This is a genomic window from Nostoc sp., from assembly GCF_036917575.1.
Taxonomy (GTDB): domain Bacteria; phylum Cyanobacteriota; class Cyanobacteriia; order Cyanobacteriales; family Nostocaceae; genus Nostoc.
On sequence record NZ_JBALDC010000072.1, the window covers coordinates 57,672 to 115,342 of the forward strand.

44 protein-coding genes and 3 pseudogenes (2 of these 47 cut by a window edge) are annotated in these 57,671 nt (G+C 41.4%); 19 read left to right on the top strand and 28 right to left on the bottom strand.

The annotated features are described in order from the left end of the window. Both ftsY and V7K79_RS21280 read left to right on the top strand, forming a co-directional pair. On the top strand, positions 1-374 hold the end of the coding sequence (gene ftsY, locus V7K79_RS21275) for a signal recognition particle-docking protein FtsY (RefSeq protein ID WP_335050131.1). Its footprint begins 1,291 nt before the window's first position; only the last 374 of its 1,665 coding nucleotides appear in the window; its start codon lies off the left edge, out of view; it ends in the stop codon at positions 372-374. Positions 375-1,142: 768 nt separating this feature from the next. Further along, the gene (locus tag V7K79_RS21280; protein ID WP_335050133.1) at positions 1,143-2,537 is read left to right on the top strand and encodes a PP2C family protein-serine/threonine phosphatase; all 1,395 of its coding nucleotides are present in this window, start codon (positions 1,143-1,145) and stop codon (positions 2,535-2,537) included. A 740-nt stretch (positions 2,538-3,277) separates the two neighbouring features. Here V7K79_RS21280 and V7K79_RS21285 read toward each other — a convergent pair. Next, a complete protein-coding gene (locus V7K79_RS21285; RefSeq protein WP_335050134.1) occupies positions 3,278-4,561 on the bottom strand; it encodes an ankyrin repeat domain-containing protein in 1,284 nt (427 codons plus the stop codon). A 195-nt stretch (positions 4,562-4,756) separates the two neighbouring features. On the opposite strand from V7K79_RS21285, the gene V7K79_RS21290 reads away from it, so the two are divergent. Beyond that, the gene (locus V7K79_RS21290) at positions 4,757-5,227 is read left to right on the top strand and encodes a DUF4079 domain-containing protein (protein WP_335050136.1); all 471 of its coding nucleotides are present in this window, start codon (positions 4,757-4,759) and stop codon (positions 5,225-5,227) included. A 105-nt stretch (positions 5,228-5,332) separates the two neighbouring features. Here the strand turns inward: V7K79_RS21290 and V7K79_RS21295 are convergent, their stop codons facing one another. Continuing rightward, positions 5,333-6,004, bottom strand: a complete 672-nt coding sequence (locus V7K79_RS21295) for a DUF1997 domain-containing protein (protein WP_335050138.1) — start codon at positions 6,002-6,004, stop codon at positions 5,333-5,335. Between the two features lie 178 nt (positions 6,005-6,182). On the opposite strand from V7K79_RS21295, the gene V7K79_RS21300 reads away from it, so the two are divergent. Beyond that, complete coding sequence (locus tag V7K79_RS21300; RefSeq protein WP_335050139.1) at positions 6,183-6,839, top strand: NAD(P)H-binding protein; 657 nt, start codon at positions 6,183-6,185, stop codon at positions 6,837-6,839. Positions 6,840-6,974: 135 nt separating this feature from the next. On the opposite strand, the gene V7K79_RS21305 is transcribed toward V7K79_RS21300, so the two are convergent. The 6 genes and pseudogenes from V7K79_RS21305 to V7K79_RS21330 form a co-directional block, all read right to left on the bottom strand. Further along, positions 6,975-7,628, bottom strand: coding sequence for a TIGR04282 family arsenosugar biosynthesis glycosyltransferase (locus tag V7K79_RS21305; RefSeq protein ID WP_335050141.1), 654 nt, complete (start codon positions 7,626-7,628; stop codon positions 6,975-6,977). Positions 7,629-7,712: 84 nt separating this feature from the next. Next, entirely contained in the window at positions 7,713-8,231 is a 519-nt protein-coding gene (locus V7K79_RS21310; protein ID WP_335050142.1) for a type II secretion system protein, read from the bottom strand. Between the two features lie 17 nt (positions 8,232-8,248). After that, on the bottom strand, positions 8,249-9,301 hold the full coding sequence (locus V7K79_RS21315) for a PulJ/GspJ family protein (protein ID WP_335050144.1): 1,053 nt from the start codon (positions 9,299-9,301) through the stop codon (positions 8,249-8,251). 355 nt (positions 9,302-9,656) lie between these two features. Next, positions 9,657-10,367: a prepilin-type N-terminal cleavage/methylation domain-containing protein gene (locus V7K79_RS21320; RefSeq protein WP_335050146.1), complete on the bottom strand. Its 711-nt coding sequence runs from the start codon at positions 10,365-10,367 to the stop codon at positions 9,657-9,659. A gap of 24 nt (positions 10,368-10,391) precedes the next feature. Then, positions 10,392-14,744 (bottom strand): hormogonium polysaccharide biosynthesis protein HpsA, encoded by a 4,353-nt coding sequence (gene hpsA / locus V7K79_RS21325; RefSeq protein WP_335050148.1) that lies wholly within the window; start codon positions 14,742-14,744, stop codon positions 10,392-10,394. A 328-nt stretch (positions 14,745-15,072) separates the two neighbouring features. Then, a pseudogene (locus V7K79_RS21330) lies at positions 15,073-15,313 on the bottom strand (L28 family ribosomal protein). A gap of 338 nt (positions 15,314-15,651) precedes the next feature. Between V7K79_RS21330 and hpsE (V7K79_RS21335) the strand changes: the two are divergent. Together hpsE (V7K79_RS21335) and hpsE (V7K79_RS21340) are read left to right on the top strand one after the other, a co-directional pair. Next, positions 15,652-16,614, top strand: a complete 963-nt coding sequence (gene hpsE / locus V7K79_RS21335) for a hormogonium polysaccharide biosynthesis glycosyltransferase HpsE (protein WP_335050150.1) — start codon at positions 15,652-15,654, stop codon at positions 16,612-16,614. Beyond that, the gene (hpsE, locus tag V7K79_RS21340) at positions 16,584-17,633 is read left to right on the top strand and encodes a hormogonium polysaccharide biosynthesis glycosyltransferase HpsE (protein WP_335050152.1); all 1,050 of its coding nucleotides are present in this window, start codon (positions 16,584-16,586) and stop codon (positions 17,631-17,633) included. The genes hpsE (V7K79_RS21335) and hpsE (V7K79_RS21340) overlap by 31 nt, the downstream gene beginning before the upstream one ends. A gap of 130 nt (positions 17,634-17,763) precedes the next feature. Here hpsE (V7K79_RS21340) and V7K79_RS21345 read toward each other — a convergent pair. After that, a pseudogene (locus tag V7K79_RS21345) lies at positions 17,764-18,000 on the bottom strand (IS5/IS1182 family transposase); the annotation flags it as partial. A gap of 81 nt (positions 18,001-18,081) precedes the next feature. Between V7K79_RS21345 and V7K79_RS21350 the strand changes: the two are divergent. Then, a complete protein-coding gene (locus V7K79_RS21350) occupies positions 18,082-19,212 on the top strand; it encodes a glycosyltransferase family 4 protein (protein WP_335050154.1) in 1,131 nt (376 codons plus the stop codon). 12 nt (positions 19,213-19,224) lie between these two features. Continuing rightward, positions 19,225-20,115, top strand: a complete 891-nt coding sequence (locus V7K79_RS21355) for a glycosyltransferase family 2 protein (RefSeq protein ID WP_335050156.1) — start codon at positions 19,225-19,227, stop codon at positions 20,113-20,115. A 288-nt stretch (positions 20,116-20,403) separates the two neighbouring features. On the opposite strand, the gene clpB is transcribed toward V7K79_RS21355, so the two are convergent. Both clpB and gloA read right to left on the bottom strand, forming a co-directional pair. Next, complete coding sequence (gene clpB, locus V7K79_RS21360) at positions 20,404-23,046, bottom strand: ATP-dependent chaperone ClpB (protein WP_335050157.1); 2,643 nt, start codon at positions 23,044-23,046, stop codon at positions 20,404-20,406. An 838-nt stretch (positions 23,047-23,884) separates the two neighbouring features. Beyond that, the gene (gloA, locus tag V7K79_RS21365) at positions 23,885-24,319 is read right to left on the bottom strand and encodes a lactoylglutathione lyase (RefSeq protein ID WP_335050159.1); all 435 of its coding nucleotides are present in this window, start codon (positions 24,317-24,319) and stop codon (positions 23,885-23,887) included. Between the two features lie 331 nt (positions 24,320-24,650). Here gloA and eno point away from each other — a divergent pair, with 331 nt between their 5' ends. Continuing rightward, on the top strand, positions 24,651-25,946 hold the full coding sequence (gene eno / locus V7K79_RS21370; protein WP_335050161.1) for a phosphopyruvate hydratase: 1,296 nt from the start codon (positions 24,651-24,653) through the stop codon (positions 25,944-25,946). Positions 25,947-26,014: 68 nt separating this feature from the next. On the opposite strand, the gene argC is transcribed toward eno, so the two are convergent. Then, on the bottom strand, positions 26,015-27,073 hold the full coding sequence (gene argC / locus V7K79_RS21375; RefSeq protein WP_335050163.1) for an N-acetyl-gamma-glutamyl-phosphate reductase: 1,059 nt from the start codon (positions 27,071-27,073) through the stop codon (positions 26,015-26,017). Between the two features lie 317 nt (positions 27,074-27,390). On the opposite strand from argC, the gene ribBA reads away from it, so the two are divergent. Together ribBA and V7K79_RS21385 are read left to right on the top strand one after the other, a co-directional pair. Beyond that, positions 27,391-29,064 carry a bifunctional 3,4-dihydroxy-2-butanone-4-phosphate synthase/GTP cyclohydrolase II gene (gene ribBA / locus V7K79_RS21380; RefSeq protein ID WP_335050165.1) on the top strand — a complete coding sequence of 558 codons (1,674 nt, stop codon included), beginning with the start codon at positions 27,391-27,393 and terminating at the stop codon, positions 29,062-29,064. A 92-nt stretch (positions 29,065-29,156) separates the two neighbouring features. Beyond that, entirely contained in the window at positions 29,157-29,387 is a 231-nt protein-coding gene (locus V7K79_RS21385; protein ID WP_335050167.1) for a type II toxin-antitoxin system HicB family antitoxin, read from the top strand. Positions 29,388-29,881: 494 nt separating this feature from the next. On the opposite strand, the gene V7K79_RS21390 is transcribed toward V7K79_RS21385, so the two are convergent. Next, positions 29,882-31,594 carry a diflavin flavoprotein gene (locus tag V7K79_RS21390; protein WP_335050169.1) on the bottom strand — a complete coding sequence of 571 codons (1,713 nt, stop codon included), beginning with the start codon at positions 31,592-31,594 and terminating at the stop codon, positions 29,882-29,884. Positions 31,595-31,860: 266 nt separating this feature from the next. Then, a complete protein-coding gene (locus V7K79_RS21395; RefSeq protein WP_335050171.1) occupies positions 31,861-33,585 on the bottom strand; it encodes a diflavin flavoprotein in 1,725 nt (574 codons plus the stop codon). A 109-nt stretch (positions 33,586-33,694) separates the two neighbouring features. On the opposite strand from V7K79_RS21395, the gene V7K79_RS21400 reads away from it, so the two are divergent. Together V7K79_RS21400 and V7K79_RS21405 are read left to right on the top strand one after the other, a co-directional pair. Continuing rightward, on the top strand, positions 33,695-34,540 hold the full coding sequence (locus tag V7K79_RS21400) for a pantothenate kinase (RefSeq protein ID WP_335050173.1): 846 nt from the start codon (positions 33,695-33,697) through the stop codon (positions 34,538-34,540). A gap of 280 nt (positions 34,541-34,820) precedes the next feature. Next, the gene (locus tag V7K79_RS21405) at positions 34,821-36,035 is read left to right on the top strand and encodes a Caspase domain-containing protein (protein WP_335050175.1); all 1,215 of its coding nucleotides are present in this window, start codon (positions 34,821-34,823) and stop codon (positions 36,033-36,035) included. 66 nt (positions 36,036-36,101) lie between these two features. Here the strand turns inward: V7K79_RS21405 and V7K79_RS30050 are convergent. The 3 genes and pseudogenes from V7K79_RS30050 to V7K79_RS21415 form a co-directional block, all read right to left on the bottom strand. Continuing rightward, positions 36,102-36,308, bottom strand: a pseudogene (locus V7K79_RS30050) (ISAzo13 family transposase); the annotation flags it as partial. 148 nt (positions 36,309-36,456) lie between these two features. After that, positions 36,457-37,281, bottom strand: a complete 825-nt coding sequence (locus V7K79_RS21410; RefSeq protein ID WP_335050177.1) for an alpha/beta fold hydrolase — start codon at positions 37,279-37,281, stop codon at positions 36,457-36,459. Positions 37,282-37,575: 294 nt separating this feature from the next. Continuing rightward, positions 37,576-38,070 (bottom strand): NUDIX hydrolase, encoded by a 495-nt coding sequence (locus tag V7K79_RS21415; RefSeq protein ID WP_335050179.1) that lies wholly within the window; start codon positions 38,068-38,070, stop codon positions 37,576-37,578. A 726-nt stretch (positions 38,071-38,796) separates the two neighbouring features. On the opposite strand from V7K79_RS21415, the gene V7K79_RS21420 reads away from it, so the two are divergent. Next, positions 38,797-38,961 carry a hypothetical protein gene (locus V7K79_RS21420; RefSeq protein ID WP_322697982.1) on the top strand — a complete coding sequence of 55 codons (165 nt, stop codon included), beginning with the start codon at positions 38,797-38,799 and terminating at the stop codon, positions 38,959-38,961. Between the two features lie 272 nt (positions 38,962-39,233). On the opposite strand, the gene argH is transcribed toward V7K79_RS21420, so the two are convergent. The 7 genes from argH to trmD form a co-directional block, all read right to left on the bottom strand. Next, positions 39,234-40,619 carry an argininosuccinate lyase gene (argH, locus tag V7K79_RS21425; RefSeq protein WP_335050181.1) on the bottom strand — a complete coding sequence of 462 codons (1,386 nt, stop codon included), beginning with the start codon at positions 40,617-40,619 and terminating at the stop codon, positions 39,234-39,236. Between the two features lie 104 nt (positions 40,620-40,723). After that, positions 40,724-40,930 carry a hypothetical protein gene (locus tag V7K79_RS21430; protein WP_335050183.1) on the bottom strand — a complete coding sequence of 69 codons (207 nt, stop codon included), beginning with the start codon at positions 40,928-40,930 and terminating at the stop codon, positions 40,724-40,726. A 107-nt stretch (positions 40,931-41,037) separates the two neighbouring features. Then, a complete protein-coding gene (gene larB, locus V7K79_RS21435; protein ID WP_335050185.1) occupies positions 41,038-41,826 on the bottom strand; it encodes a nickel pincer cofactor biosynthesis protein LarB in 789 nt (262 codons plus the stop codon). Positions 41,827-41,901: 75 nt separating this feature from the next. Then, entirely contained in the window at positions 41,902-43,695 is a 1,794-nt protein-coding gene (locus tag V7K79_RS21440) for an ABC transporter substrate-binding protein (protein ID WP_335050187.1), read from the bottom strand. Positions 43,696-43,796: 101 nt separating this feature from the next. After that, the gene (locus V7K79_RS21445; protein WP_335050189.1) at positions 43,797-45,596 is read right to left on the bottom strand and encodes an ABC transporter substrate-binding protein; all 1,800 of its coding nucleotides are present in this window, start codon (positions 45,594-45,596) and stop codon (positions 43,797-43,799) included. Between the two features lie 5 nt (positions 45,597-45,601). Beyond that, positions 45,602-46,084 carry a 2-C-methyl-D-erythritol 2,4-cyclodiphosphate synthase gene (gene ispF, locus V7K79_RS21450; RefSeq protein WP_335050191.1) on the bottom strand — a complete coding sequence of 161 codons (483 nt, stop codon included), beginning with the start codon at positions 46,082-46,084 and terminating at the stop codon, positions 45,602-45,604. A 17-nt stretch (positions 46,085-46,101) separates the two neighbouring features. Further along, the gene (gene trmD / locus V7K79_RS21455) at positions 46,102-46,845 is read right to left on the bottom strand and encodes a tRNA (guanosine(37)-N1)-methyltransferase TrmD (protein WP_335050193.1); all 744 of its coding nucleotides are present in this window, start codon (positions 46,843-46,845) and stop codon (positions 46,102-46,104) included. A 630-nt stretch (positions 46,846-47,475) separates the two neighbouring features. On the opposite strand from trmD, the gene V7K79_RS21460 reads away from it, so the two are divergent. After that, a complete protein-coding gene (locus V7K79_RS21460) occupies positions 47,476-48,339 on the top strand; it encodes a cyanophycinase (protein WP_335050430.1) in 864 nt (287 codons plus the stop codon). Positions 48,340-48,513: 174 nt separating this feature from the next. Beyond that, on the top strand, positions 48,514-51,219 hold the full coding sequence (cphA, locus tag V7K79_RS21465; RefSeq protein WP_335050195.1) for a cyanophycin synthetase: 2,706 nt from the start codon (positions 48,514-48,516) through the stop codon (positions 51,217-51,219). Between the two features lie 48 nt (positions 51,220-51,267). On the opposite strand, the gene tatA is transcribed toward cphA, so the two are convergent. From tatA to V7K79_RS21480, 3 genes are all read right to left on the bottom strand, one after another. Beyond that, positions 51,268-51,441 carry a twin-arginine translocase TatA/TatE family subunit gene (tatA, locus tag V7K79_RS21470; RefSeq protein ID WP_094348761.1) on the bottom strand — a complete coding sequence of 58 codons (174 nt, stop codon included), beginning with the start codon at positions 51,439-51,441 and terminating at the stop codon, positions 51,268-51,270. A gap of 188 nt (positions 51,442-51,629) precedes the next feature. After that, positions 51,630-52,715, bottom strand: a complete 1,086-nt coding sequence (locus tag V7K79_RS21475; protein WP_335050197.1) for a DNA-methyltransferase — start codon at positions 52,713-52,715, stop codon at positions 51,630-51,632. A gap of 209 nt (positions 52,716-52,924) precedes the next feature. Continuing rightward, entirely contained in the window at positions 52,925-54,328 is a 1,404-nt protein-coding gene (locus V7K79_RS21480) for a serine/threonine protein kinase (protein ID WP_335050199.1), read from the bottom strand. A 94-nt stretch (positions 54,329-54,422) separates the two neighbouring features. On the opposite strand from V7K79_RS21480, the gene cbiT reads away from it, so the two are divergent. Together cbiT and V7K79_RS21490 are read left to right on the top strand one after the other, a co-directional pair. Further along, entirely contained in the window at positions 54,423-55,025 is a 603-nt protein-coding gene (gene cbiT / locus V7K79_RS21485; RefSeq protein WP_335050201.1) for a precorrin-6Y C5,15-methyltransferase subunit CbiT, read from the top strand. Between the two features lie 107 nt (positions 55,026-55,132). Continuing rightward, entirely contained in the window at positions 55,133-56,020 is an 888-nt protein-coding gene (locus V7K79_RS21490; protein WP_335050203.1) for a phosphatidate cytidylyltransferase, read from the top strand. Positions 56,021-56,208: 188 nt separating this feature from the next. On the opposite strand, the gene V7K79_RS21495 is transcribed toward V7K79_RS21490, so the two are convergent. Beyond that, on the bottom strand, positions 56,209-56,922 hold the full coding sequence (locus V7K79_RS21495) for an LmeA family phospholipid-binding protein (protein ID WP_335050205.1): 714 nt from the start codon (positions 56,920-56,922) through the stop codon (positions 56,209-56,211). A gap of 135 nt (positions 56,923-57,057) precedes the next feature. Between V7K79_RS21495 and V7K79_RS21500 the strand changes: the two genes are divergently transcribed. Then, positions 57,058-57,671, top strand: the 5' portion of a protein-coding gene (locus V7K79_RS21500) for a pseudouridine synthase (protein ID WP_335050207.1). Its footprint extends 199 nt past the window's final position; only the first 614 of its 813 coding nucleotides appear in the window; it begins with the start codon at positions 57,058-57,060; its stop codon lies beyond the right edge, outside the window.

Genomic DNA, 57,671 nt, shown 5'->3' on the forward strand with positions numbered 1-57,671 from the left:
AAGCACGTCAAACCGAATTACTTCTGGTAGATACAGCTGGGCGATTGCAAAACAAGAAAAATTTAATGGACGAACTCGGTAAAATCCGGCGAATTATCGATAAAAAAGCCCCAAATGCCAAGGTAGAATCACTATTGGTTCTAGATGCCACTTTAGGTCAAAATGGACTGCGGCAGGCCGAAGTTTTTTCCCAAGCTGCCCAACTCAGTGGTGTTGTCTTAACCAAGCTAGATGGCACTGCCAAAGGCGGCGTTGCCCTTGCCGTTGTGCAGCAGCTAGGTTTACCGATTCGCTTTATTGGTGCTGGCGAAGGAATTGAAGACCTACGCCCCTTTTCGAGCTATGAGTTTGTCGAAGCTCTCTTAAGTGGTTAGTTGAAGAATTTCGAGTTAAAAATTTTTCTTAACAAACTCAGGACTTACGCAATACTGTATGATTCTTCTCTGGGAGACACTGCGCGTTGGCGTAAACCTCTAACAGAGAAGGAGATTCAATAAATTAAGTTACACACTAATGGTTTAACTTTGTTACATCAGACCAAAAAGATAGAGTTGCTTCACTTTTATGCCATTTTGATGGGTTGAAATTTTGCGTATTCAGCAACCCAAAATTCATAAAATGAGAAATAAAAAATGAAAAAGCTCAATCTTGGCGATTATCCCAGCAATTATGGTATATAAATTCAGTATTTGAAAACTTATTGACATATTCTCAAGTTTGGGAATGAGTGAAAGTCTGTTTTTTCACAAATTAAGCTCAATTTGAGTGCTTATGGAGGTTTTCACTCAAAAGACTTCAAACAGCCCCCTGAAAGCGTTCTTAATTCTTCTTTGAATAAAGTATTTTTATGACTTTAGAGATATGCTTTGGTAATTAAGTTATGAAAAAATGAAAAGCTTTATGATAGAACAGCAAAACTAGTAATTTTTACGGCTAGAATTTGGACTAAAAATACATGATTTGAAATTACTAATATTCCATTAAAAATACAATGAGCAGATAAAATACTTATAAAATTTGCCTGTTACGTCTTTATACTCTTGCTAAAATGGCAAGTCTTGTCTAAATATGGTTTAGCAATGCCAAAGCCAAAAGATTTATAAGTAATCTAAAATCTGCCAATATAAAGTGCAATAATACCTGTGCCTGTGTCTCAACTGCCCTCTCAACCCACTGATAATAATAGTAGTACCACCACAGATGTCACACCAGTCGTGGCACTCAAAGAACTTGTCGCAAGGTTGCACCGGGAACAGAACAAAATTCAAGATTTGCTAAGTTCTTTAGGATTTGCCCTGAGAAGTTTCAATAATTTGAATCAGTTTTTGGAACTGATTCCGCTGATGGCAACAAGAGTGACAGATGCAGACGGCAGCGCCCTGTTTCTCTACAAACCTAATGGTCAAGTCAGGTTAGAACAGTTACATTGGCAAGATAGTGGTCAGCGCAAAAATATCCGCAAAGCGCTAGAAATAGCCAGTAGTCAAATCACGCTTTTGCCAAATACTGCCCCTCTAGCTAATAATGCCACGGGAATTTTAGATGACCAGATGCATCGCTATTTGGGGCCAGAGGTGCAAATCTTTGGTACAGCAATTCTAGTAAAACATACAGAACGGGGGTGGCTCTATGTCTTGAGCCGCGATCCAGAATATAGTTGGACAGAAACCAGGCAAAAGTTAGTTAGGTTAGTGGCAGACCAAACAGCAGTAGCAATCGAAAACGATGAACTAGCTGTAGAACTAAGAAAAAAAGAACGTTTAGACCAAGAACTAGAAATTGGCGCGGAAATTCAACGGCGACTTCTACCACGTCAATGCCCTACAATTCCTGGTGCAGTCCTAGCGGCACGCTGTAAACCTGCCAATCGTGTTGGCGGAGACTACTACGACTTTATTGCTACCAATCACAAGAAGATTCAGCCCAAAATTAAAGGTGGCACCGAAACTAGTCGCTGGGGTTTGGTTATTGGAGATGTCATGGGCAAAGGTGTCCCCGCTGGGCTGATTATGACGATGATGCGGGGAATGCTACGGGGAGAAGTACTACATGGTAATTCCCCAGCCAGAATTCTACAGAACTTAAATAGAGTTATGTATGCGGACTTAGAAAATTCCCACCGCTTTATAACGCTATTTTACTCAGAATACAACCCCGACAGCCGAATTCTGTCTTATAGCAATGCGGCACACAATCCTCCCTTGTGGTGGCACGCAGCGACAAAAACTGTCACCCGTTTAGATACTTTAGGAATGCTAATCGGCTTGGATGCTAACAGCCAATATGAAGATGCCCAGGTACAGTTAGAGCCTGGGGATACAATTATTTACTATACAGATGGTTTGACCGATGCCGCTGCTGCTGGTGGCGATCGCTTCGATGAAGACAATTTTGTTGCTGGCTTCAATACTGCTTGTAAATACTGCAATGGGCCAGAGGAGATTGTGGATTATTTATTTGACCAAGTTCAGCAATTCATCGGTGCTGATAAACAAAACACTGATGATATGACACTAGTTGTTCTGCAAATTTTCTAATCATTGGGCATATATGCTTGGTCAAGTCATGAGTCAATGCTTGGGGTTATGGTGACAGAGAATTCACCACAGTGATTCTACTAAATTTAATTTTTATTTATTTTTATTTAAATTTCCCTAGCGAGCGCCCAAATAGTTGTAAATTAGCCTTTTTTGGTGATTTGCTCGTATTTACCCTTTCAGATAATACATAAAAAATGATCGTTAGAATACTTTTCTGTTCAATTAAAAACTATATATTTTGCACATCTAGCACAGTAGGAAACGCTAAGGGGGAGAGCAGGTAAAAGGTAAAAGTACAAGGTAAAAAGTAAAAGGTAAATTTCCTTCTTCAATTTTGCTTTATTTCTATCTTGTGACGCAAGCATTTGGTCTGCTCACTTTTGGCGTTTTAATTTTTCTTTCTCCGCCGTAGCAAGTTCACAACAGCTACGACGGAGTTTTGCTTTATTTATTTCTTAGGTCTAGACTTAGTTATTTTAAAATAATTCGTAATTGATAATGACACTCTCTACGCGCAGCATCTCATAGAGAGTGTCATGACAATTAGTAATTAGTTAAACTTCTTTAGTATTTAAGTTAATAACTCTCATTTAATAATTTGTCAAGATATACAGCAGAATTCAGGAGTAAAACACCCTTTATATCTGGGTAACAAACGAATCGTTGTGTACCTGGCTTTCCTTAAAATCCGCTGTATCTCAAAACATTTTAGATGAAGAAAAATTTAGATAGCTATTCTATTCTTGCGCCCCAGCTTGTTGCAAACTCCGCACCACATTTTTATAACCATTAAATTCTGCAATCATCAAAGCAGTATAACCACCCCGGTTTTTCAAATTCACATCTGCCCCAACTTGGAGTAATAACTGCACAATTTCGCCATAACCTGCTGAAGCAGCCCACATCAATGATGTAGCCCTCGTTGAATCTTGAAAGTTTACATCTGCCCCGTTTGTTAGCAACAAATGTACGATCTCTTTGTGTTTGCGTTCGGTTGCCTTGATCAAAGCAGTTTTGCCATCATCCCCTGGAATGTTGACATCAGCACCATACTTTAACAACACTTGCACTGTTTGCGTGTGTCCTTGTGATGCAGCCAACGTTAAAGGTACTTCACCAAGATTTTTCCCATTTATATCTACGCCAGAACGTAGCAGTACCTCGACAATTTGGCTATGTCCCTGCAATGCTGCTACAAGCAGTGGTGTATCGCCCAGGTGGTTGCTAATTTTGACATCTGCACCCCTGTTAAGTAACATTTGCATTACATCAATGTAGCCTTCCACAACGGCAAGGTGTAAGGCAGTTTCACCATCTTTATCTTGGAGATTAATCTCACCACCTCCATCTAGTAAAGCTGCTGCGATCGCACTGTGTCCAGCCGCTGCTGCTGCCGATAGGGCAGTTCCACCATCAGCGTTTTTCACATTCACATCAGCCCCTGCTGCTAGTAGTGCTTTTACAATCTCCAGATTTCCCACGTCTGCCGCTAGCATTAAGAGTGTCTCACCCTCTTCATCGTGGATATTGACATCGACACCAATTTGGAGAATTGCTTCTATAATTTCTATTTTTCCCTGCCTAACGGCAAGTTTCAAAGCCGTATCATCATCTTTATCAGCGACATCAACTTGGGCACCAGCAGCCAATAAAACTCGCACTACATCAATATGACCTTTGAGTACTGCTGCCATTAAAGCTGTACTGCCATCTTCATTAGTGGCATTAACATCTGCACCTCTAGATAGTAAAAGTTGCACAATGTCAAGCTGTTTGGCACTAGCCGCCAACATCAGAGCCGTCAAACCATAGAGTTTTCTGGGAAAGTTGATATTTGCCCCAGCATCCAAAAGCGATCGCACAATTTCGGTATAGCCTAAATTAGCAGCAAACATTAACGCCGTAGTGCCTTGGCGATCGCACGCGTCCACCCTCGTCCCAGCAGCTAGTAGCGCACACAGCTTTTTAATATCACCACTTTTAGCAGCTTTAAGCAGCAAAGTATCTTTGTTTTCAGTCATGGATCAGATCCCACACAGGGGATTTTGTTCATCTACCCTCAAAATTTAGTCTGAGATTGTTTATCCACTTTGGCAAGAGGCCGAAGGAAAATAGTCGGTGAGGATGGTAAGTCTCTTTTAATTTGTGCCAATTTAAGCACAGAAAATAGAGTTATGCTAATTTTTATGAAGATTTAATGATTAGGCGAGAACACGATGAGTCTGGAACTTTCTACGTCGGTAAAATATTGGCTGAACTTCATTCATCCGGTGCTCATGTGGGCGCTATTAGCACTCTCAATTTATGCTGCCTATTTGGGGCTGCAAGTACAGCGTACCAGAAATGCTCAGGGCGAAGAAAAGAAACAACTGATTAAAGGTAGATATAACGTCAAACACTACCAAATGGGGTCTATACTCCTAGCTTTGATGGTAGCAGGTGCGATCGCTGCTATGGCTGTCACTTACATTAATAACCAAAAGTTATTTTTCGGATCTCACCTACTAGCGGGACTGGGTATGACAAGTTTGATTGCATTTTCTGCGGCTTTGTCTCCTTATATGCAGAAAGGGGCAAATTGGGCACGTGCAACTCACATTTTGTTGAATTTTATCCTTTTGGGACTTTTTGCTTGGCAGGCTGTTACTGGGGTGCAAATTGTCCAAAGAATTCTTACTCAAGCATAGTTAAGTATTCAGGAATTTAGAGTTTTTTTGACTCTTGATTGAAGGCGGAGCGTCTTTGGCTCCGCTTTTGACTGGAGGCTAAGTATCTTTGGCTGTATTCTTAAATTACCGCTTTTGTTTAAAATTAGCAGGAAAAGGTATTTCCAAAGATTTATGAAAATCTTCCTGAACTTTGCGAGTTAAGCGGCGGGAAACTTGGCGGACAATTTGGTTAAGTAAGCGATCGCCTGTAGATTGAATTATAGACTGGGGTAATCGCTGAATAAACCGGGGAAAATGAAGATAAACTATCAAATCCAATTCCCATTCAACTCTTGTTACCTTGCTAATACTAGTGGAAACATCGGTTTCTATTAACTGTAGAGATGCACGATAGTCTACGTCATAACCAGGCGGTTGGTAGTCAGGAATAGGGATTGTACGGATGCGGTAAATACCTTCCTCAGGGGGCAACAATTCCAAACCAATTTTTGGTTCTACTTCATAACCAAAAGAACCAAAACGACCAATTACTAAAGTATAAGCATTTTCCCCAAGCGATTGTACCTTCATGGGTTCAGCGCAGCGCGCAAACCATGAAGCGTGAGCATTTAGATACTCAGCAACCTTCTCTACTGGGGCAGCCATTTCCATAAAATCTTGATAACGACCGGAAAATTTTGTGAGCGTCGCTACATTTGTTTCTGTTAACCTGTCCTCGGTTTCTTGGCTGGACGCTACAGGTAAAACTGCTTCTGTTATTTCCCAGGATTTATATTCGCCTTTTCTTGAAAGCATAAATGCATTACTGTATATTTTGGCGTTAGTCTATATTAATGATTCCCCACACACCTGGGTCATTTCGCATTCAGATCCCATTTTGACCGAAACCTCATTAATCTGCGATCTACTCCATAGAATTACTAAAATAAAGAACAGAACAAGCACACAATAGTTTCCCAGGATAGCATTTATCATGAAAGCATTTGTAGCAGGGGCAACAGGTGAAACAGGTCGCCGGATTGTGCAAGAATTGCTCGCACGGAATATTCCCGTTCGAGCCTTGGTGCGGGATATAGAGAAAGCTAGAGGTATTCTGTCTCCTGAAGCCGAATTAGTGGTAGGCGACGTGTTACAACCAGAAAGTTTAACTGCTGCGTTGGCAGATAGCACAGTTGTATTGGTTGCGACTGGGGCAAAACCTAGCTTTGACCCCACTGGCCCCTATAAAGTGGATTTTGAAGGGACTAAAAATTTAGTAGATGCTGCTAAGGTAAAGGGAATTGAGCATTTTACCTTAGTTTCTTCTTTGTGTACTTCCCGGCTTTTCCATCCTCTGAACTTGTTTTGGCTAATTTTGTTGTGGAAAAAACAAGCTGAAGAGTATATTCAAAAAAGTGGTCTTACTTATACGATTGTCCGACCTGGGGGGTTGAAGAATGAAGATAACTCCGACCACGTCGTGATGCAGAGTGCAGATACGCTGTTTGATGGTAGCATCCCCAGGCAGAAAGTTGCCCAAGTTGCTGTTGAGGCGCTGTTTGAAGCAGATGCACGCAATAAAATTGTCGAAATTATTGCTAAACCTGAAGCAGTCTCAAAAAGCTTTAAGGAGTTATTTCAGCAGTGCTGATATTCCACGGAATTTTATTGCTTCTGTCTGTTATTTTCATCCCCAAGATCATCGGTTCACATCTTTAAAGTAATGCCTACGCACTTTTTCAATTAGCTTGCATTATCTAAATTGACCTCCCTTTAATTTTACTATTTAAAGCGATCGCTCCATCTTTCCTGCAAGGGCTTGTTCCCAAATTGCTAAATCCTCCGGTCGGTCAACATCAGCTAAGGGCAACAAGTCCACGTATGATAAATTAAGTTTCTGGGCAATATCCACGGTTTTTTGGAATACTTGAGCAGTTCCCCACTCGATGTTAACGAATAGCTCCGGGATGGGTTGGCGCAAACCAATTAAGTAATATCCACCATCAATGGCAGGCCCAAGTACGAGTTCAAAGGCGTGTAACTTCTTAAAGGCTGTTGCTAAAATCTGGGCATTCACTCCAGGACAATCTGTACCAATGATAATTACTTTTTCTGCACCAGCTTGAAAAGCATCAAAAAGCGATCGCGCCATCCGCAAACCTAAATCCCCTTCACCTTGAGACTGGTAAACCAAATCCAACCCCAACCAGTCTTGCATAAGTTGCGAATCGCCACCTGCAAATCGCACTTCCACAGATAGGGGACTGGCTTTTTGCAATTCTTGAACTTGAAATATTGTATGCTCAGTCATTTCACGTTGAAGATTGGCAGCACCAACATTTCCCAAAACAGGTATCAATCGAGTTTTTGTCTTACCTGGTTCTGGATAACGGGTGAAAATAATTAGATGATGTTTTGGGTTTGCTGGTAAATTAAGCACACAATACCTTGTTTAAATCAACTAAAAATATATTAATTTAAATAGATTTTTTCAATAGCATAAATGTGTTTCATCTGAGATTGATTAGTTACATCCACTATCCTTATCAGTCCGCATTGCGCCTAGTAAGGTTGAAACGAAGACGCACCCTCTAGTAGCACTGCTATTTCGAGGCATGAATGTAATTTTACCCAATGGCCCATTTACAGAACCATCATACTTGAACTGTACCCGATAGTAGCTAGTACTAGGAATTTGATAAAAAGTGGAAGTAAATGTAATTGCTTTAGAGTTATCTGTAATCAAGGATTTCGCATTAGTGGTTTGACAAGAAGTTCCAGGTTGTATAGAAGATAAAACTTGATTGCCATCATCCCAAAAACAAGCTTGCCAAATAACTCTTTCGCGTTTGGCATTAACTTGGGCATCACGCAATAGTGTCAGTGCTGTATTTTTTGCAGTATTTACCCTTTGACGATTCAGAAATCCCAGCCAGCCAGGAATTGCGATTGCAGATAGCACACCGATCATGAGAATAACTACAAGTAGTTCAATTAAAGTGAAACCACCCTCTGGTTGCTTTGATATAAATTGTTTTTTCATCTTTGTTTATAATTCAGCTATGATTCGGGAATTTTATTAATAACGCCACGTATAAGTACTTGAGTTTGTAGAACAGGAGTATAACTATTAGTTGTTACTCCTGTTTTGCCATTAGCATTACCCCTCAGATAGATCACTACATCTTGATTGACTCCACTGGCAACTGCTGTTGATGTTGAAGCTGGCACAGCAGTTCTAACACAGGCAAAAAAACTATTACTTGTAGTGCTGCTTGAAGGAGTACGAATATAGTTAGTGTCACATGTGGGTAAAGTACCAGTATTTGTTGCATCAGGAGCATCAACAAAATCTACTAAAGCGTTAACACCACTTGCTAATGGTAGAGATGCTTGCAAATTAGTACCATCACTAGATTTTCTTGGCCATATTTGAAATGAAGTATTATCTGTTTGGGATGGGTCTACATATCCTGTGGATTGGGTCAAGTCAGTAGCGGAAATAGCACTATATTTACTCAGAGCATATCTTATAATCCTAGATTTTCCCCGCCAAGTGTTATCAGAAGTAGTTGATTGTAAATAAACAACCAATGTATAAGTCCGACGCTTAACTAAAAGGTCTAAACAATCTTGTTTTTTAGTAGCGTCAGTTATACCACTGCAAGTACCCAAGGTAGTCAAGGTAGCATCATCAATTACTTCCGGTTTCCAAAAAGCCAGAACAGGTTTTTGAGTAGCAGTAATTAATGATGTTGGTAAGTAGTTTTGCAACCCTGGGCAATAATCACTACTAGCTGTAGCACTAGTAGTTGGGGCAGTACCTTGGACTGTAGTTGACATACAATTGTTGTCGTAAACATACACTGCCTCACGTAATTCTGCTGCCATATAGTTTAATGCCGTTTTCATTTCCTGTTGGGTTTCGTTGCGGGCATTTTCCCGACTGTCAACTTGCAGGATATCTACAACCAGTGACAACAAAGCCGAAATAATCAAAGAAGCGATTAAGAGCGCTACCAAAAGCTCTATAAGGGTAAAGCCTGCTGTTTGGCTTTTTTTAGAAGAAATCCACAACCAATTCACTAGCAATTTCAGATGTCTTTTTATCATATATTTTCAGCTTTATAAAAATAACAAATATTACATTAAATACGGTCAAGCTTAAAAAATATAAAAGAGATTTTAATCTAACTCTATAAAAAACTTTGAGAGGAAGTGAGGGTAAAACGTATTTGTTTATAAGAGAGGTAATACATTTTATTTGCTTAACTCAGTTAGGCAATTTTTAAGCTCGACTTATCCATTCTTTTACAACACTATAATCTAGTGAATTCGTTGCACGAACGTCTTAGCTTAAACCTTTCTGGTACAGTCTTTTGACTTTTTAGCTTATCAATAATCTGTGATATTAAAGCTTTTTGCCCAGTCAATAAAAGTATTTATTTTGGATAAAGTCGAGCTAAGGTTATTGCAAGAATTCCTTATATCTAGTTAGAGAATCTTTGAGATCGCTGCGAACCACAGAAGTGTACATCACAGCCAAAGGATACTTTCGCTGTTGTCCCTGTTCTGTAGTGAACTTAAGAGATGCTGGGGTAGTTTGCAGTCCTGACTGTCCATTAGCTATAGCTGCATACACTCTTACCCCCATTTGAAATGCAACTACTTGAGAGGGGGTTCCATAACTCTTTTCCTTAGTACGGAATCTTTGTATATAAAAACTGGGTGTAGTACTGTTATTAATATAGACAGGGCAAGCCTGAGATGAAGTAGGACTACTAGTAGTAAAACTAGTGCAGGGATAAGTAGAAGAAAGAAAAGTTGTAGGCGCTCCCACTGCTTCTGCATCACCTGTTGCTTCTGATGAAGTAGAGGGTAGAGAAGGTAACACACTATTGGCGTAACCTCCCTTTTCGGCCAATATACGTATTTTATCAACTTCGCGTTGAGCCAATTGCATTGCTTGTTCAGCTTTTTGATTTTGAACGCGAGTAGCTACTGCTAAAAAAATCGGAGGAGTAATTGCTACAACAACGATGGTAATTACAATCATCGCTATCAAGGATTCTATGATGGTAAATCCTTCTTCTGGGTGTCGTTTGACAACTGGCTTTTGTAACTCAAGATAAGTTTTGAGTCCTTCTGACAGATGCAAGCAGATATTAATTCGTAGCATATTATCCTCCTTCAACTGAAAGTATTAAGAACAAGAGGCAGTAGGATCAATGTAGGGTCCGCTTGCACTCGTCTTTGCACAGCGCAATTTCTTAATATATGGGTCGTCTACAGCTAGCTCTCGGTAAACTTCACTACGGTTAGTACTAGGAACAGCAAAGCGTCGAGACACTGGGCCTCCTGTTTGAAATTGCAAGGCGACATCATAACCCCAGCGACGGTTAGGCGGAAGGAAGTACCAGGTGTATTCAGTACTCGAACTAGGTGAATTACCTGGTTCCCAAGCTTCTTGGTCAAAGTTACCTGTAGCTTGATTACTGAATCTTAATTGTATAAAAGCTCCTGACATGAAAAAATCTTGAGAGTTCCAATTTTCAATCATTCGCGGGAACATATGGAAGCCTCCATAAGACTGCCCACCTCGAGATGGGATGATACCTTGAACGATAATTGTATTGACTCTAGTGGTATTAGCAACACCAAGGCATTTTCTAGTAGAACCCGTATCGCAACCCAGGTCTTCATCTGCAAATTTTAGGTAGGTTTGTGAAGGGCTGCCAGACATATTCAAGAGATCGTATTCTCTAGTAGTGCCAGATGTATCTTTATAAAAAGGTTTGCCATTTACAGAAACTTTAATTGGCGATAGATTATCAAAAAGATTTTCCCGAACCCAATCATTATTTGTTGATGCAGGGTTCGTTGATAGTGATTTAATTGCTGCTACAGGACGGTTTTGGTTGAGGTAGGAAGTGTATTTAGCAGCTGAAGTACAACCGTACTGATTGCTTAAATTTAAAACGGATGATAAGGAAAGGATATTGGTCGTATCTGTCGGATTTACTTTAGGAGTCTTAGAATTCCAATTAGGATAAGTAGGATAGATAATCCCATCTTCTATGCTGCCATCACAGAATTGATTGGACAAAATATTAACCTCATCGCCCAGAACTTCTGTCGGTCGCCAAGTATCTGATGCTGGTTTGGCAAACCTATCATCTTTCCTAGTTCTTTTATAAAAATTAGACCAGTCGTCTGCCTTAAGCTTGCCCAGCTGGTCGTAAGCTGTGCTTTCGGGAGGGTCGTTTTTGAACTCTTCTAATAATTTGCTGTCAGTATTAGTACCATCGGTACTGTGGAGGTTGAAATCTCCTTGAATATAAACAGAGTTGTTGGAAACAAAGGACATACCAGCAGTGTTTGTCCCCCTATCTAACCTAGAACCATTTTTCAGGCGGAACCCATAAGGACGACGATCTGGATCTGCATAGTAGTCTACAGATTTGGTAGAAATGCCATTTATATTGTCGATGAGCGGGTCTTTAAGATTACCAGGTTGAGCATTCATATTGGTAGTATTGCTTGCTCCTGCGGGTCTAGCAATACCATCTTCCCTGACTGCATCTTCTCGAAAGGCATAAAATATACCATTGGGAGGCGGAGCGTTAGGATCGCTGGCAGTGTTATCGTTAATTGGTAGCCATTTATCAGTACTTGGAGCAGTTGTAGTTCGCAATAAGTTGAGGTCAATATCTAATGCCCGCACGCTCATCATTTCCCGCCCGTTAAACAACGCAGCATCTTTAAAGGCGATTTGGTGGTATGTCGTAGTAGTCCCGTCAGTGTATTTAACTAGGTTGTTGAGGTTTGTTGTGTTGTTATTAGGTAAACTACTGTTGCTGACACTGCTGGTAACGTCTGTTCTAGGAGTAGTCCAATTTGCTGGTATTTTTGGGCTAACCTGGATAGTTGATAGGTCAATGACTTTGTAGCGATTAGTTACAGAAGTTGGGTTGACTGTTGCACCAATTATATATAAGTCAATCCGGTCTTCAGCGTGTTCACTCGTCGGGAAAATGTAAAACAGGGCTTTATATATAGGCGTAGTAGCACAGAGTTTATTAAGAGGAGTTCTATCAGTAGTGTCAGTACTACTAACATAAGTGTCCTTGGTATTATCAGTAGTGTTAAAGTCGCAAGTATAATTTGTATTATTACTACGATCCAATCTAACTTGCTCCTTGGTGGCAATTAAGCGTGCTAGAGGCTGCTGATTAGTGGGCAAAGCACTGATCGCTTGTTCTGGCGTACTTGCAGTGATACCATTTAATGCTGTATTTAATTCATCCAAAAGTTTTGCAGTTCCTGTTCCCCAGTTGTTCGTGTAAACATATTCATTGAGATAGCTGATGTTGTAAGCTAGCATCCCCAACATACAATTCGCTGTATCTCGGTATGATCGATCTGCAATACTTGTACCGGATAGCGATCGCCGCAAATTAGAAAAATTCCCATATTTGGTCAGTTCAGGATAGGGGTGCATCATCGTTGATGTAGATGCTTCTTGTTTAGGTGGAAAAGCACCATCTGGATCTCCTGCAAAATATGCCAGGTTCGCCCGCGCATTGCTTAAAGCCGTTAAAGCAGCACTGCTAGTAGGAGGACTACTAAACTCCCAACCATTAGTGCCTCTGCCTGTGAAAAAGTCGGTAATAAGTCTATTAGATGCATCTTGATGTGTTATGGTGTCAAACGTAGCGCTTCGCTTAAGGGTTTCTGCTGTTCCTGGATGAACCGTAGTTGCCATACAAGCCACAGGAGTTAGTCCACTTCCACTTTGATAGTGATATACAGAAGTAGCTTGCACCGCTGCTAAATTATCTCTTTGAGTGCGGCGCTGGAGAAACTCATGTTGCCTACCAGAAGGGAGACTGGATGCAGTTCCAAGCGGATCACCTAATTCCAATCTTTGCCCTACAATCACTCGCAAACCACCTGTGACTGCTCGTCGCTCCCAATAGCCATCCAAACCCAAAGCGTCTGGATTTTTCGGGTCTGGGGGAGTATTTCTGGTGAGAGAATCGTAATTTGTACCAGCGTTACTAGAAGTAATCAGATCACCGACTTTATTGGTTGATGGTATTTTTACTAGACTAGTACTAATGGGTTTACCATCATAAGTAGGGTTTGGTCCATAACGGTCATCAGCCCGATAAGTATCATCTAGATAAGGCGGATTTGTTTCTTCATTAAAAACTCTTTTACTTGTAAAGAAATTCCTTGTTGTCCATGCGGTATCTCTATATGTTGTATTTGTTGTATCAGAACCTCTAGCTTTAAATACATCCTGTGTCAATAAAGCTACTGGATCAAGGGCTATATCAGCAGGTGTTTTGTCGCTTGGAGGAGTGACTGAATCTGTAGTTTCCCCAAATCCTTGATTTTGGGTTGGAGGATTTCCATTACCGTTAAATAAGTCAAATGTTGATGAACCCCCGAATTGTTGGCTGTTGTTACCTTCAGCTTTGCCTAATCTACCTGCAACTATTTGACCTTGAAAGGTAGTAGCACCTGACGTATCAGTATAACTACTGACTGTGACTTTAGAATCACTAGCTGAAGTATTGACACAAGAAGAGGGAGAACTAATTAAGTAAGATTTAAAAGGATTGCTATATGATCCAAAGAACATATTTCCATCACTATGTATAGCTCCGTTCCAACGGAAATTAGGATCTTGAGCTACTTCAAAGTCATAGCGGAAATAAGCTCCCCATTTATTACCTTTATCTACTTGTCTATCTTGTTGCAACTCTAGTGTAGTTACAGTTCTATTTGGTTTGTCAGCATTTGCTACAACAAAAGCGTTAACTTGAAAAGTCTTAGCTAAAGTTGCAGCGTTAATAGGCAGCCAATCTCTTTCATTGGCTGCCAATTGAACTGTACCACCACATTTGTCTGCTGTAGATTTATTAGTATTGACCGGGCCGTTGCGAACAACAAAGTAAGGTGCTTTTGCAGTATCAGCATTTGTTACTTCAGCATAAGTAGTAGTAGCATCTGCACTTGTTGCTTGCTTTTTAAAAATAATTGAATAGGCAATAGTTTGATTGTTTTGTGTAAAATACCAGCCAATACCAGGGTTGCTGTTAGAGTCCTGAAAATTGGCGAGGCGTGTTTCACCTGGGAGTGTATAAATGTCAGTCCCACTGGCGGGTGCTTGAAGAATACTTTGTATAGTGCTATCTGATGTTACCCCAGCAGGTAAACGAGTATCTTGTCTAAAAAGATATTCTAGCTTTGCCTTAGCTCGGTCTACTGCTGGTGTGGCTGCATTGTAAATAACCTGTTGTTGGCGTTCGCTAATAACCTGACTGCTACGACTCAAAGTCCGAAAGATTATAGCTGAGACTACCAAAGTTACGATCAACAACAGCATAACGGTTGTTGGCAGTACAAACCCACCTTGGTGTCGCTGAAAATTCACACGTAAAACACGCGCTAACCAGCGAGTAGCTGATGTTCTTAAAGTTTTTTGTAATTTAATAACTTGCCGCAGAAAGCGGGTAAATGCTCTAATGTATTTGCGCTTAGTCATAGGTGTATTATTAAAACCAAAGAGTTTAGCTCCCCCTTCCCTTGTACAGAAGGGGGATAACGTTTTTGATTACTGAATCGATGCTCTAGCTTTAACAGGAAAGTATTGGACAAAGACCTGTGCTTTTAGGATGAAATTTTATTTCAGTAATGGTATTGGACTTTACCCAATCTATACTGATGATCTGAGATTACCCACTTACTTGGCAAAAACTATCACCGTCAATTACAAAAACTAGATGAAATTTTTACAGATTTTCAGGGTGTATTATAAATGCACCCTAAATTTTTCATAAAAAATATTTACACGAGTGCAAAAAACTCAGGCTTTAATAATGATTAAGGCTAATTGCTACTTGTTTTGCCATTGCTTCCAAGCGTTTAATTTCTAGGGTCTTGATTGCTTTAGTAGACAGGTTGAGTTTTCCCTAGCGATTACTTAGAGGCTACCAAAGGCTTTTACTTGACAGGTTGGCTTACTGAAGGTGCTTGGTATGGTGCTGGGAGTGGAAAACAAACGGCAAAGGAATTATTTACCTTTCTGTCAGTTAGTTCACATTTAAAATATATAGAACTCCTATTTGATTGCGTGAAAAACTCCGTACAAGTCGAAAAGGCTCATTCTTTACTCCCTACTCCCTGCCTATCGCGCTTGCGCTGCACAAGCGCACCACGCAAATAAGTTCTGTGGCATAAGATAAGGCAAAGCGTTAGTTTGTCAATTATATGGGTAATATAAATTTGAGGATCAATGCTTGATCTTTACTTGTTCCTCATGCAGCCTGCTTTCAAAAGGATTTCACTATCCAAAGCAGAAACTCACAAATAGGAAAAAATTCAGCTAACACCGACACCTTGTGGATAAAATGCTATTGCTGTTAACCCACATTTGCACGAGATTGCTGAATATGACCACATCCACTAACTTTACTGTAGCCATTTGCACCTACAATGGTGAAAAGCGTTTGCCTGAAGTTTTGGAACTGTTGCGAACCCAAGTAAACATCCAATCTCTTCGCTGGGAAGTTATTGTCATCGATAACAACAGCAAAGACAACACCGCCAAGATTGTCCAAGAATATCAAGAAAATTGGTCAGTTGCTAATCCGCTCATTTATTGTTTTGAACCACAACAAGGTGCAGCCTTCGCCAGAAAACGGGCTATTCATGAAAGTCATGCTGAACTCATTGGCTTTCTTGATGACGACAACTTACCAGCATTAGATTGGGTTGCAGCAGCTTATGCTTTTGCACAAGAGTACCCGAAAGCTGGTGCCTATGGTAGTCAAATTCACCCGAATTTTGAGGTAAAACCACCAGAAAATTTTCATCGAATAGCTCCATTTTTGGCAATTACAGAGCGTGGCTCACAACCTCTTTTGTATGAACCTCGCAAAAAATTACTACCTCCCTCGGCTGGAGTCGTTGTACGTAAGCAAGCTTGGTTGGAAAGCGTTCCTGTAGCTTGTGTTTTAACAGGTAGAGTAATAGGGAATATGTTAACCAGTGAAGATTTGGAAGTATTGTCATATATCCAAAAAGCAGGCTGGGAAATCTGGTATACCCCTACGATGCAAGTGCATCACAAGATACCTAGTTGGCGCTTACAAAGAGACTACTTAATTCCATTTTTTCGGGGAATTGGACTCAGCCGCCATGTCACCCGTATGATCAGTATTAAACCTTGGCTCATACCGTTGGCAATAATTGCTTATATGACCAACGACATACGTAAAATTCTCTTTCACTTGCTGAAATATCGCACACAAGTTAAAACCGACTTAGTAGCGGCTTGCGAAATGGAACTGATATTAAGTAGTTTGATCAGTCCTATTTACTTATGGAAAACCCGGTATTTAAACCAGAGTTAAAAATGGCTTTAATCGATTTTACAGCAGTAATTCCAACTTACAATGGTGAGCTTCGTTTACCTGTAGTTATAGATCAACTACTTCATCAAACAGGAGTAGAAAACCTCAATTGGGAAATTATTGTTGTTGATAATAATAGTACAGATGCTACAGCAACGTTAATACATAAATACCAACAAAATTGGTATCACCCGTTTCAATTGAAATATATTTTTGAAGCAGAACAAGGGGCAGCATTTGCAAGATCAAAAGGTGTTTTAGAGGCAAAAGGTGAAATTGTCGGTTTTTTAGATGATGATAATTTGCCTGCACATAACTGGATTATAGAAGCATATAAATTTGCACAAGAACACCCTCGAGCAGGAGCTTGGGCTAGCCAAATTCACGGTAATTTTGAAGTAGAACCGCCAGAATCTTTCAAACCAATTTTATTTTATCTTGCGATTACAGAAAGAGGTGATAAGCCTCATATATACGAAGCTTGCAGGAAAGGCTTTCCTCCTTCGGCTGGCTTGGTTGTACGCAGAAATGTATGGAGAGATAATGTTCCTATTCGCCTTTTTTTAATAGGTAGAGTTGGTTCATCTATGTTAGGGAGTGAAGATGCTGAATCTTTACTATATATTCATAAGGCTGGGTGGGAAATTTGGTACAACCCAGCAATGGTAGTAAACCACATCATTCCATCTTGGAGATTAGAAAGAAATTACTTAATTTCTCTAATGTATGGGGTTGGTTTAGCTCGCTATTACTTGCGTATGCAACTTCTTAAAAGTTGGCAAAGACCTTTATTATTTTTGATATATTTTATCAATGATATACGCAAAGCCGTATTGCATTTTCTTTTATATCGAAGAGTTTTGAAAAGCGATATTGTTGCCGCCTGTAAAATGGAACGACTAATTGCTACTGTTATTAGTCCTTTCTATTTGTGTAAAATGGCTTTTAAAAAATGGCTCTTCAGTATTACCTATGATGCTGAACTAAAATCAGAACTTGACTTTAAAATCTTAGGTTAGAAGCATAAATCTGGCACATAAGCATAAAAATTTTACTCATAATAACGACTGCTATTATTGCCTAGCAATGGGTCCAATCTTTTTAATAGACCGATTTAGAATACTACAGTAAACCTCTTGCAAAAGTCTCTCAGGCAAATTCGGTTTGGGAGAGATGAAGCTCGTAATTGTAGAGAGCAGCAATAAGATTAAACCTCAAACTAAATCTTTTTCGACGATTACTATAAGTCAGGGATAAAATTTTAAATACCTTCAGCTTCCGATGTACATGCTCACCTAAAACTATAATTTTAGCTAATTCTTGATTACTCTTTTTATCTTCAGAAGTTAACTTACCTCCTCTGGACTTTTTCTTAGGAATGTGACTATTAATTATATTTAAAAAATTATCAAATTAATATAAATAATTTTCCTTTGATTAGTATTTTTGTGGTTTTTACAATTTTTTATGCATATTATTGTTTTAGAAAATGAAGTATCCTCTCTACGTGGTGGACAAGAGTTAAGCCTATTTGATGTTTGTTTTGGTCTATATCAACGTGGACACACTATCACTTTACTTTACACAAAAGAAGGCGATTTACTTCAGCAGTATCGTGTTTTTTGCACTGAAATAGTAAAAGTTGATGGTTTCAGAATTGAACGAAAAAAAATAATTGATTCACTGCAAAACTTTTTTATAGATACGAGAAAAATAAAAACTACTAAAGATAGCATAGTGTATAGCAACCAATATCATAATAGTTTTTTTGCTTATACATTAGCAACATCCAAGAATATACCCTTTGTTTGTCATCTTCGCCTACCGCCACTACAAATCAAAAAGTTTGGTTTCCAGTGGAGTATTGGCATGTCCGGTGCAAAACATTTAATTGCGGTTTCTAGTCAGACCAAAATAGATTGGATAAAGCAAGGTTTCAAAGAAGATAAAATTGAGGTTGTACACAATGGAATTAACACTGATAAATTTCAACCATCAGCCTATGTATCAATCCTTAAAAAGGAATGGGGTATTTCTGATGATGTAAAAATTATCTCATACATTGGAAGATTGGATAAGGAGAAGGGACTCGAAACACTGATTAGAGGTTTTTCTTTATTTCTTAAAACTCACAAGAGTGGCAAGTTATTGATTGCTGGCAAACCATTATGTTATACAGAAGAATATAAACAGTCTTTGGAACATTTGACATCTGAACTGGGGATAGCAGACTCTGTTAAATTTCTTAGTCATCTAACTAATCCTATTCCTCTCTATCAAATAAGTGATGTGACAGTTTTAACTAGTTTACATTCTGAACCATTTGGTAGAGCAATTATTGAATCAATGGCTTGTGGAACTCCTGTGGTCGCTAGTCGTATTGGCGGAATACCTGAAATATTGACAGGAGAGTTTCAAAAAATGCTCTGTGAACCGGGAAATGCACAGGATTTGGCAGATACTTTGAATTTTGTATTGAAATGGAAAAATTTAGATCCTCAGTTAAGTGTGAAATGTCGGGAACATATATTACGTAGTTTTAATGTAGACAAAATGGTTGATGGCATTGAAACAATTATCTTAAAATCTCAAAATTAAAGGTTAATTAATATGCAAACGAATGAACCAAAAGTTTCAGTAATTATCCCTACTTATAATCGTAAACACTATTTAGAAAGAGCTATTAATAGTGTTTTGAATCAAACATATACTGATTACGAGTTGATTGTAGTTGATGATGCCTCAAGCGATGGAACTACAAGTTTTATTGTAGAAAAATATCCTAGTATTTGCTGCGTTAGTTTACCAAAAAATTCTGGTGCTGGTGGAGCAAGAAATGAGGGAATTCGGATTGCAAGAGGCAGTTTTATAGCTTTCTTGGATTCTGATGACGAATGGTTGCCTAAGTATTTAGAAACCCAAATTCAATATATTGAGAGTAGTCCTGATAATGTAATAGTTTTCTGTGGGTGTATCCACCAGATGCAAGATGGAAAAATTGAAAAGTTCAGCTGTCAGCCTTGGCTAGCATATCCCGATCTAACTTATCATCTATTGTCGGAAAATTTTATACTTACAGCCTCAATTGTAGTAGTAAGTAAAAAAACTTTAAAGAAAGCAGGTTATTTTAATGAAAGCCTCAAAATTTGCCAAGATAAAGAGCTATTTTTACGATTATTTTGCTTAGGAAAAGCCGTTCACGTTCCTTATTATTTGGTAACTAAATATTCTCATTCGAGTAATCTTACAGGAGATTATAAACTCTGGGTGAAAGAGACATTTGATTTATTGGACATATTTTTTACACATGAGTTGAGTCTGCCTTATAAGAATTTTGAAATTGAGACTAGAAGTCACAATGCTATGAGATTAGCAAGAATATTATGGGGTGAAAAAAAGAGATTTTTATTTGCAATACAAATGTTAGTGAAGGCTTTTATTATTTCTCCAACCTATATAAGCCAACACTTGTGGAAAAAATTGGTTAAGGCTAGTACATAACGCCGTATGCAACTTTTTTTCAAACCTAATCCTCACCCCTTCCCTATTAGCGTTGGGCAGGGTGGTTTCAGACGAAAAAAGAAAAATACATAAGTCTTGATTTCTCGTTTTGTGGCATAGCTTTTTACCCCTCTCCAAACCTCTCCCCCAGAAGGAGAGAGGCTTTGAAACCTTTTCTCTGTTTGTATAAAACCATCCTACCTACCCGTAAACGCGGAGGAGATTAAGGGTAGCACTCGGCGTGTGATGGTGTTAGTGACTTTTGCAAGATATTCTATTCGCCAGATGCTATGTAGCAATCTGTGGTACTGACACCTTCGCGAGCATTTTTTTACTAAAAGACAGACCGTTCTCATTTTTGTCGATGATAATCGTGTCTCCAGAGATAAAAGTATTCTCCAATAACTTGGTGGCGAGGGGGTTTTCTACTTCTCGCTGAATTGCCCGTTTGAGTGGACGAGCGCCGTAAACTGGGTCATAGCCTGATTCGACAAGGTGATCGCAGGCTGATTGGGATATCTCAAAGAAGATTTTTTGCTCGCGGAGGAGATTTTCTACCCGTTTGAGTTGAATGCGGATAATATGCCGCATTTCCGTGCGACTGAGGGCATGGAAGAGAATAATATCATCAAGGCGGTTGATAAATTCCGGGCGGAAATGCGATCGCAAAGCATCCATTACCCGCTTTTGCATCTTTTCATACTTAGAGTCATCACCAGATATATCTAAGATATGTTCGCTGCCAATATTACTAGTCATCACAATGACGGTATTACGAAAATCTGCTGTACGTCCTAGTCCATCAGTAATGCGACCATCATCTAACATTTGCAGAAATATGTTAAATACATCTGGGTGAGCTTTTTCAACCTCATCTAACAAAATTACTGAGTAAGGCTTGCGGCGAACAGCCTCAGTGAGTTGCCCCCCTCTTTCCGAGTCTACATAGCCTGGAGGAGAACCAACTATTCGCATGACAGAATTTTTTTCCATATATTCCGACATGTCAAGCCGGATAATGGCATCATCAGAATCAAAGAGAAACTGAGCTAAAGCACGGGCAAGTTCGGTTTTACCCACACCTGTAGGGCCCATGAACAAAAATGAACCAATAGGACGAGAGGGGTCTTTCATCCCCGCACGGGCGCGGCGAATTGCGGCTGCTACTGCTTCTACAGCCTCTTCTTGCCCAATAACTCGTTGATGTAAATGACTTTCTAATTGCAGCAATTTTTGCCGTTCCGATTCCAACAAGCGATTGACGGGGATTCCTGTCCATTTGGCGACGATTTCGGCAATATCAGCTTCGGTAACTTGTTCTCGCAGCAACGTGGAACCTTGGTTTTGAATTTCTAAAAGGTTCGCTTCTTTGGCTTCGCGATCGCGTTGTACTCCTTCTAATTTGCCATACTTCAGTTGAGCAGCCTTGTTTAGGTCATAAGCACGTTCCGCCTGTTCAATTTGCACTCGCAGCGCATCTTCTTCTTTTTTTAAGGCGCTTATTGCCTCCAATATCTGCTTTTCACCTTGCCATTGCTCATTAAATATTTGCTGTTTTTCCGTTAAATTGACGATTTCTTGTTCAATGCGCTGCAAACGTTCTTTCGTTTGGAGAGTACCCTTTTCTTCGCCGGCTAATGACAGTTTTTCCATTTCTAACTGCATGAGGCGGCGCTCAATAGTTTCCAATTCGGCTGGTTTGGAGGTAATCTCCATTTTCAACTGTGCTGCTGCTTCATCTACTAAGTCAATGGCTTTATCTGGTAAGAAGCGATCGCTAATATAACGCGCTGACAAAGTTGCTGCTGCTACCAAAGCTGAATCAGAAATTTTGACGTTGTGATGCACTTCATAGCGTTCTTTCAACCCCCGCAGAATCGAAATAGTATTTTCCACACTTGGCTGATCGACAAATACTTGCTGAAAGCGGCGTTCTAAGGCAGCGTCTTTCTCAATGTGTTTACGGAATTCGTCGAGGGTAGTAGCACCAATACAACGCAGTTCTCCCCGCGCCAGCATTGGTTTGAGCAAATTTCCCGCATCCATTGCCCCTTGTTGGCTGGAACCTGCGCCGACTACGGTATGTAGTTCGTCAATAAACAGTACGATGTCACCGTTAGATTCTGTAACTTCCTTGAGGACTGCTTTTAAGCGTTCTTCAAATTCTCCTCGCAATTTTGCCCCAGCAATCAAACTACCAATATCTAAAGAGATGAGTTTGCGGTTTTTCAGAGATTCGGGAACGTCACCGTTTACCATCCGTTGTGCTAAAGCTTCTGCGATCGCAGTTTTACCTACCCCAGGTTCACCAATCAATACCGGGTTATTTTTGCTCCGACGAGACAATACTTGAATCACCCGCCGAATTTCGTCATCCCGCCCAATTACCGGGTCGAGTTTTCCCGCTTTTGCCTGTTCTGTCAAATCTCTACCAAATTTTTGTAAGGCTTCATAGCGGGATTCTGGGGTTTGATCAGTCACTTTTTGGCTACCGCGAACGGCTTTGATAGTAGCTTCAAGTTTCGCTGCATCCGCATTAAAGCCTTTGAGTATCTTTCGCCCAATGCGATCGTCCTCAGCAAAGGCCAAAAGTATGTGTTCCACGGAAATGTAGGAGTCTTTCATCCTAGATCTAGCTTCCTCGGCTTGGTCTAGTAAAACATCTAAACTGCGGCTAAGGTAAAGCTGATCGCTTTTACCAACTTTCGGCTGGCGTTGGGTAAAGGCTTCTAACTGCTCCTGCAAGCGAATTGGATCGACCTCAGATCGAGCTAGGATACGTATTGCTAGACTAGTGGGTTCTTCTAATAGGGCAATAATTAAATGTTCAACATCTAGTTGCTGTTGTTGATAAGCACGAACTATATCCTGAGATTTAACAATTGCTTCCCAGGCTTTATCAGTAAATTTATTGGGATCTGTAGGTTGCATCTTTAAAATTTTGGAATTTGGATTTTTAGTTTAGGGATTGGGAGTTGGGATTGGGCATTGGGGAAGGTGGGGCCCCCTCTGGGGATAAGGGGTAATGGGCATTGGAAAAACTTTTCCCTAGTCACTAATTCCTAGTTCCTAGTCCCCAGTCCCTAATTATCCAAACATTCTTAGCGTGTATCCGCGTGTATCTCCGGTGGCAATTTAGGATTGGCAATTGATGATAGTTTAATCTATTACCTATTTTCTAATTTAAAACGAAAACACTGTTATGAGCAGACTTTCTCCAATGGTATTGTTGCGAGCGTTATTAGTGGCGATCGTTAACGACAGTCTGGGGGTAATATGAATAGGATTTACCCAGAGAAGATCCCCTAACCTGCCTAAAAAGGGAAAAGTCTCGCGTATCTGGGTTGATTGGCACGATATACGAGTATGCCAGAAGAATCAATTTCTCTCTAGCTCAACTTTTCAAGACATCAGTGTAGATTTTCCTATTGCTCTGAAACAAAATAGGACTTACGCACAAGTTACGGAATAACGAACCGCCGAGGCACAGAGAAGCCAGTGCGCCCTTGCGGGTTCCCCGACTTGTACCCTTTCTTTTTCGGAGACGCTAGCGCGAACGGGGAAGCAAGCTAGCAAGAGCGTCTTTGAAGGAGAAGCAACTGGCGCGGCACGGGAAAATCAGAGTTTGAGAGATATTTTGCGTAAGTCCTAACAAAAGTTGCTGCCCAGATTCCAGACTTTTTGAAGAAATCGGGGATCTGAATCCAGCTTAAACCAGTGACATTCCACCCTACTGAATAATTTATTTTTTGGAAATTTCTGATATAAATTACTGACTCACAAGTTGCTCTTGTGATTCTTGTTTGACTGGCGACCCTTGAGTTCCCAGTTGAATCAGTTCAATTTTATACCCATCTGGATCTTCCACAAAAGCAATTACCGTCGAACCATGTTTCATCGCCCCTGGTTCACGCACGACTTTACCGCCCTGATTGCGAATTTCTTCACACGTAGCGTAAATATCATCAACGCCAAGGGCAATGTGACCGTAAGCATTACCTAATTCGTATTTTTCCACGCCCCAGTTGTAGGTTAGTTCAATCGCCGAGTTGTCGCTTTCATCGCCATAGCCAACAAAAGCCAGGGTAAATTCTCCCCCCGGATAATCTTTTCGGCGTAGTAATTTCATTCCTAGAATTTCACAGTAGAACTTCAAGGATTCTTCAAGGTTGCCCACCCGCAGCATTGTGTGTAGTAATCGCATATTGACTTGTTCTCTGTAATTGATTTAGTGTTACTCTCTGCCAACAACATTTTAAAGGAGTTCAGGGATTCAAAAATTCAATAACTCAGATGTTGCATCTATCAACAGATAAACCAGAAATAAATCTATTTAATTCGCTGCTACATAAGCAAATTGCGTGTAGGCAGGTTTCAGAATTTGATCAACTCTCCTGTTATTTGACTCCAACTCTGGAAATCTTCTTTAATCTCAGCCTACAAAGTCACTTAAACGCCTATGCTAGCGATTGGGTAAGCTACTGGATTGTGTGCGGTAAAGGCTAAGAACGCACTTGAATAAAGGACAAAAACAGATGACTAACATTTTAGATTTAGATACTGCCATTGAGGCGATCGCAGCCCGTGAAATTCTTGATTCACGCGGTAGACCGACAATTGAAGCCGAAGTACATTTAGCCAACGGTGTTGTAGGATTGGCGCAAGTTCCCAGTGGTGCTTCTACTGGCACTTTTGAGGCTCACGAACTGCGTGATGGCGATAAAAGCCGTTATGGAGGCAAAGGCGTACTCAAGGCAGTAAAAAACGTCAAAGAAGCACTTGCACCAAAATTGTTAGGCTTGGATGCCCTCAACCAAGAACTGCTAGACCGCACAATGATCGCTATAGATGGTTCTGCTAACAAAGAAAATTTGGGAGCTAATGCGATTTTAGCAGTTTCCCTGGCAGCAGCTAAAGCTGGTGCTGAGTCTCTAGAAATTCCTCTGTATCGCTATTTGGGTGGCCCTTTAGCGAATTTGCTCCCAGTGCCGTTGATGAACGTGATTAACGGTGGCGCACACGCCTCAAATAACGTGGATTTTCAAGAGTTTATGATTGTCCCAATTGGCGCAACTTCCTTTAGAGAAGCGTTGCGTTGGGGTGCAGAGGTGTTTGCTACCCTCAGTCAAGTATTAGATGAAAAGGGTTTACTTACTGGTGTGGGTGATGAAGGCGGCTTTGCCCCTAACCTAGAATCTAATCAGGTGGCTTTGGAATTGTTAGTTGCTGCGATTCAGAAAGCTGGTTATAAACCAGGGGAACAAGTAGCTTTAGCGTTAGATGTGGCGGCTAGCGAATTTTACAAGAATGGTCAGTATGTTTACGATGGTAAACCTCACGCTGCGGCTGAATTTATTGATTATTTAGGACAACTAGTTGACCAATATCCGATTGTGTCAATTGAGGATGGTTTGCACGAAGAAGATTGGCAAAGTTGGCAATTACTGACCCAGAAGTTAGGTTCGCGGGTGCAATTGGTAGGGGATGACTTATTTGTGACTAACGCCACTCGCTTGCAAAGAGGCATCCAGGAAAAAGCCGCCAATGCCATTTTGATTAAACTAAATCAAATTGGTTCACTCACCGAAACCTTGGAAACGATTGATTTGGCAACTCGCAATAGTATTCGTTCAGTAATTAGCCATCGTTCTGGTGAAACTGAAGATACAACGATCGCTGATTTAGCTGTAGCAACCCGTGCCGGTCAAATCAAAACAGGTTCTCTATGTCGCAGCGAACGAGTGGCAAAATATAATCGCTTGCTGCGAATTGAAGATGAACTAGGCGATCGCGCCGTTTATGCTGGTGCTGTGGGGTTAGGGCCGAAGTAGGGACTGGGGACTGGGGATTGGGGATTGATCAATAATCAATAGTTTTTCTTCCCCTGCCCCATGCCCAATCAAGGATAAAACCCCAATTTGGGCAACCCCAAGGTTTCATCCCAGCCCATCATCAGGTTCAGACACTGAATCGCTTGGCCCGCTTGTCCTTTAATTAGATTGTCAATTGCTGACATGACAATTACGCGACCTGTACGTGGGTCAACTTCTACACCGATGTAACAAAGATTGCTGCCATTAGCCCACTTAGTTTGCGGGTAAACGCCGCTACCGCAGACTCTTACCCAAGGAGAATTGCGGTAGAAGGCTGAGAAAATTGTGATTAAGTCATCTCGCACTAAACCGGGGTCGCTCATTGTGGCATATACCGTTGCCAAAATACCGCGTACCATTGGGATAAGGTGCGGTGTAAATTGGATCATGAGTTCGTGACCGGCTAAATCACTGCAAATTTGCTCAATTTCTGGAGTATGACGGTGACAACCAACATTGAAAGCTGTTATGGAATTATCTGCTTCAGCTAGTAACAAGTTGGTTTTCATCTGCCGTCCACTGCTAGATGTGCCAGACTTAGCATCGATAATAGCTGTTTCTGGTCTGATTAAGCCTTGCTTTAAAAGTGGCGAAAGCGCAAGGAGACTAGCAGTCGCATAAGAACCAGGACAACCAATGAGTTGAGCTTCAGCAATGCGATCGCGGTAAAGTTCAGGTAATCCATAAACTGCTGTGGCTGCAATTGTGCGATCGCTTCTCTCTGTACCATACCAATTTGTATAAGTTGTCAAATTACTAAACCGATAGTCCGCACTCAAATCTAGTACTTTACATCCTTTTTCCAGCAGTTTGGGTGCGAATTGGCAAGCCAGACCATTTGATAAAGACAGGAAAACTACTTCACAGCGATGAGCAATTATTTCTGGTTCTATTGCCTCTATTAGCAAGTTAGTTGCATGAGCCAGATGCGGGTAGAGATCCCCAAAAGATTTCCCGATACTACTCTCACCTCCTAAATAAACCATTTCGACTTCTGGGTGATCCATAAGTAGTCGTACTAACTGCACTCCACCGTAGCCCGACGCGCCAACAATCCCAACGGGTACGCGTCTAAATTTGCCCATGATCCCAAATCCTTATCCCATGAATGGTTAATTCGTTCTCAGCTATCAACAATATCAGCGACTAGACGCGGAGCGCACAAAACGTCTCAAACCCCTTTACTTTGTTCTGAGAAGATGGGGGAGCAAACAAACAATTATTATTCTTCCTCATTTTCTTCATCCTTTACTGTCGCTGCACTCGATCGCCACTTTTAATGGCAAAAATTTTTGTCTTTTAATCAAATCATTGCTAGTCTACTTCTCTGCCTTATAAAGGAGCTACAATCTAAAAGAAGAAATTGTAAAAAAAATTTACGTTTATAGCTGGAAATCTTTCTGTGTCACAGCCTAATCCTACCCAAGCTTTTAAATTTGATTCGATTGATGCCGCTTTAGCAGACCTAAAAGCTGGTCGCGTCATTGTAGTGGTAGATGATGAAAATAGAGAAAATGAAGGCGACTTAATTTGTGCTGCCCAATTTGCCACACCGGACATGATTAATTTCATGGCGGTGGAAGCAAGAGGACTAATTTGTTTAGCAATGACGGGCGATCGCTTAGACGAGCTAGATTTACCCTTAATGGTAAGCAACATTACAGATACTAACCAAACTGCCTTCACTGTTAGTATTGATGCCGGGCCAGAATTAGGTGTTACCACAGGCATTTCAGCAGAAGACCGCGCCCGAACTATCCAGGTTACTCTCAATCCAGCTACAAAACCTACCGATTTACGTCGTCCTGGTCATATTTTTCCGATTCGGGCTAAAGTTGGAGGCGTACTCAAACGCGCAGGACATACGGAAGCTGCTGTGGACTTAGCTAGACTAGCAGGGCTATACCCAGCGGGGGTAATTTGTGAAATTCAAAACTCCGATGGTTCAATGGCGCGGTTGCAGCAGTTATTTGAATATGCTAAACGTCACAATTTAAAAATTATTAATATTGCGGATTTAATCAGCTATCGCCTACAGCACGATCGCTTAGTATATCGTGAGGTAATTACCAAGCTGCCTAGTCAATTCGGTCAGTTTGAAATTTACGCTTATCGCCACACTCTAGATAATACAGAACACGTGGCAATTGTCAAGGGCGATCCAGCTAATTTCAAAGATGAGCCAGTGATGGTGCGGATGCACTCAGAATGCTTAACTGGTGATGCCTTGGGTTCTTTACGCTGCGACTGTCGGATGCAGCTTGTAGCTGCACTCAAAATGATTGAGTCTGCTGGTCAAGGTGTAGTTGTATACTTGCGTCAAGAAGGACGGGGAATCGGCTTGATTAACAAGCTGAAAGCCTACTCGTTGCAGGATATGGGACTGGATACAGTTGAAGCAAATGAGCGTTTGGGATTTCCTGCTGACTTGCGAGACTACGGTATGGGGGCACAAATGCTCATGGACTTGGGCATCAAAAAAATTCGTTTGATTACCAATAATCCCCGCAAAATTGCTGGTGTCAAGGGTTATGGGTTGGAGGTAGTTGATCGCGTGCCATTGTTGATTGAAGCAAACGATTACAATTCCTATTATTTGGCGACAAAAGCGAAAAAGCTGGGTCACATGCTGTTACAGACTTATCTAGTAACAGTAGCAATCCACTGGCAAGATGACCCGGAAGCTGTGACAGAACGTTATGAACGCTTAGAAAAACTGCGACATTTAGCGAAAAGCAACGATTTATTGTTACAAGAAGAAGCGCGTCCCTTAGCGCTGGCTCTATTTGACGAGCCATCTTTAACAATACACTTGGGTTTCGATCAGCCAAAAGTTGCTAGCAGTGATTGGTATGAACAAAGTGGTCATCCTTATATACACGCAATCTTCCAAATTCTGGATAACCTAGCAACTGTGCCTTACATCCAGAAACTAGAATTTCTGATTTCTTCTGGTTGCGATCCTTTGAGTAATTTACAAGTCCAACTAGATCGGCAGACATTCGCCGATGGTACACTGCCTTCATCAATTAGCGATCGCTTGGAGACGCAACAAATTTATAGCTTTAGCAAATAGCTACAACCCTAAAAGCCAACTTTTTAATGGGTTGGAGAATTTATTGTGTGTAAGTCTTACATTCCTCCCGAACTTTTCAGCCATTCTTTTATATGACAATGAGAGCAATCAAAATTATTGTTGAAAAACATGATGACGGTTACGTAGCATATCCCTTGGGTATCAAGGGGGTTGTAGTTGGTGAAGGTGACAGCTATGAAGAAGCACTAGCTGATGTTAAATCTGCTATCCACTGCCATATAGATATTTTTGGTCAAGAGGTTTTAGAAGAGGAATCACCAGTCCTAGAAGCTTTTGTGGCGGAAGCTGAGGTTCCTATTTAATGGTTAAATTCCCAGTAGACGTACCTAAAGCTAAAGTAATTAAGACATTGGAATTTCTGGGATTCACTGTTATTAGAGAGCGGGAACATATTGTTATGGAGCGATAAAACGAAGATGGAACAAAAACTCCACTGACTATGCCTAACGCTTCTCAAATCAAAGGTTCGACGTTGAGATCCATCTGTACTCAAGCGGGTATCTCAAGAGAGGATTTTTTATCTGCTTATGAGCAAATCTGAAAGTCTGTATTCCGTTTTCACTCAAAACACTCTAAAAAATACAGTCACAAATAAATTCTTTTACTAAGCGATCGCATCTCTCCAGACAAGCTTACCAATAGGCGATTCGTGAAAACAAGATAATGGGCGAGCGCTCTCCAAACTGCTACTTTTTAGCTGAAACAAAAAGAAGCCTCTCACTCACACGAAGGGGAATCATAAGATTAACTTTTGGGCGATGAGGAGTTGACTCCATACCCCATTCCCCATACCCAATTAATAATGAGTTGCCGACTTGCGATGATGCACGGCTGTAACGCCATCTGTATCTAGCAATTTGCCACTCTCAACAGTCGCATAAACTAGCCAGTGATCGCCAGATTCCATCCGGTTTTGTACGGAACATTCGAGATATGCTAAGGCATCCGTGAGTATGGGAGAACCGCTTTCAGTTTCTTGGGCGGCGACATCAGCAAATCGGTCTTGTCCTGGGCCAAAAGGTTTGAGGAAGTGCTTCATCAATCCCAGGTGATTCCCCTCTTTGAGGATATTGAGGACAAATTTGTTTCCTGTATGCGTCAGTGTTTCTACTGCGCGGTCTTTAGCAACGGCGATGGTTAAACCAGGTGGACTAAAGCTGGCTTGAGATACCCATGAAGCTAACATGGCACTGGAGCGATCGCCTTCTTTGGCTGTGAGAACGCAAAGAGAACCGACAATCCGACCAACTGCTTGTTCTACATTTGTTGCAGGTTGACGTGGCGAGCGCACTTTTCTTGCTTTCTTCAATGCTTGGGCAAAGTCGGTTCCAGCTTCTTCACATAATTGTAAGGTGGCATCGTCGGGTTTGAATTTTACGCGGATGGTATCAAAACCAAACCGATAGCCAGCATCTTTTAATTTACCCTCGATTAAATCAACCGCTTCCCCACTCCAGCCAAAGGAACCAAAAGCACCAGCGAGTTTATTGTTAGTAGCGGTGGATAGGACAATTCCTAGTGCTGTTTGTACTGGTGTGGGTGCATGACCGCCGAGAGTAGGAGAACCGATGATGAAACCACCCGCTTTTTCCACAGCCGCCCGGATTTCTTCTGGTTCCGTAAATTCGCAGTTAATCGATTCTACGGCAACGCCAGCTTTTGTGATCCCACGAGCGATCGCTTGGGCTAATGTGGCTGTATTCCCATAAGCTGATGCATAAATTAACGCTACTGTCAACTCAGCAGATGCTTGCTGCTGAATCCATTCCCGATAAGCTTTGGTTAGCTCGATTAAGCCATAACGCACCAAAGGCCCGTGTCCAGTACCATACATTCTCGCAGGAAAATCAGCAAGTTTATCTAAGGCTGTTTCAACTTGACGAGCGTGGGGAGCCATGAGGCAATCAAAATAATAGCGCCGATCTTCGTTATATACTTCCCAGCCTTCATCAAATACCTGATCTCCACAAACGTGCGCCCCAAATAACTTATCTGTATATAGAATTTCTGTTTGGGGATCGTAGGTACAGAGTTGATCGGCATAGCGGGGATTGGGAGTGGGAATAAATTGTAAATTATGCCCATTACCCAAATCTAGAGTTTCTTCGCCCCGCATCACAAGAATTTGCAAATCTGGATTTTCCAGCGCCGCACGTAAATTTATCGCCCCTGGATTAGAACACACAAAGGTGATTTGTGGGGCAATTTCTAACAAAGCTTTTAAAGTTGCAGCACGGTTAGGATTTACGTGTCCCAAAATTACATAATCTAAATCTTCAAGATGGAAACGTTGTTGCAAAGCTTCTAAATAAATTTGCGTAAACGTTTCCCCTGGAGGATCGATAATGACGCTTTTATCGCTTTCGATTAAATAAGAATTAGCAGTTGTACCTTTAGCAAGAGCATATTCAATTTCAAATCTAAGCCTTGACTGACTGCGCGATCGCAGTATTCTCGTATCTGTAGCAACGGGGAAAACTTGAACGTCACGGGGTTTATTTTTTAACATAGCTTTATTGGGAATTGAGTACTGGTGATTGGGGATTGGGTACTGGATATTGGGTATTTGGAAAACTTTCTCCTAGTTCCCAGTCCCCAGTCCCTAGTAGTTCGCCAAGTGAACTTGGCGGGGTAAAGGGTAAGGGGGAAGGTGGGGCCCCCTCTGGGGATAAGGGGCAGGGGGAAAGGTTTTAAATCCCTTACCCTTTTCCCTTTCCCCTTTCCCCAGCCCGAAAAAGCGCATCTTTGGGTTGGCAGACTACTAGTCCCCAGTCCCTAATAGTGATTACCAACTTTACGGTGATGCACAGCAGTTAAACTTTCTGGCTTAGAAACCCCTCCGGCGTAGACTGTGCTATATACTCCCCAATGGTCGCCGCAATCCATTCTACTGATGACTTCGCACTCCATGTAGGCGAGGGCGTCGTTCAAGATAGGCGCACCATTTTCGGCTGGCTGAGTTCTCACACCTTGAAAACGATCTGCACCAGGGGCGAACCGTTTTAAAAAGTGTTTCATTAATGGTTGGAAATTGCCTTCTTCTAAGACATTGAGAACAAAGCGATCGCCTACTTGCATGAGTGATTCAATTGCCCGATCTTTGGCGACTGCAATGGAGAATCCCAATGGTTTAAAGCTAGCTTGAGCAACCCAGGATGCTAGCATAGCACTGGAAACATTGCCTTTTTTTGCAGTAATAATATATAACCCACCACTAATTCTACCTAATGCTTTATCTAAGTCAGCACCAAGGGATTTCATCGCTTTGATGCTGCGATCGCGTGTTACCCATTGAGCTAAGTCTGTACCCGCTTCTTCACACAACTTGTAGGTATTTTCTGTAGGCGTTTGTTTAATCCGAATCGCTGGGAAAACTGTTATCAAACCCAAATTACGGAATTTACTCACCAAAGGATCTATTGGCTCATCATCGCCACCACCAGTTTCAAATACGCCGATAGCTTGCTTTTCTTTAGCCGATCCTAAAACTGTGCTGAGTGCAGCTTGGATATTCGCAGCGCCCGAAGCCGGAGGTAATCCAACGATTAGTCCAGCACAACGGCTAACTAGTTCTCGCAGTTCTTGTAAATCGACTTCAGATCCCAAATCGACAATTTCCACGGCGACACCAGTTTTACTGATACCGTTAGCAATTGCTTGCGCGAGGCGATCGCTATATCCGTATTCGGAAACGTAAAATATTCCAATTGTTGTTTCTGCCTTGGTTTGGCTTTGGCTCCAAGTGCGATAACGTCCTACTAGTTCTTCAACATTGTGAGATAATAATGGCCCGTGTCCTGTGGCAATCATGTCGATGGTTTTCAGTTCTGCCATCCGCTTCAAGGCAGATATAACTGAGCGGGCATTCGGCCCCATCAAGCAATCGTAGTAGTAATGAAAATCTTCTTCGATGGCTGCCAAATTTTCATCAAAAGTGCTATCTGAGCAATAGTGCAACCCAAAAGCGTCGCAGGTATAGAGAGTTTTGGTTTTGTGGTCGAAGCTGAAAATGGTATCGGGCCAATGTAAATTTGGGGCAATCACGAATTCAAATTCATGCCCATTGCCCAAATCTAAGCGATCGCCATTTTTCACAATCCGCCGTTTAAATGGCTGATGTACCAAATTCTCCAGAAATTGAATCGCCACTTTGGAACCGACAACGGTTATTTCTGGAGCCATAAACAGCAAATCTTTAACTAAACCACTGTGGTCTGGCTCGGTGTGGCTGATAATTAAATAATCAATCTCTGTTGGGTTGATTAATCCAGTGAGTGTATCGAAGTATAGTTGACGAAACTTTTCATGGGAGGTATCAACTAAGGCAGTCTGCTCCCCACGGATGAGAAACGAGTTATAAGTAGTACCGTTTTGCAGACCAAACTCAATATCGAAGCGATCGCGATCCCAATCCAAAGAGCGAATAGCTGTCGTCTCTTGAGCAATCTCTACAGTCTGTATGGTGAGCCGTTTTTCGGTTTTTTCGGTAAGTGCTACCATAACTCCCTCCTTGACACAATGAGTATTTGTTCCTCTAGGTTTATTGTGACACGGTTTTAATGTTAATTTTTATTAAAAAATCTCTAGCTAACTTAAAAAAGTTAAAAGTGTGAAACCACAAACGCACATAGAAGAAATTTGGTTAGCCTTGGAAATTGGTAATTCTCGGCTGCATTGGGCATTGTTTGTAGGCGAGACGTTTTACTCAGCTTGGGATACCGACTATCTTTCTGAGTCTGTCATCCAACACTTAGTTGAATGTCAAACCCTGTATGATTTATTACTAGCAATTTCTCTACCCGATCAACAAAGTAATTTTCTCACAAATACTCCACCCTTTTGCACCTTTGCTTCTCTGCCTCCCTGCCCTCTTTTTCTCGCCTCCGTAGTTCCCAGTCAAACTGCTATTTGGCAAACTTACCCAAACACTCGCATTATTACCTTAGACCAGATACCACTAATAGGTATGTATCCCACATTGGGAATTGATCGTGCTTTAGCTTTGTGGGGTGCGGGGAAAAGGTGGGGTTTTCCTATGTTGGTAATTGATGCTGGGACAACGCTGACTTTTACGGCTGCGGATGCTAAGAAGTCTCTAATTGGAGGTGCAATTTTGCCAGGATTAGGTTTGCAATTTGCAACTCTTGGTCAACAAACAGGACAATTACCATTTCTAGAAACGCCAACTTTAACATTTTTACCATCACGTTTTGCGCTGAATACAACAGAGGCTATTCAAAGCGGGGTTATTTACACATTAATAGCTGGAATTAAAGATTTTATTGAAGCCTGGTTGCAATTATTTCCTAATGGGAAGATTACGCTTAAAGGGGGCGATCGCACTTTATTACTAAACTATTTGCAAGCCTTATATCCTAAAATTGCAGCACCTTTAATTGTGGAACCAAATTTAATTTTTTGGGGAATGTGTGAAATAGTAATGGGTGAGAAGTAAATGGCAAAATATTGGCGCGATCGCAAGATAAGCAGACAGTTTATGGTATGGATAAAATAAAATTAAGAACTTCCAGTTAAAAAATTATACTATTATAGGGACGTAAGGTTTTGCGCACCTAAAAATCTACAAACAATTTGAGATAATTTATTTTTTGTAAGTTACTTAAATAGTACTTGTCGGTGATAGTTTATCGAATTTTTGATAAAAACCCTACCGTTTTGACCAAACAATTTGTTGCTTTAAAATTGAAAGTTCAATAATACAGGATAAACACTAAATGCGCCGCTTATTAGTCAATTTTACCTGTGGCTTGCTAATTGCAGTTCCAGGTTCTAGTGGAGTAAGTCTACAACCAACTCATAGTTGTCAAAGCTTGCAGTCAAAATCAAATTTCTTAGTTGTAGGTGGTGGTGGTGCGCCTTCTTATAACGAAATCGCTTTAGAGAAAAATGTACTTTACTTTCAGCGTACCCTACAATTCATGGGGTACAATCCAAAGCAAGTTGCATCCATTTTCTTTGCCAATGGTAACGATGGTCAAGCCTCTGTGCGCTATATTGACCAGCAAAGAAGACAGCAATTTAAACGACCAAATATTCCCCACCTTCAAGGTGCTACTACTTTAAATAACTTAGAGCGTTATTTCCAGCAGTTAGGACAACATAAAAGTTCTAAAGTTTCGTTTTTATACTTCACAGGACATGGAGGCAAAAATACACAAGACCTAGATAACAATTATTTTATGTTGTGGAATGAACAACCGCTGAGTGTCAAGCATTTTTCTCAAATGCTAGATAAAATGCCATCAGAGAAACCTGTTGTAGCAATGATGGCTCAATGTTTTTCTGGCTCTTTTGCTAATTTTATCTATGAAGAGGGAAATCCCAAACGTCCTGTAGCACTTCAAACACGTTGTGGATTCTTTGCAACGATTAAAAGTTTACCTTCAGTCGGCTGTACGCCAGAGGTAAATGAGGCTGACTATCGAGATTATAGTTCTAGCTTCTTTGCAGGTTTGAGTGGACGCGATCGCACAGGGAAAACAGTGAGTTCTGCTGATTACAATCAAGATGGACGAATTACTTATGCCGAAGCTCATGCTTTTGCTAAGGTGGATGAGAAATCGATGGATTTACCAATATCTACTTCTGAGGCTTGGTTGCAGAACAAAGTTTTTCCAACGCAGGAAAAGACAATTCTTACTCAACCAATTAGTCAAATTTTAAAGACAGCTCGCCCTGAACAGCGCTATGTAGTCGATTCTTTAGTGAAAAAGTTTAATTTAGACAAACAAAAACCTATTTTTGTAGTTCTACAAAATATAGATAGTAACAAAATTAAAATCGACGAACAGCAGGCTTATTTTAAACGCTTGAAGATGGAACTGATTGACATTGCTGTTGAAAAGCAAATCCGTACTTCTGGTAATCAAAAAGATATTGCGATACTCAAACGGTTGGTAAAGTGCGAGAGTGGTTCTTGGAAAAAATAAATCAACTAAAACAGCTGATAGTTTATATAGCATTGAGCCAAGATATAATCAAAAACTTGCAAGATGACCACTCTCCAACTCCTGCATCGCTTTATCAATAGTGCATCTATTCCATCCTAATTCCCATTTAATTAAAGTCTGTCCATCTATTCCCAAACCTTTCACCACTTCTAACATGAATTGTCGTCAGTTGCTTCGCTTGAGTTTTTTGGCTGTTTTGATATACAGAGATTTTAGGTGATTGGTGAGTTGAATGATAGATTTCAAAGATATAGGACTTATATTTGATTGCGTGAAAAAACTCAGTACACCTTTATTGCTTTTTCCCAGTCCCCAGTCTCTACGAGTAATTCTCCGAATCAAATCGGATTGCTATATGAGGTAGGCTGCATACTGAAATTATCTATCTGCGATCGTAAGATCAATCATTCTGTGGAGTTCTCTTAATAAACTCTCGAATATCGATTGCTACAACTTCAGCAGAAGATTCTGGTAAGTCATTTCCGGCATGAGCAATCATTTTCAACTCGACTTTCGGCATTAGTTGAGCATAAACCCGGCTCTTGGCTAAAGCATCTGGCGTATCTTGCCCACCTTGTAAAATAAAAACTGGCACATCTATCATATAAAGCTGCTTTTGCAGTAATTCCGCCTCAATTTCTGCTTGTTGACGTTTAAAAAGTAACTGACAACCGATAGGATATGGCAAAAGCGTCTGACGCAGCCGCAAGTCCTGGGCAATTTTTTCATGCCAACCCACGATTTTAGTCAAGGGAGTTAGCGATCGCAAAAATTTCACTATTAGTGGTGGATAATTCAATAATCGCCGCATCTTTTGGCAATACTCTTCAAGTCCAGCTATCTCTACGCCCTCTGGTGCTAGCAGTACCACACCATCAACTTTCTCTGGATACTTTAAAACATAGCTAGCAGCAATCCAACCTCCAAGAGAATGCCCTACTAAATATACTTTTTCTAGCTTCAAAGCTTGCAAGAATTCAGCAAGACACTCAACTTGTAAATCTATCGAATGGTAGATATTAGGATTTTCTGATTCACCAAACCCTAACAAATCAGGTGCAAAACAATGAAAATCTTGTGCAAGAAATTCCATTACAGATAACCATTGACTGCTCTCATTCCAAGCACCATGTAAAAAAATTATAGGAGTTTTTTCACCGACTTCACGCCAGAATAATAGCCCTTGAGAGAGCTTTCTCCGGGAGTTACGGAATAGTGTATCCATTTTATTTAGTAGTTAACTTTTAGCACCAAAATAAATAGTCATTAGTCATTGGTTATTATTAACTAGTTCTGGATAAATTACAAAAAGAGAAGTGTGAGCCAAGGCTTCCTGAGATCATAAGGTAACTCCAAAAAATAAATTATCCAATTTGTCTACTCAACTAGACTTCCTTCTTCCTTGTCCCCTTGTCCCCAAGTCGTCCCTCTGCGATTGAATATTTTTTTACTTAGAAGTCCCTAACTTTGGCGGCAAATGACAAAGGACTAATAACTAATGACCAATTAAAAAATATTGTTATGCCAGTGTTGTCAAGCCATTCAAGTAGTCTTGCAACTGCCGAGTATGGTCGTGAGACATCTTTCCTGAAGGTAGTAAACTGGGAGAGAAAGCTTGGATTTCCATGACTTCTAAAGTGTCTTGAATCTCCATTGTCCCATGCACCTCGGCTTCAACCACAATACAAATTGAATGGATTCTGGGATCGCGGTCTGGTGCAGAGTAAACTCCTACTAAACGGTTAATTTTCACCAATTCTAGCCCGGTTTCCTCTATCAATTCCCGGCGGACTGTATTGGGAACATCTTCTCCCCAATCTACAATCCCTCCAGGCAATGACCAAAGACCATTGTCGCGCCGCCGGATCAGTACAATCCGACCATCGGGTAAAATTGGGATAATACTAGTGCCAGTAATGGGATGACGAAATATTATACCCAGTACTGTTTGTCCAATCCGCCATAAGCTACGTGTGGACTCGACAGCTGCCGGAAAAAAAGCAATAACGTTCAATCTTCAAAATTTATGTGTTGTATTCTATAGTTCTCCACCACTTACATAGACTCAACGAATAAAGATTTTATTGAGTTTTGTTTTATACAAATATGTTTATGGTTTGAGATTTTATTCTCACGATTTACGTAGAATACTATCGATTCTAACATCAAGTTTAAATAGAGGTACTGTCTTTATATATACATAATATTTATTTACCCAGATAAATTTTCAGTTTATAGCTAGCATTAGTGCTGCTGAAACTAGCTATCGCAGTTTTTCAGTACATATTAAAAATAATATGAATAATAAGTCAAAATTCTGAATTCTGAATTTATCAAAGGCAATTAATTAAATAAAGTTTGAGACCTCCACTTAATTGAAAACTATTCAATCAAATATTAAACTTCATGCTTAAATTAATCTATGCCTCCTGAATTTTGATGACTGACCCCTGAATTATATTCTTGATAATATTGGTTTGTTTCCCGAACAACAACTAATGAGCTAATTTGCAATCTATTTGACACAATGGAATTTAAGAAAAGATATTTTTCGTCTTGCTAGCGGGGATAATTCAAAATTTATATTGACAAAGCCAAGTAAAATGCGGTATACTAGTACACTGTTTAAAGCGTATTCATTGCTGCACTAGGCTAAAAGTATATCAAGAACATTGGTAGCTAATATTGCCTAAGTGATGCCTAGTTGGTACTTTTTTGTTGTTTATTAATAGAGGTGAACATGGCCAAGCGCCGTAACCCGAAAAAAGAAAAGGCGCTACGTAACCAGGCGTATGCCAGAAAGTTTCGTAAACGGACTACGACAGGAAGAATGCAGAGAAGGTTCCAACAAAGACCACCAAAGAATGAGGAAGAAGAAGGCGCAGCAGCAGCTGACACTGAATAAGCTGCCTGCCTAAATCCTTATTGTTTAGGTTATTTACCTTTTAGGGCGCACATTTATTTGTACGCCCTTATTTATTTTTGGGCATTGGGAAGAGGACAAGGGGACTCTTGAGAATTGGGGACAAGGAAAGAAGTCTGAGTGCTGGCTTCCAGTGTTGGCGCAGCCTACCGTAGGCATTAAAACTTCTCCTAAAGGGAGACGCGCAAGGGACGGAGGAAAAACTTGTTGCAAGTTCTTACCTCTTGTCACCTTGTCTCCACTCTCCAATCCCTCTATTGAGCAATTTGAGCACGGGCAGTTACGAGTGCTTTGTTTACCTGTACAAAGCCAGTTCCTCCGTAACTATTGCGGGCAGCAACAACTTGACGGGGAGATATCGCTTCATAAATATCTGCTGCAAATGCTGGATGTAATTGTTGCCACTCCTCCAATTTCAAATCTTTTAGGAGTTTACCTGCGGCAATACTAGTTTTTACCACCTTACCCACAAGATTGTAAGCTTCCCGGAAAGGAACGCCCCGTGCTGCTAGATAATCTGCTACATCAGTAGCATTAGAAAAATCCTCTGCTACAGCCGATGCTAATCGGTGGGTACGAAATTCTAAGCCTTCCCTGAGCAAAATTGTCATCGCTTCTAGTGAGGCTTTGACTGTGTTAACGCTATCAAATAGACCTTCTTTATCTTCTTGTAAGTCTTTGTTATATGCCAGGGGTAGGCCTTTCATGATGACTAACATCGCTTGGAGATGACCGAATACACGTCCCGTTTTTCCCCGCACCAATTCTGGGACATCGGGGTTTTTCTTTTGGGGCATGATACTGGAACCCGTAGCACAGCTATCTTTGAGGGTGACGAAGCGAAATTCTTCAGACGACCAAAGAATCACTTCTTCTGCAAGGCGGCTGAGGTGAACCATAATCAAGCTAGCAGCACACAAAAATTCGATTGCAAAATCGCGATCGCTCACTCCATCGAGGCTGTTAGCATAAATATCGTCAAAATTCAATAGTTTAGCTGTGTAGTGGCGATCAATAGGGAAAGTAGTTCCCGCTAAAGCACCACATCCCAAAGGTGAGATATTCACGCGGCGAGAAACATCTCCTAAGCGTTCCCAGTCGCGTTGCGCCATTTGAAAGTATGCCAAGAGGTGGTGAGCTAAACTCACAGGTTGGGCGCGTTGGAGGTGGGTATAACCAGGAATCAGAGTCTCAACGTGCTTTTCAGCTATATCTAGTAAAACACCTTGAAATTCTCGCAATTGGCTTTTGATTTGTTGGATTTGTTCGCGGAGGTAAAGTCTGGTATCAGTGCCAACTTGGTCATTACGCGATCGCGCTGTATGCAACTTTTTACCCGCATCGCCGACAATTTCTGTCAGTCGGCGTTCAACAGCAAAATGTACATCTTCAGCATCGACACCAGGCTGAAATTTCCCCTGGCGGTACTCTTGGCGAATTTGTTCTAAACCGGCAACCAGTTGCTCTGCTTCTTCTGGAGAGATGATACCTGTGTGAGCAAGCATTTTGGCATGAGCTTGAGAACCAGTGAGGTCATATTCGATTAATTCAATATCAAAACTTATACTGGCATTAAAACGAGCGATCGCTGGATGCAATGCTGATTCAAACCGCTGGCTCCAAGTTTGTTTTTCAGTCATAAATTATGAAAAGAGTAGGCGAGAGTTAAGAATTAAGAGTGAGGAATTATGAGTTTCTCACTCCTAACTTCTCACCCCTTACTTTCAACTCTTAACTTTTAAATTTAACCGTAGCTAGTTAGATTCCGAATCATATAGCCAATAACTAAACCAATCAACAATGCCCACACTTGACCTGTTTGTATAAAGTGGCTCCAAGCTTTTTGCATCTGACCCATAACGTTTGGATCGGTGATTGTTTGTGCTAGGGCTGTCAAATTTACAGGCAAATGCCAAACTAACTGAGATATCAAATCGCTGTAATTGCTCATCTTTGGTGATTAAGAAGTTAGGGGTGGCAAATTTCAGCATCAGTTTATTATTTAGATTAATTACTGATATTTACTGAAATATTTGGATATAACTTCAATGTCTTAACTCAAGATGCAGTCGATGCCAACCGCAATTTCTCGGCAGTCCGCAAAATCTGCCCCGCCAAAACTGCTGCACCAAAACCATTATCGATATTTACTACACCTACTCCCGCAGCACAAGAGTTAAGCATTGTCAATAGCGGTGCTAAACCACCAAAACTTGCGCCATAACCAATGCTGGTAGGTACGGCAATCACCGGACAACTCGCTAAACCTGCAACAACACTAGGTAAAGCGCCTTCCATCCCCGCCACCACAATCAACACCGATGCTGATTCAATCAAGTGGCGGTTACTCAGCAAACGATGAATCCCAGCAACACCGACATCCCAGAGGCGCTGGACGCGAAAACCAGAAAGTCCAGCAGTTACAGCCGCTTCTTCAGCAACAGGTAAATCGGCAGTACCAGCAGAAAGAATGCCAATTTCACCTGCAAATTGTGGTTCTATAATTGGGGGAGCGATCGCACAAATTCGCGCCGATTCGTAATATCGCAAACCGCTAACTTTTGATTGTAGTGCGGCATAAACTGCTGGTTCGATGCGAGTCGCCATCACTACCGGGTTACGGAGGCGCATCACTTCCATAATTTGAGCAATTTGCTCGGGAGTTTTACCAGGCCCCCAAATCACCTCTGGGAAACCAGTTCTGAGTTGGCGATGGTGGTCAATTTTGGCAAATTCACCTACAGATTCATAAGCTAAATCTTTGAGTGAGTCTAATGCCGTATCTGGGGTAACTTTACCATTGGCAACCGCTTCTAAGAGCGATCGCAAAGTTTTTTCATTGGTCATTGGTAATTAGCCCTTTGTCTTTTGTTCTTTGTCATTTATTCAGTCGTCCAATGCCCCATTCCCCATTCCCCATTCCTAATCAGTTACTTTTAGTTCGTAAAGATTCCAAAATGGCCCACCAAGAGCAGTATATTGAATTCCTTGGAAGCGATCGCGCACTGCTTGCAAATTCAACCTCTCCACTAAATGAATAAACGGCAACTGTTCTGAGGCGATGCGCTGATATTCATAATAAATTTCTTTGCGCTTGTTTTCATCTAATACCTGTGCGCCTTTAATATAAAGGCTGTCAATTTGCTTTTCCCAATCGGAAACTTCCCAGCCAATTATGGGTGGATCTCCCGGTTGTGGCCCCAAATTAAATGCGTGGGATGCACCAGCAGTTCTCCAGATATTGCTAGCGCCGTGGGGTTCAATACCGCCTTCAGCAAATCCTCCCAGGTAACAATCCCAATTATGCGTAACTTTGAGTTTTTCTAGATAGGAATTGAAGCTGAGAATTTGCAAATCTACTTGAATCCCAATATTAGCGAGATCCCGCCTGATTTGGGATGCCATATCTCCTCTAACTTTTCTTTCCGAATTCGTTAAGAGTGTAAATCTAACTCTGTTACCATCAATATCTAAAAGCTGATTTTGGTCATTATATTTGAAACCAGCTTGTAACAGTAATTTCTTCGATTTATCTGGTTCGTAATTATATACTTTTAGCCCTTTTTCTGGAGAAAGAAAGTAGGGACTTTTGACATAAACAAATGAATTTTGCAGTTCACCCAGTCCCCGATAAACATTTGTTTTCATCGTTTCGCGGTCGAGGGCATAGGCTATAGCCTGCCTGAATTCCTTTTTATTAAACCATATAGATTTAATTGGGTCTACAAAAGGTTTACCCTGAGAATTCTTTGCTTTACTCAGATTGAAAGCAATAAAACTAGTACTTGTACCTGGGCCACCATTATAAATTTTAAACTTCGCCCGTTTTTCTTCTCGCTTGAGCAAACTGAAACCTTCAGGAGGAACTTCTAAATTATCCAACTGCCCAGAGCGAAAACTAATCAACTGGTTTTCAGTAGATTCAATAATTTGCCAAACAATTCGCTCAATGTAAGGCTGAGAATTACCCTGAGCATCTTTGCGCCAGTAATATGGATTACGCCGAAATATAATTCGCTGACTGGAAACGTAACTTTCCATGATATATGGGCCGTTACCAACAATTTGTTTCGGATCAGTGCCTGTTCCCCACATTGAGAGAAACTTAGGATTTCCATCAGATCCAACTGTGCGAATTGCTTTTTGTAAAGCATGGACTGGCATAATTGGAATAGCACCTACATATCTTAAAAAAGGAGCAAAAGGTTCTAGTATACTGAATTCAACTCGGCGCTCATCGATTTTTTTGACCTTTGGCAAAGTGCCCTTATCACCAATTTTTAAGGCATCCTTGGTAGAACTGGGAATTTTGGGGTTGAGGTAGATTTCGTTATAAGTAAAGACAACATCATCAGCAGTCATTGGCTGACCGTCTGACCACTTAATTCCTTCTCGCAGAGTGATCACAATCCGTTGACCATCTTCAGAAACTTCCCAGTCTTCTGCTAAAGCAGGCTCTAGTTTTGTGGTTAGGGGATTCTCATTAATCAATGAGTCATAAATGAAGCTAAAAACGCTATATGCTGATTCATTTAAAGCATAATTAAAAGTTGAAGGCTCACTCAAAACTGCGGTTACGAGTTGCGGTACTTGAGCAGCTGCGCTTTTAAAGTTCGCTGGGTTGCAGGCGGTAAGTGTAAGTGCTGTTGCTGAAGTCAAAATTATTGGCAACCAAAAACGTTTAATTGCAAGAAATATTTTTTTAAAAAACTTCATACTTTTAATACACAAATAGTTCCTCAACCCAACCTACAGGTATTATAAGTGTTTAACCGAACCTGATATTTATGAAGTTCCGTCTTGATAACACATGAAAACTAACTAGCTTTTTTATCTTCTACTACTTTTAGTTCATAAATATTCCAATTGTAACTTCCTATCGCCGAGTATTTTACGTTCTCAATAGTATTACGCACGGCTACTAAAGCCAGAGAATTGAATAAGTGAATAAAAGGCAGATACTCTTGTGAGAGTTGTTGCGTTTCTCCATAGATAGCTTTGCGTTTTGTTTCATCGAACTCTCTAGCCCCTTGGATGTAAAGGTCTTCAATTTTCTGCTCCCAATCGGTAGCTTTCCAACCTACTGTTGGGGATTGTCCGGCTTGAGCTTTCTGATTAAATACATGAAAGTTACCTTCTACAGACCAGACATTGAAACCATCTTGTGGCTCAATACCACCAGTGATGGCTCCATACCAACATTCCCAATCTAGAGTGTTAGAGATTTTTTCTCCAATAATACTGAAGTCAATAAATTGTAAATCTACTTTAATCCCTATCTTGCCGAGATCCTGTTGGATTTTCGGTGTGATTGTAGGTCTATTACCAGCAACAGCCATGATTGTGAAGCGGACTCGATTGCCATCTGCGTCTAACAGCTGACCTTTATTATCGTATTTGAATCCGGCTCCTAGTAAAAGTTGTTTAGCTTTTTCTGGATTGTAGTCATAGGTTTTTAAACCTTCTTTTGGAGACAAATAATAGGGGCTGGGAACAGAAATTGGAGAGTCTTGCGGTTTACCTAATCCCCGTAAAGTGTTATTGATCATCGTTTGGCGATCAATAGCGTAGGCGACAGCCTGTCTAAAAGCAACATTGTTAAAAAAGCGGGATTTAATGGGATCTACAACAGGCTTGCCATTGCGACTACCTTTGTTGAGATTGAAAGTTATAAAATTTGTCCCAGAGTCAGGCCCAGCATTTTTAATAGTAAAGTTACCCCGTTTTTCTTGACGCTTGAGCAATTGAAAACTTCCAGGGCCAATTTCTAGTACATCTAACCCTCCAGAACGAAATTGCAGCAAAGCTGTATCAGGCGATTCCACAATTTGCCAAATTATACGCTCAATATATGGCAGTTGTTTTCCTTGTGCATCTTTTTGGCGCCAGTAATAAGGGTTACGCCGAAATGTTACGCGTTGATTGGTTGAATAACTCTCGATTGCGTAAGGGCCATTAACAATAATTTTTTTCGGATCTGTGTCGGTTCCCCAAGTGGACATAAACACTGGCTTACCGTCAGAGTTTTTAGCTTCCACTGCTGCGCGTAGGGCATATTCAGGTAGGATTCCCACACCTGCTGCAATCGATCGCAAGAAGGGAGCAAACGGTTCTGGCAGAATAAATTCTACTCGGCGATCATCAACTTTGCGGACTTTGAGAAAAGTCTTACTGCTGCCAATTTTGAGAGCATCTTGGATATAAGTGGGAATGCGTTTGTTCATGTAGATGTCATTGAAAGAGAAAATGACATCATCAGCTGTTAATGGCTGACCATCCGACCACTTCAATCCTTCTCGTAAGGTAAAAACAAACCGCAGTTTGTCTGGGGAAACTTCCCAAGATTCAGCCAAAGCTGGCTCAATTTCCTTAGTTATTCCATTTTGAGTAGCTAATGCCTCATAAGTGAAACCAGAAATATTGGGAGATTCTTGAATAAGGGCGTAGTTAAAAGTCTTAGGGTCGCTCGTAGTAGAAATCACCAACTGGGGAACTTGTGCAGCCGCAGTTTTAAAGTTAGATGGATTGCAGGCAGTAAGTGTAAGTGCTGTTGCAAACGTTAAAATTATTGATAAACAAAAACGCTTAATTGTGTTAGAAATTGGAGAATATTTCATAATTTTTATTGTTTCAAAAGCAAGACAACAGCATAAGCACAGATGCCTTCTTCACGTCCAACAGGGCCTAATTTTTCATTGGTGGTAGCTTTGATGCCAATTTGATTTGGTTCTAATTCTAAAACAGCCGCTAGTTTGTTGCGCATGGTATGAATATGCGGTTTTAGTTTTGGACGTTCTGCTACTACCACTGAGTCAATATTTCCTATCTGCCAGCCTTGATCCCGAATCAATTGATTTACTTGAGTTAATAGTACTAAACTATCTGCTCCTGCCCATTGGGGATCGCTGGGCGGAAAATAATGACCAATATCTCCTAAAGATAATGCTCCAAGCATGGCATCCATAATCGCGTGCGTTAACACATCAGCGTCACTGTGCCCTAATAAACCCAGTTCATGGGAAATTTGAATTCCACCTAAAATCAAAGCGCGATCGCTCACTAATTGATGAATATCGTAGCCGTTACCAATACGAATTTTTGTCATTTGTCATTTGTCAGGAGTTAAAAATTATTATTCTCTCTCTGTTCCCCTGCTCCCCTACTCCCCTGCTTCCCCTGCTCCCCCTGCTTCAATTTCTCCAACAGATCGGGGCGGCGATCGCGAGTTCTTTGAATTTGTTGTTCGTAACGCCACCGGGCGATCGCTGCATGATTCCCACTGAGCAAGACATCAGGCACTTTCAAGCCGCGAAAATTCGCCGGACGAGTATATTGGGGATAGTCCAATAACCCTTCCTCAAAACTTTCTGCTGTCAGGGATTCAGTTTTGGCGACGGTTCCTGGTATTAGACGCACTACACCATTAATCAAAGCCATTGCTGGAATTTCTCCACCAGTCAGAATAAAATCGCCCAAAGATACTTCACGAGTTACCAAATGTAGTACCCTCTCATCTACTCCTTCGTAATGCCCACAAATAACTACTAACTGGTCATAATTTGTCACTAATTCTTTCAAAAGAGGTTGATTAATTGCTTCACCTTGTGGACTCATCAAAATTATTTCTCTTCGGGGTAGAATCGGCAGCGATTCCACGGCGGTAAAAATAGGTTCTGGCTTCATGAGCATCCCAACACCGCCGCCGTAGGGTTCATCATCTACTTTTCGGTGCTTGTCAGTGGTAAAGTCCCGTGGATTAATCAGATGCACTTGGGCAATCTGTTTGGCTAAGGCTTTACCTAGCAGCCCAGAATTGAGAACAGAGTTAAAACAGTCAGGAAAAAGCGTAACTATATCAAAGCGCACAGTTATTCGTATTCGAGGACACTAATCTTAAATTGAATGTCTAGCAAACACCAGCAAGCCAAGGTTGGGTTAAACTCCAGTTAAACTTTATCAATAGTATCTAAAACTACCAGACCTCCTGGATTTTAGATGGGCTCAAAAGTTTTTCTAATTACTTAATTTATGTTTAAATGTTGTCACAACTACATTTAAATTAATAATCATATCAAGTTAACAACTTCCAGGATGCATCAAGCCAGCCTCAGAAAAAAGCGTAGTCTTAACTGCTCGTCCCCAATCTTAAAGGGAGAATCTAGCGACTTAAAGACTATTTTGCCTTGCTGCAAGTGGACAGGTGAAAAACAAGGCGCTGGCTTTGAAGAATGGGAACAAACACGTTTAGACTGAAGCAACGCAAGCGTTAAGCGAGAATTTGGAGAGTATCTTTCCCCAGTTCCAAACTTCCAAAAAGTGTCCTTTCAAAGAAGCAAAGCGTAAAAATAATCAGGTAACTGAACCTTGTTAAATTCACACGCCATTCGCCACAAGCCGGGAAACCCTCCCTTTCGGCAGTTCCTCATGGGGAAACCCCCTTTGAGCAACTGCCTCACCAAGGCGATGGCTCCTGAAGTTGTTGACAGGAGAACCAAAATGCCGCAATTACAAGCTAAATCGCTAGAAATGAGGACACCCCAAGCAACTAAAACCGCCGTTCTGGTTATCGGAGGTGCAGAAGATAAAGTTCATGGGCGCGAAATCCTACGAACTTTTTTTGGACGCGCCGGTGCTAGTAAGGCTTATATTACAATAATTCCATCTGCCTCTCGCGAACCTGCCATTATTGGTGGTCGGTATATTCGCATTTTTGAAGAAATGGGTGCCCAGAAGGTAGAGATTTTAGACATCCGCGAACGAGAACAGTGTGAAGCCTCCCAGATCAAAGCATCCTTAGAAGCCTGTAGTGGGGTATTTTTGACAGGAGGAGACCAGCTGCGTCTTTGTGGCGTCTTGGCAGATACGCCAGCAATGGAAATTATTCGTCAGCGGGTGAGGACAGGGCAACTTACGTTAGCAGGCACCAGTGCCGGAGCGGCGGTGATGGGGCATCACATGATTGCTGGCGGCGGTAGTGGAGAGGCGCCCAATCGTTCCCTAGTGGATATGGCAACGGGTTTGGGATTTATTCCAGAAGTAATCGTTGACCAACACTTTAACAACCGTAATCGGATGGGGCGACTGATTAGTGCGATCGCAGCTCATCCCGATCGCTTAGGTATTGGCATTGACGAAGATACTTGTGCAGTGTTTGAACGTGATGGTTGGCTACAAGTTATGGGTAAAGGTAGTGTCACCATTGTCGATCCCACCGAGCTCACCCATACCAACGAACCCCATGTCGGTGCTAATGAACCATTAACCGTGCATAATTTACGTCTTCATATCCTCAGCTACGGCGATCGCTTTCACTTGTACCAGCGGACTGTATTGCCTGCTGTACACCGAATCTCCAGCTGACGGGATAGAGTATCTGAGGTTACACTGAGTTGACCGCACATTTATTATTTCTTACCGTAGAAAAATGATAAGAATACCATGTAAAAAGAAAAAACTGTTTTTAACGAACAGTTTAGCGGTCAATTCCAGTAAGAAACTAGAATTTTGGTTCCGAATCTCCATCTACCTATTCCCATGAGAATCCTCAAGATCCAGACATTACGCGGCCCAAACTATTGGAGCATTCGACGCCACAAACTGATCGTCATGCGCCTCGATTTAGAAAACCTTGGCGAGACGCCCTCGAATGAAATCCCTGGCTTTTATGAAGGATTAGTTGAGGCGCTGCCAAGTCTGGAGGGTCACTATTGTTCGCCTGGCTGTCGTGGTGGTTTTCTGATGCGAGTCAAAGAAGGCACTATGATCGGCCACATAGTAGAACACGTAGCCTTAGAACTCCAAGAATTAGCAGGGATGCATGTCGGCTTTGGTCGCACCCGCGAAACTGCCACACCCGGAATTTACCAAGTAGTAATCGAATACCTGAATGAGGAAGCGGGACGCTACGCTGGACGAGCCGCAGTACGGCTGTGCCAGAGTATCGTTGATCGAGGTCGTTATCCCAAGGCAGAACTAGAGCAAGATATCCAAGACCTGAAAGACTTTTCCCGTGATGCTTCCTTAGGCCCTTCCACAGAAGCGATCGTCAAAGAAGCAGAAAAAAGAGGTATTCCCTGGATGGCGCTAGAAGCCCGCTTTTTAATTCAGCTAGGCTACGGCGTGAACCAAAAGCGAATGCAGGCCACAATGACGCACAACACTAGTATTCTGGGCGTAGAACTAGCTTGCGATAAAGAAGCCACTAAACGTATCCTTGCTGCTGCTGGTGCGCCAGTACCCAGAGGTACAGTAATCAACTTTTTAGACGATTTAGAACAAGCCATTGAATTCGTTGGCGGCTATCCCATCGTCATCAAGCCCCTAGATGGCAATCATGGACGTGGGATCACCATTGATATTAGAACTTGGGAAGAAGCTGAAGCCGGATACGAAGCTGCCAGACAGGTTTCTCGGTCAATTATTGTCGAAAGATATTACGTTGGGCGCGACCACAGGGTACTGGTGGTAAATGGCAAAGTAGTAGCAGTAGCCGAACGTGTCCCGGCTCATGTGATTGGCAATGGCAGATCCAACATTGCCGAACTGATTGAGGAAACAAACCTCGATCCAAATCGCGGTGAAGGACATGATAACGTCCTAACCAAGATTGAACTAGACCGCACCAGCTACCAGCTCCTAGAAAGGCAAGGTTATACCCTAAATAGCGTGCCACCCAAGGGCACTATTTGTTATCTTAGGGCAACAGCCAACTTAAGTACAGGTGGTAGTGCCGTAGACCGTACCGATGAAATTCACCCAGAAAATCTTTGGTTGGCACAACGAGTAGTCAGAATTATCGGTTTGGATATCGCCGGACTCGATATCGTCACCTCGGATATTAGCCGTCCTCTGCGGGAAGTGGATGGCGTGATTGTCGAAGTTAACGCCGCTCCCGGTTTTCGGATGCACGTTGCCCCAAGCGTAGGTATTCCCCGCAACGTCGCTGGCGCAGTGATGGATATGTTGTTTACTAACGAACAATCTGGCCAAATTCCCATCCTCAGCATCACGGGTACTAATGGCAAAACCACCACGACTCGACTACTAGCACATATTTATAAGCAGACAGGAAAAGTAGTAGGTTATACTACTACTGATGGGACATATATCGGTGATTATTTAGTAGAAACTGGCGATAATACAGGTCCCCAAAGTGCCCACCTCATCCTCCAAGATCCGACAGTAGAAGTAGCAGTACTGGAAACGGCTCGCGGTGGCATTCTCCGCTCTGGATTGGGCTTTGAAGCTGCAAATGTAGGGGTAGTATTGAATGTAGCTGCCGACCACTTAGGAATAGGCGATATAGATACCATTGAGCAGTTAGCTAACCTCAAAAGTGTAGTAGCAGAAGCCGTATTCCCGGATGGTTACGCGGTACTTAACGCTGACGATCGCCGCGTCGCCGCCATGTCAGAAAAAACTAAGGCTAATATTGCTTACTTCACGATGAACCCCAATTCGGAATTAGTGCGGAAGCACATTTTAAAGGGTGGAGTCGCGGCAGTATATGAAAATGGCTATTTGTCAATTGTTAAAGGTGACTGGACACACCGCATAGAAAGAGCCGAAAATATACCTTTAACAATGGGCGGACGTGCGCCGTTTATGATTGCCAACGCTTTAGCAGCCAGTTTGGCGGCGTTTGTGCAAAACGTCACAATTGAGCAGATTCGTGCTGGTTTGAAAACCTTCCGGGCTTCAGTTAGCCAAACACCAGGACGAATGAATCTATTTAATTTAGGCAACTACCACGCTTTAGTAGACTATGCTCACAACGCAGCTAGTTACGAAGCTGTAGGTTCCTTTGTGCGGAACTGGACTACAGGACAACGGATTGGCGTAATTGGCGGGCCAGGCGATCGCCGTGATGAAGACTTTGTTACTTTGGGTAAATTAGCAGCACAAATTTTTGATTACATCATCATCAAAGAAGACGATGATACACGGGGACGCTCACGTGGTTCAGCTGCCCAGTTGATTATTCAAGGGATCGCGGAAGTTAAGCCTGATAGCCGCTATGAATCGATTCTGGATGAAACCCAAGCGATAAATAAAGGCTTAGACATGGCTCCTGATAACAGTCTGGTGGTAATTTTGCCAGAAAGTGTTAATAGGGCTATTAAGTTAATTAAGCAGCGTGGTTTAGCCAAAGAAGAGACACACCAACAAAATCCCGGCACAACTGTCATCGATTCCCAAAATGGGATCGCGCCTTCTTCTGTGGTTAATACCTTGCTGTAGTTATAAATCAGGAGGAGGCACCGCGCTGGCTTCTCCTGACTCCTTTAATTACTGTTTTTCTTCTTCCTGATTGGTTTCCTCGCTGGGAGTTTTCATCTCCTCCTTAAAACCTCGTAGGGTTTTGCCCAGTGCAGTCCCCAACTCGGGAATTTTTTTTGGGCCGAAAATTAGAATAGCGACTATGCTAATTACAGCTATTTCTGGCCATCCCAGTCCAAACATATAAATTTCCTCTAAGGCATCTGTAATTAAATATAGACATTGATGGCTCACATCCGATGAATTCGCCACTGATAAGCACTTTACATCTTGTAAAACAGCGTATAAATAAAATCAATAAAGATAAGTTTTTTATCCTCAAAAACTTTTGGCAAAGTTCCTTAAAATATCTGATGGTTGAAGCGCCTTTTTTAAAACAGTCCTAACTGTATTGACTGGTTTTTCTCAATATTCTCTGTTGCTATTGGTGGTAAATCTGCTGGAGGTTCAACAATTAAAGGAGCATTTTCTTCAAATCTCAGTTTTGAGCTTTTGATGTAGTCTTCATTAATCTCAAAAGCTAACCAGTGTCTTTGTAACGTTTCTGCAACTCGACCTGTCATATTAGAACCAGCAAAAGGTTCTAAAACAATATCACCTGGTTCTGTACAAAGATTAATGACAAACTCTGGTAAAGCTTGAGGAAATCTTGCTGGGTGTGGTTTAAAACCTTCTTGTTTGCAACGCCTTTGGTAATAATCGTTGGAAGCAGTATTTGAGGCGGAAATCACATTTACAGGCTGGACTAAATCTTCAAATAAAATTTCTTGTGCAAAAGTCTGTTGCCCTATTTCTTCTTTGTCTGTACTGCAACGTCCATCAATAATATTGGGGGGAATGGCTCCTCCCCTGTCCTTTCCAAATTTATCGGAAATATCATGCCCTGATGGTCTAACTTTGGGCTTATACCCATTTTTGAGAAGGTTTTTCATCGCATCGCTATAAGGCTTTAAAACTCTTCTATTATTAGCTTTAGGATGCGGCTCTTTTGATAGCCACCAAATTGTATTTACCGAATCTTTAACTCTTTCTCTGCGAACTGTCACCCATTCGGCAGGGGTGGGTAGTTTTGCTGGGTTATACCAATACAATTCTTGTGCCAAATAAAATCCTAGTCCGCCTTTTTCTTTTGCTTTGCACAAAGCAACAACTAGTTCAAAATGATAAAGAGAACGAACTGGCATACCTTTAATCCAGCTGCCACCAATATCAATAATCAATGAGCCTGTTGGTTTAAGAATACGATAGAACTGTGCTGCATAATCTTTGAACCATTCAACATATTCATCAGCATCAACGTTTCCGTATTCTTTTTTACGAACTAGTGCAAAAGGTGGAGAGGTGCAAATTAGGTCGATACTTTCATCGGGAATACCTGCCATTAATTCTAAGCTGTTTCCCAAATAAGCAGCACCAAATTTTGTTTCGTAATAAGGGTTACAATTATTAAGTCTCATCTCAACAATTTTAGTACAGTTGTACGCTCTCTGAAGACAGTATCATCCGTAAAAACATAAGTTTTCAAACTATTAGCTATTTTTTTGATCAATTTGCTGAATGAATAGGGCAATTTGCCAAGTATCTGGATTTTTATCAGTACAAATGTTCTATAGTGATAATGGTCGAGGCACAACTGGACACGTTGAACAAAGCAATAATCAGCGAACTAATTTCTAATTGGATTGGTAATTGCTAAACCTAACCAATCGCTTAATTCCTGAGCTAGCCATTCCAGTTCCGCTTCAGATTTAATTACACCACCACTACCACCAAGGTGATATTTTTTTACTCCTACCCAAATATCCAATTGTGCAGGAACGGCAATTCTACTGCCTTCAGAATCTTTAGTAAAATGTTTGGGAATGTAAACCAACTTAGTAACACTTTGCCTTGGTGATGCACGGGTACGATAAGATTTCCAAGCAAACAACTCCCAGGTTAGGGCAATTTCTTTGGAATTCAGGCGTAAGCAGATGCATCCAAACAAGTTAAAGAAAAATTTATACACCATCAGCAAGCCAGCACTCCAAAAAGGAAGTGAAAACAAGGCAAAGGGGATATTGGCAGGAAAAGGAGCCGAAAGAGCGACAATTGTCCAAATTAGGATAAATGAATTCCAGGCGATCGCAAATACACCTGTGAGTACTACTGATGGATCAAAACCATCTGGTGGAACAATAATTTCTAGAGAATCCCCATTTTTGGTTAGTTGAATCTTACTCCCATCTGGTTTGCCAACAACAAAAGTAGGCAAGTTTATCGGTTGTGGTTTCTCCAAAGCTGCCATCGCTTGGTCAGCAGAACTCAAACGCCGTTCTAAACTAGGTTCAATCATCCACTTTAACCAATTGCTAAAGCTGGGACTGAGATTAGCCAGTTGTTCAAACTGAATGCGAAAATCCTTTTGGGGTAAATCGGCTGGGTGAGTACCCGTTACTAAATAAATTAAGGTTGCGCCTAAACTATAAAGGTCAGATGCTGCAACAGTGCGTCCGCCAAATTGCTCTGGTGGCATATAGCCATAAGTTCCGACTACAGTCCTTGTCCCGCTTTCAGTAGCCAGAACAGTCTGCACTGAGCCAAAATCTACCAAATAAACTTGACCGACATTATTGCCAGAACGCTCTCCCAATAAAATATTGCTAGGCTTAATATCACGGTGAATTACAGGCGGATACAGCCTATGTAGATAAACGAGAATCTCTAAAAGTGCTTTGGCTATCTGTTTGACTTCAGCTTCGGTAAAACTTCGTCCAGTTTGTAAACATTGCTCTAAAGTTTGTGCCGGAATATAAGTTTGTACTAGAGCAAATCCTTTGATTGTTGGTAAATTTACCTCAAAATAGTTTAAATACTGAGGAATTAACGGATGTGACAAAGATTTTAAAGTTTCAGCTTCCCGCTCAAACAGCTTGAGTGAATCCCATTCAAAGTCATCACCAAAAGAGAGTAACTTGATGACCACTAATTCCTGAGTTTGCAAATCACGAGCTAGCAAAGTCCGCCGTCCTGCTTTTTTTCCCAATAGCTGCTGAACTTCGTAGCGCTCACTTAATATTTCGCCGATCATTATGGTTTCTTCTAATGCTACGGTTGAAAAGTTTTTAGAGCTTATAGCTTTTGAATTTGGCAAATCTATATCTTTAATATAATTGCGTAGTTCTATGCCCTCCCAACTTTGGCCTTATATTACCCCTGGTATTCCCGATGAATTATTCGAGCATTTGCCAGGAATTCCCCTGAGCCAGCGAGAAGTCCGACTACTATTGATTGCCCAACTGCGGCTAAAATCAGATTCTGTGTTGTGGGATATTGGCGCCGGGACAGGTACAATTCCGGTAGAGGTGGGGCTATTGTGTCCAGATGGACAGATTATCGCTATCGAAAGAGATGAAGAAGTAGCTAATCTGATCAAGCGTAACTGCGATCGCTTTGATGTGAAAAATGTCGAAGTTGTTGAAGGCATCGCCCCAGAGTGTTTGCATGACCTCAAAGTTACCCCTCACCGCGTTTGTATCGAAGGAGGTCGCCCCATTCAAGAAATTCTGCAAGCAGCTTGGGATTATTTGCCGCCATCCGGTCGGGTTGTAGCCACAGCTGCTAATCTAGAAAGTCTGTATGCTATTTCCCAAAGCTTTTCCCTACTAAGAGCTAGAAATATCGAAGTTGTCCAATCTGCGGTTAACCGCCTAGAGACACGCGGCTTTTCTCAAACCTTTACCGCCGTCGATCCCATTTTTATCCTCAGTGGTGAGAAACTGGATTAGGGAATGGAGACTGGGGACTGGGGACTTGAAATTAAAGAAGAGTTCTCACAATACCCAATACCCAATACCCAATACCCAATCCCCAATCCCCAGTACCCAATACTTCTATGCCTTGGTCTCGGATTATTAGTGGAATTGTTGCGATCGCTCTTGCTCTTTGTGCAACCCTTTTGGGGGGTTGGTACTTTACCATCATCTTTGCGGTTATCATCTTTTTGGGTCAACAGGAATATTTTAATTTGGTGCGAGCCAGAGGCATCGCTCCCGCCGCTAAAACTACTATGGCTGTCAGCCTAGTCTTGCTAGTGATTTGCACCCTTGATGGCAGTTTAGCTGACGCTGTGATGCCAATAGCTGGCACACTTATTTGTTTTTACCTGCTGTTTCAACCCAAATTTGCCACGATCGCTGATGTTTCCGCTTCTATTATGGGGCTATTTTACGTTGGTTACTTACCAAGTTACTGGGTGCGGTTACGAGCAATAGATAGCGATGCTTTTAGCAATCTCCCTTTTGGAGGTTACTGGCCCACAACTTGGACAGATTTTTGGGAAAAGGCAAATTCTACTTCTTTAGCACAAGGTTTTACAGCCACACTACTGACTTTTTTGTGTATTTGGGCAGCTGATATCGGTGCTTACACCATTGGCAAATTCTTTGGAAAAACCCGTCTATCTGACATTAGCCCGAAAAAAACTGTAGAAGGTGCTGTCTTTGGCATTACTTCAAGTGTTGCTGTAGCCATAGCAGGAGCCTATTATCTTCACTTACCTAAATCCCTTTTCACTGGTTTAGCATTGGGTTTGCTGATTGGCATTGCTAGTCTTTTAGGGGATCTCACAGAATCTATGCTGAAGCGGGATGCTGGAGTTAAAGATTCTGGACAATTAATTCCCGGTCATGGTGGAATTTTAGACCGTACCGATAGTTATATTTTCACAGCTCCTTTGGTTTACTATTTTGTGACATTACTTTTGCCACTATTTAGTAAGTAGGTATTGGGTATTGGCTAGTGGGTATTGGGCATGGAGAAGAGACAAGGTAGACAAGGAAGAGGGGGGAGACTTGGGAGAGGCTTGTTCAATATTCCCCCCTGTCCCTAGTCCTCAGTCCTCAGTCCCCAGTCACGACTAGACGCCATATCATTTAAAATAGAGTATTAATATTTTTTAATTTGCGATCGTCAAGGGTTAACGTTAATCCGTCCACGACACACCAGCTTGCCTGGGATCAGTGTTAGTTCTTGGATATCGACATCTGAGCCAAGATCCAGGTTGTACTCCTGATTGTTTTTTAATATATTTTTCTGCTCGGGCTTGATTGGGATATATGTCACTTGCAATTCATGCCCACTAAGTAATTGTAAGCCCAGACAAATCTCTAGAGGTATTGTTTCACTATTGGTTACTCTTAAACCTCGCAGTATAATTTGGTTGTTCCCAAGGATAATTTCTTGCCACTTGATTGGTTGGGACTGGGGATAATCTGTTGGTAAAACCTTAACCAATAGATCGCTCAAAGCAGTCGATAATAATTCTGATGAGAGAGAAGCATTCAAATCCTTCTCATCTACAATTAAATTGCCAACCACTGGTACTGTTTCTAACAGTCGCAGAGGTTTTCCCTTGAGTACAGAACCGATATTTACTCGAATATTTTCTGCTATTAGTTGAATTTGTGTAATTAGGAGACCTTGATAAACTGCATGAGTAGCAAAAATAGATACCGAAGGAATGCGTCCAGAGAAAAGCTGGCGATCGCTAGCTTTAATCTCCACTTCTAATTCCGATATTTGGCTGACCTGCGCTCTTAACCAGAGCTTGACTGCTGTTGTGAGTACCTGCGTAATTATGCGGATTTTATTTGCACTTGTTGTTTGCGAATTTTGATCTGGCATCTAAACTAATTTGTTTATGAGTATTTAATCAATAATTGAACATAAATTAAATAAGCTTTAAATGTAACATTTCTACCTACTCGCTACATAATGCAAATATCATTTACTTGATCGCAATAAATAAGCAATTTCCACATGGAGGTACGGTTACAAAAAATTATCGCTCAATGGGGCATCGCCTCACGTCGTGAAGCCGAAGAAATGATTAGGCAATCACGGGTGCGGATTAATGGGGTATTGGCACATTTAGGTCAAAAAGTTGATCCCGAAAAAGATGCGATCGCAATTGATGGTAAGTCTGTATCGCAAAAGCAGCGTCCGGCTTTAATATATCTATTGCTGCATAAACCGCCAGGAGTGGTTTCGACTTGCTACGACCCTCATCGAAGACCAACAGTCCTAGATTTACTACCAAAAGAATTACGGGAGGGTTCAGGTATTCACCCAGTTGGTCGTTTAGATGCAGACTCTACAGGAGCGTTAATCCTAACTAATGACGGAGAACTGACATTTGGATTAACCCATCCACGTCACAGTATTTCCAAGACATATCATGTTTTGGTCAAAGGACATCCTTCTGAAACAGTACTGCAAATGTGGCGTCAAGGTGTGATGTTGGAGGGTAGAAAAACCAGAAACGCTAAGGTACACCTCATAGAACGTCGTACCGAGGAAAGTGTTTTAGAAATAGTCTTGCAGGAGGGAAGAAATCGTCAAATTCGCCGGATAGCTCAACAGTTAGGATACCC

Bases quoted from the DNA above. Each gene is read 5' to 3' on its own strand.
- V7K79_RS21285 (WP_335050134.1), bottom strand. From the start codon at position 4,561: ATGACTGAAAACAAAGATACTTTGCTGCTTAAAGCTGCTAAAAGTGGT.
- V7K79_RS21290 (WP_335050136.1), top strand. From the start codon at position 4,757: ATGAGTCTGGAACTTTCTACGTCGGTAAAATATTGGCTGAACTTCATT.
- V7K79_RS21295 (WP_335050138.1), bottom strand. From the start codon at position 6,004: ATGCTTTCAAGAAAAGGCGAATATAAATCCTGGGAAATAACAGAAGCA.
- V7K79_RS21300 (WP_335050139.1), top strand. From the start codon at position 6,183: ATGAAAGCATTTGTAGCAGGGGCAACAGGTGAAACAGGTCGCCGGATT.
- V7K79_RS21310 (WP_335050142.1), bottom strand. From the start codon at position 8,231: ATGAAAAAACAATTTATATCAAAGCAACCAGAGGGTGGTTTCACTTTA.
- V7K79_RS21315 (WP_335050144.1), bottom strand. From the start codon at position 9,301: ATGATAAAAAGACATCTGAAATTGCTAGTGAATTGGTTGTGGATTTCT.
- V7K79_RS21320 (WP_335050146.1), bottom strand. From the start codon at position 10,367: ATGCTACGAATTAATATCTGCTTGCATCTGTCAGAAGGACTCAAAACT.
- hpsA (WP_335050148.1), bottom strand. From the start codon at position 14,744: ATGACTAAGCGCAAATACATTAGAGCATTTACCCGCTTTCTGCGGCAA.
- hpsE (WP_335050150.1), top strand. From the start codon at position 15,652: ATGACCACATCCACTAACTTTACTGTAGCCATTTGCACCTACAATGGT.
- hpsE (WP_335050152.1), top strand. From the start codon at position 16,584: ATGGAAAACCCGGTATTTAAACCAGAGTTAAAAATGGCTTTAATCGAT.
- V7K79_RS21350 (WP_335050154.1), top strand. From the start codon at position 18,082: ATGCATATTATTGTTTTAGAAAATGAAGTATCCTCTCTACGTGGTGGA.
- V7K79_RS21355 (WP_335050156.1), top strand. From the start codon at position 19,225: ATGCAAACGAATGAACCAAAAGTTTCAGTAATTATCCCTACTTATAAT.
- clpB (WP_335050157.1), bottom strand. From the start codon at position 23,046: ATGCAACCTACAGATCCCAATAAATTTACTGATAAAGCCTGGGAAGCA.
- gloA (WP_335050159.1), bottom strand. From the start codon at position 24,319: ATGCGATTACTACACACAATGCTGCGGGTGGGCAACCTTGAAGAATCC.
- eno (WP_335050161.1), top strand. From the start codon at position 24,651: ATGACTAACATTTTAGATTTAGATACTGCCATTGAGGCGATCGCAGCC.
- argC (WP_335050163.1), bottom strand. From the start codon at position 27,073: ATGGGCAAATTTAGACGCGTACCCGTTGGGATTGTTGGCGCGTCGGGC.
- V7K79_RS21385 (WP_335050167.1), top strand. From the start codon at position 29,157: ATGACAATGAGAGCAATCAAAATTATTGTTGAAAAACATGATGACGGT.
- V7K79_RS21390 (WP_335050169.1), bottom strand. From the start codon at position 31,594: ATGTTAAAAAATAAACCCCGTGACGTTCAAGTTTTCCCCGTTGCTACA.
- V7K79_RS21395 (WP_335050171.1), bottom strand. From the start codon at position 33,585: ATGGTAGCACTTACCGAAAAAACCGAAAAACGGCTCACCATACAGACT.
- V7K79_RS21405 (WP_335050175.1), top strand. From the start codon at position 34,821: ATGCGCCGCTTATTAGTCAATTTTACCTGTGGCTTGCTAATTGCAGTT.
- V7K79_RS21410 (WP_335050177.1), bottom strand. From the start codon at position 37,281: ATGGATACACTATTCCGTAACTCCCGGAGAAAGCTCTCTCAAGGGCTA.
- V7K79_RS21420 (WP_322697982.1), top strand. From the start codon at position 38,797: ATGGCCAAGCGCCGTAACCCGAAAAAAGAAAAGGCGCTACGTAACCAG.
- argH (WP_335050181.1), bottom strand. From the start codon at position 40,619: ATGACTGAAAAACAAACTTGGAGCCAGCGGTTTGAATCAGCATTGCAT.
- V7K79_RS21430 (WP_335050183.1), bottom strand. From the start codon at position 40,930: ATGAGCAATTACAGCGATTTGATATCTCAGTTAGTTTGGCATTTGCCT.
- larB (WP_335050185.1), bottom strand. From the start codon at position 41,826: ATGACCAATGAAAAAACTTTGCGATCGCTCTTAGAAGCGGTTGCCAAT.
- V7K79_RS21440 (WP_335050187.1), bottom strand. From the start codon at position 43,695: ATGAAGTTTTTTAAAAAAATATTTCTTGCAATTAAACGTTTTTGGTTG.
- V7K79_RS21445 (WP_335050189.1), bottom strand. From the start codon at position 45,596: ATGAAATATTCTCCAATTTCTAACACAATTAAGCGTTTTTGTTTATCA.
- ispF (WP_335050191.1), bottom strand. From the start codon at position 46,084: ATGACAAAAATTCGTATTGGTAACGGCTACGATATTCATCAATTAGTG.
- V7K79_RS21460 (WP_335050430.1), top strand. From the start codon at position 47,476: ATGCCGCAATTACAAGCTAAATCGCTAGAAATGAGGACACCCCAAGCA.
- cphA (WP_335050195.1), top strand. From the start codon at position 48,514: ATGAGAATCCTCAAGATCCAGACATTACGCGGCCCAAACTATTGGAGC.
- tatA (WP_094348761.1), bottom strand. From the start codon at position 51,441: ATGTTTGGACTGGGATGGCCAGAAATAGCTGTAATTAGCATAGTCGCT.
- V7K79_RS21475 (WP_335050197.1), bottom strand. From the start codon at position 52,715: ATGAGACTTAATAATTGTAACCCTTATTACGAAACAAAATTTGGTGCT.
- V7K79_RS21480 (WP_335050199.1), bottom strand. From the start codon at position 54,328: ATGATCGGCGAAATATTAAGTGAGCGCTACGAAGTTCAGCAGCTATTG.
- cbiT (WP_335050201.1), top strand. From the start codon at position 54,423: ATGCCCTCCCAACTTTGGCCTTATATTACCCCTGGTATTCCCGATGAA.
- V7K79_RS21490 (WP_335050203.1), top strand. From the start codon at position 55,133: ATGCCTTGGTCTCGGATTATTAGTGGAATTGTTGCGATCGCTCTTGCT.
- V7K79_RS21495 (WP_335050205.1), bottom strand. From the start codon at position 56,922: ATGCCAGATCAAAATTCGCAAACAACAAGTGCAAATAAAATCCGCATA.